Below are 57,671 nucleotides of genomic sequence, written 5' to 3'. Positions count from 1 at the left end.
CTTGCTCCTTCAAGGGTCATCCCTTTTTCTTTTACAAGATGATAGACCAATGCTATTGTCTCTATATCTTCTTTTTTATATTGGCGTGCACCTCCCTCGGTCTTCCTTGGGTTGATAATGTCAAATTCTGTTTCCCAAAAACGGAGAAGAGACTCGTTCACTCCAAAGTGTGAGGCTACCTCTCTTATGGAATAATATAAGCGGGTGCTGTTGTCCAAATCTATTTTCATAATGTAGTTAATCCATTACCTGTCCATGATTTGCTGCTATCTGCAACATCTTGTCATATTCTTCAGGAGATAAGTCCATGAAATAATATTTAGCCGGATTATCGGGTTGTCCTTTCACATGTACTTCGTAATGCAAGTGAGGGCCCGTTGATTTTCCTGTGTTTCCTACTTCTCCAATCTGTTCACCTCGTGTTACTTTTTGTCCGAGACGTACTTTATAATCGTTCAAGTGAGCATATAGAGTTTGATATCCGTATCCGTGATCTATGATTATACATTTTCCATATCCCTGCTTCCAGTCGGCAAGAGTAACAGTTCCGTCTCCTGTAACATAGACTGGCGTTCCTATGTTAGAGGCAAAGTCCATTCCCGCATGGAAACGGGCTGTTCCGTATATAGGGTCTATGCGAGTACCGTAACCCGAAGCCACTTGTTTAAGGTATTTGTCGGGTACAGGTTGAATGCTGGGGATATGTTTCAGCCTGTCTTTTTGGTTTTTAGCCATTTTTAAAACATCATCAAAGGAGTTAGACTGTATATAAATCTGTTTGGACAGGTAGTCGATTTTCTTTGTAGTTTGTATAATTAAGTCGGAACTGCTAAGATCTATAAGATAATCGTATCTGGCAGGAGCCCCTATGCCCGAATAGCGGATGGAAGAAGGAATTGGGTCTGCATGAAATATTGCTCTGTAGAGGTTGTCGTCACGTTGCTGGATGTCGCGTAAAACTTTTGAGATTTCGTCAGTCCGTTTCGATAATATTTCATATTGTGTTCTCATCAGCTGCATCTCTTTTTTCTGAGCCTCGCCCCAAGGCGTGCCAAAAAAGTATACGAATGCAACTAATGCGGCTATTCCTACTACGATACCTGATATGAGATGTCTGAAAATAGTAAATATTTTATCCTTCGTACTGGGATAAATCCTTTCATAAGTGAGAGTTTGAGGATTGTACCGATAAAAGACTTTTCTCTTCATTTTGCAACATCTCGCTTTTTTTATCACACGAGTTCGACAAAAGTAAAGTTTTTGAGCTATTTTTGCAAATTGTATTTATTAAAGAAACCGAAAAACGATTGTAACAGAAAATGATGACTTCTAAAGAAATCCGCGACTCTTTTAAATCTTTCTTTGCTTCAAAGGGACATCAGATAGTGCCGTCTGCACCGATGGTAATAAAAGATGATCCGACATTGATGTTCACCAATGCGGGGATGAATCAGTTTAAAGATATTATCCTAGGCAATGCCCCCATTAAGTATCCGCGGGTGGCCGACTCTCAAAAGTGTTTGCGTGTAAGCGGAAAGCATAACGACCTGGAAGAGGTAGGGCATGATACATATCACCATACCATGTTCGAAATGCTGGGTAACTGGTCTTTTGGAGACTACTTTAAGAAAGAGGCTATAGAGTGGGCGTGGGAATACTTGACAGAAGTTATAAAGCTGGATAAAGAACGCTTGTATGTTACAGTCTTTGAAGGTAGTCCCGAAGAAGGTTTGTCAAGAGATGATGAGGCAGCAGGATACTGGGAAAAATATCTTCCTAAAGAGAGGATTATCAATGGAAATAAAAAAGATAATTTCTGGGAAATGGGAGATACAGGACCTTGTGGCCCATGCTCGGAAATACATATAGATATTCGTTCCGATGAGCAACGAGCAAAAGTAGATGGCGCTCAGTTGGTAAACATAGATCCTGATGTAATAGAAATCTGGAATCTGGTATTCATGCAGTATAACCGTAAAGCAGACAAATCACTGGATTCTTTGCCTGCAAAAGTTATAGATACAGGTATGGGATTCGAACGTCTGTGTATGGCTGTTCAAGGAAAAGTGTCAAACTACGATACAGATGTTTTTCAGACGATAATAAAAGCAATCGGGGAACTAACAGGCAGCACATACCGACAAGATGTGAAAAAAGACATTGCTATGCGTGTTATTGCCGATCATATACGTACTATTGCATTCTCTATAACCGATGGACAGTTGCCGTCGAATGCTAAGGCAGGTTATGTGATTCGCCGTATTCTTCGTCGTGCCGTGCGTTATGGATACACATTTCTCGATCAGCATAAATCTTTCATGTACAAACTTATTCCTGCGCTGATAGATACTATGGGTGATGCCTATCCAGAACTTATTCAGCAAAAAACACTGATTGAAAAAGTAATAAAAGAAGAGGAAGAATCATTCCTTCGTACTTTGGAGACAGGTATAAAATTGCTGGACAAACAAATAGCAGAGACAAGAGCTAAAAACTCTACAGTGCTGAGTGGTGCTGATGCCTTCACATTGTATGATACTTATGGTTTTCCTCTCGACTTGACAGAGCTTATTCTTAGAGAGAACGAAATGACTGTCAATAAAAGTGAATTCAATGCAGAAATGCAAAAGCAAAAAGACCGTGCTCGCAATGCAGCAGCAGTGGAGACAGAAGATTGGGTTACTTTGAAAGAAGGGAATACCGATTTTGTCGGGTACGATTTTACAGAATATGAAACAGAGATATTGCGTTATCGTAAGGTAAAGCAAAAAAATAAAGAATATTATCAGATTGTATTGGCTCACACTCCTTTCTATGCCGAAATGGGAGGACAGGTTGGCGATAGTGGTTGGTTGATGAATGAAGGAGAGGAAATAATTATAACAGATACTAAGCGTGAAAATAATTTGGCTGTTCATATCTCCGAAAAGCTACCTAAGGATGTGACCGCTACATTTCTTGCGCGTATCAATATTAAGAGTCGGACGGCTACCGAGTGTAACCATACTGCCACTCACTTGTTGCACGAAGGGTTGCGAGAAATTTTGGGCAGTCATGTAGAGCAAAAAGGATCGTATGTATCGCCAAATGTACTTCGTTTCGACTTTTCTCATTTTCAGAAATTGACAGATAGAGAAATACGAAAAGTAGAGCGTTACGTAACAGCCCGTATAAGAGAAGATATACCACGTGTGGAAATGCGGCATATGCCTATTGCCGAGGCTAAGGCTATGGGGGCTATGGCTCTGTTTGGCGAAAAATATGGAGACGATGTACGGGTTATCAAGTTTGGTGATTCTGTGGAGTTGTGTGGCGGTACACATATTTCATCTACAGGGCGTATCGGTTCGTTCCGTATAATCAACGAAAGCTCGATAGCAGCGGGTATTCGTCGTATAGAAGCTATTACGGCGGATGTTTGTGAAGATTATTTCTACACACAACAAGATGTTCTCAATGAAATGAAAACAATGCTTAATAATGCACCGAATCTAGCTCAGACTCTCCGTAAGTTCTTTGACGAAAATGCAGATTTGAAAAAGAGAATGGAAGAGTTTGTTAAAGAAAAAACCGTGCAAGTAAAAGATGCCCTTATAAGAAAGAAACAGGTGCATAATGGAGTAGATATTTTTGTGTTGACTAATTCTATTCCGGCAGAAGTGGTGAAAGATATTGCATTCCAATTGAAAGGACAGTTCCCTCAGAATTCGGCTTTCATAGGTGCTACCGATTCGGAAAATAAGCCGTTACTTACTCTCATGCTAAGTGATGACCTTGTAAAAGATCATGGGTTGAATGCTTCTCAGATAATACGTGATGCAGCCAAACATATACAAGGTGGTGGCGGAGGACAACCTCACTTTGCTACAGCAGGAGGGAAAAATGTAGAAGGGTTGACAAATGCCCTACATGAAATAATGGAAAAAATAAAATAAAGAAGCGGATATAAAATAGAAAGAGCCAATGTTTTCACATTGGCTCTTTCTATTTTATTATACTATTGATTATTTACTTAGGTCTAAGTCTAAAAGATGTTTTCCTTCAGAGTTCAGTACATTTAATGTCATTTTATTACCTTCTTTTTTTAGAATCATAACTGTACAAGTCTCCATTCTGTTTCCTCCTCCTATTACTACAGGAAAATTGTTTTTCAATTCACCTTTAGGATGATAGGCAAAACTATGAGTATGCCCATTTATTGCTACATTGAACGGAGCATCTTTTAATATTGGATGCCATAGGTCGAGGCATGGGTTGTATTTGTCTCCTGATCCGTAGATCGGTATATGATGTATCAATATTCGTTTATTCGCTTTCTTAAATTCTTCAGAAGTAGTTTCTTGCTTCAGAAAGCCAATTTGGTCTTTACGTAATTGTTCAAAATTGTTAAGGTTATAATAGACAGGAGTACTGTCGGGTTTGTCTTCTCCACAGTCGAGCATTACAATGCGGGTATCTCCCCAGTTAAATGAACCATAAGTTTTATTTCCTACATAATCGAATAGGTCACGCATTTGTATAGAGTACGCATTCCGTATTTCGTGATTTCCTCTTAAATAAAATGCAGGAACGGATTCTACTCCGGCTTTTTCATTCATGTATGAAAGAAAGTCTACAGCGACATCTTCATTCTTAGGATCATCAACGAAGTCTCCATTGAAGACAACAAAGTCATATTTTACATCTTTTAGCTGCCCCATAAGAGCATCTATTAGCTCTTTCTTTTTGTGCAAATCGTTGAAAATAATTGCCGTAAAGTTTTGGTTATCGGGCGAAGGCATGGTAAATGAATATACTTCGGAATATGCTGTTTTGCCAAAATCCTTCTTGTATGCTTCATACAATGTTATTTCTCGTGAACATGTTCTGTAGTAATAAGTTGCTCCCAGCTTAAGGTCGGTTAGCCGTATTTTATGATGTCTGTTGTTACTTATTACCTGACCATCTACTAAAGTTTCAGCTTTGTTGCCCAAGCTCTTGTCTGTCCCATATTCTACCCAGCTATGTGTAGGTACGTTTGATAACCAAGATACGGTTATACCGTTGTTTGTGGGGTTTTGTAGGTAAGGCTTTGTTTTTATTATTTGAGATTCATCAGCTTTAAGCCTAACATCAACAAATAATGGACGATGATCCGATGCAATTTCCTCGTCTATAACCCTGCGTTGTAGTAAAGAGTATTTGTCTTCATTGTTGTATCCGTAAATAAAGTCTATACACGAATCGGGCTTTATGGAGGGAAAGGTATTTACTTTATAATCGTTGAGTATAGTAAATTTATCACTTAATATTTTCTGAGTTTCCGAATCGTGTTCTGTATTCATATCGCCTGCAAGAAATAATGGTTTCGCATACTGTTTTACAGAATTCAAGATTATAGATGCAGATGTGTCTCTGTCTTTTTCTGTCAAAGAAAGATGCGTACAGCAAAAGATGTATTTCTCAAATTCGGCAATAAGAAAAGTTCTTTGCTCTTCTTTTCCGGGAAGAGGAATGATACGGAAATTCAGAGGCTTTTCTTTCGACAAAATGCCAATACCATATTTACCTCCTTGAAAACTGATAGCAGGTGCATAAGTGTAGTGCATTAGAGCTTGATTTGCTACTTCTTTCAAAGCAAAAATTCCTTTGTTTCGTTGGGTTACACTATCTAATTCTTGAAGGGCTACTACATCAGGATTTACTGAGGTAATAACATTTGCTATTCTTTGATAGTCCATTTTATTGTCCATACCTATACAGTTGTGTACATTGTATGACATGATGCGGAGAGAATTGTCTTCTTTTGCAGGTATGCTTTGTGCAAAGGAAAGTAGTGGAATAACTGCTGAAAATAATAACACAGCAAATAAGATTCTGTTTTTCATTTTATTGTATGTGTTTAGATGGAATTTCAAAGTTAACTATTTTTACTTGTTTTAGAAGATCGCTCGTCTTGTTTATGAGTTATGGAAGTTATAAATAATTAAAAGATTTATCTTTAACTGCCAGCTAATGTTTCCGCTTTGACTTTTATAAATTCTGATAGTCCTTTATTCAGATGATAATCTTAATCCTTTGGAGAAGAGTTCTCCGAATTCTTACGAATAAACTCTTTTGGAGTCATATCATAACATTCAATATATGAATTGAATCAGATCGATCATAACGACTGTCAGTTCTATATGCCAGGCTTCTGGTATCGTCATAATCTGCGCTCACCTAAGGAAGCCCCTTCATTTCACACCAGTGATAGTTAGCAGGTGCGTGAAGACAGGCTTAGTACACCGCTTACAGGTATATTCAATGAAAAGACAGGAAATTACTATATTGTTCTCCGCTTGGATGAATTCGCTAGGGAAAGCCTGACTACTCATCAGGCAGGTGAGGTTATTTTAGGAGGAAAACATCTATTGGTTTTACAGGGTTCAAAAATCTGAATGGTCATACTGCGCTAGTTTTTGGGTTCCCATATAGCGAAGCTCCAAAAACTTATCTGCGTAAACTGACATTGGCTCCTTCTGTACAGGCTTTTGAAAAGCTCGAAAAAGGAGAAAAACGTGAGCTTTGCTGGGAGATTGCGAATGGAACTGCCTCTGACTTTTCTGCATTTGTTGCCCAAACTTGGGAATATAGCTATGACAGATATAAACCACAGGAAGTAAAAACTCAATGGAATGTGGAAAGTGCAAAGAAAATTCTTTCTAATTTTTTTGTAGAAAGTTATGTAGATAAATATGATTTGAAATACTGTTCCGGTGTGCACATGCGTACAGACGATTGCTCAAGTACAGGTTCGGTTGAGGTTGGCTTCGTGGGACGAGTATTGCTCAATGCTTTTAATGCACTGGAAATGGAGAGCAGAATAATCGTCCGGAACTCGTGAAAAATGCTAATAGTATATTCGATAGTTATCTGAATCATGGATTTACTCCTAATGGTTTCTTCCGCGAATTTGTAAATTACGATAAGAATAGCGAAACAAATATTTATAGCATACGTCGTCAGTCCGAAGGAGTGTTTGCCATTCTCAATTATTTAGATTACGAAAAGAAACAAGGGCGTAAGCATCCTGAATGGGAGGAAAAGATCAAAGTAATACTCGGAAACTTCATGAAACTTCAAGAAGGAAACGGTAGTTTTCCTCGAAAATTTAATGACCAGTTCGGTCTTTTAGATTCTTCGGGAGGAAGTACGCCTTCTGCTACTTTGCCTCTCACGATGGCATATAGTTATTTCAAGGATAATACTTATCTGGAAAGCGCACGAAAGACATCTGTTTATCTCGAGAAAGAACTGATTTCTAAGGCGGACTATTTTTCATCGACACTAGATGCTAATTGCGAAGATAAAGAGGCTTCTCTCTATGCCTCTACGGCGATGTATTACTTATCTATGGTGACTAAAGGAAAAGAACGAGAACACTATATAGATCTGGCTAAGCGTTCAGCATATTTTAGTCTGTCATGGTACTATACGTGGAATGTGCCTTTTGCACAAGGGCAAATGCTCGGCGATGTTGGCTTTCAGTCTCGTGGTTGGGGGAATGTTTCAGTAGAGAACAATCATGTCGATGTATTTATCTTTGAGTTTGCCACAGTGTTAGATTGGTTGGCAAAAGAGCGTAATGAAAAGAGATTCTCAGACTTCTCTTCTGTTATAAAAGTTCTATGTTGCAACTGATGCCGATTAAAGGACATATGTTCAATATTGGTAAAGTGGGGTATTATCCCGAAGTTGTACAACATACAAACTGGGATTATGGAAAAAACGGTAAAGGCTTTTACAACGATATTTTTGCTCCCGGGTGGACTGTTGCATCTTTATGGCAGATGCTTAGGACCGATCGTGTAGAAAAGTTTTTTGCCGGGACAAAGAAATAAGTCCTTGATATTATAAATAATGATATATTTTTAGTATCTGGTGTAGGGGCGAATAAATATTCGACCCTACACTGTTTTAAATAGCAGAGTTTATTCAATTAATAGTCCAATTTTGCCATTCTCAATAGAATGACAGAATTGGGCGGTTTTTTTATAACAAAAATATTTTATTGCATTCATTAAAACTTATTTAATATATTTGTTCTTTAACCCAAACAAAGCTAAATGAAATCACATCTTTGCATTCTCACGACAATTCTTATTGCTTTTTGTATTTTAAAAGCTCAGGCGCAAACATCAGAGGATAATATACTGATAAATAAAAAAATATCATCTTTCTCTTTCGATAGAGAAAAAGAAGGCATTGTAGTGAACGAGAAAAATGCAATCTATTATGAATGTAGTAAATGGGGTGAAACATATACTATGACCGAAAGCTATAATAACAAAACTAAACTTACAGATATAGACCGAAAAGGCAGATATTCATCTAAACCTGAATATAAACTTTATACTTCAGATAATATGTTCTACACGGATCTGAATATTTGTTATATAGACCTTTATTTCGAACGTAAAGGAGCAACGAATGAATTGAAATTCAAAAAGAAATATTTAGATCCACGTTATTTCACAATAATTCCGTTAAGTGACGATTTATTTATTAAAGAAATGGAAGTAACCGTGAGGGTCCCTCAATGGATGAATGTAGAACTACTCGAATATAGTATAGATAAAAATATCAGTAAAAATATTAGTATAGACCCAAAGAGTCAGGATCGCATTTATAGTTATAAGGTAATCAATCAGCCGGCCGAAAAGAGAGAAAGTAACATGCGAGGATATACTCAAACTTATCCTCATATACAGGTTATATGTAAATCGGCGAATATAGATGGAGAAAAGGTAACTTTTTTTGAAACTCTCAACGACCAGTATGCATGGTATCATAATATTGTCAAAGATGTGAATAACGATATGACAATTATTCGTACTAAAGCAAAGGAAATAACTAAAGACTCTAAAACAGACGAAGAAAAAATCAAATCCTTGTTTGCATGGGTGCAAGACAATATAAGGTACATTGCCTTCGAAGATGGTTTAGCAGCATTTAAACCCGATGATGCACAAGAGGTTTTGAGAAAGAAATATGGAGACTGCAAAGGCATGGCAAACCTAACAAAAGCTTTATTACAATCGGAAGGTTTCGATGCGCGTTTGGCATGGTTAGGCACCAATCATATAGCATACGACTATACGACACCATCATTATCTAATGACAATCATATGATTTGTGCCTTATTCTTTAAGGGAAAGACTTATTATCTGGATGCTACGGTGAAATATATACCATTAGGCGAATACTCTCATCATATACAAGGCCGACAAACACTTGTAGAAGACAAAGACAATAGTGAATACTTACTTAACAGAATACCCGTTTTTCCTTCCCTGATGAATACAGATAGTCTCTATAGTGAAATACACGTAGATGGGGACATCTTACAAATGAAATCGAAACATTATTACATGGGTGAATCCAAGCAGATTTTACTTTCACTAATGGATGCTACACCAAAAGATAAACTTAACAGTGTTTTAAAGGTGTTTCTGGAGAATAACAGCTCGCAGAGTAAGGCTGATGACATTCAGATACGAGGTGCTTCCTCTCAATCTCAGGAAGTAGAAATCTGTTATAACCTAGAAACTAAAGAAGGACTTCAAAGTATCGACAATGAGTATTACATAGATCTTGATTTGCAAAAAGATTTCAGTAATAATAATATTAATATTGAAAAACGAGTACATGACATAGATTTTTCTTATCATTACTATGTTGTACGTCAAACAGTTTTAAATATTCCTCAAGGCTATAAAATAACATCTATCCCCAAAGATTTACGTATAGAACGTGAAGGATATACTTTTTCTATAGAATATAAACAGCAGGATAACAGGCTTATATATAAGAAAATAATAAATATTCCATCCGACTATCTTAAGAAGGATAGCTTTAATCAATGGAACGATGATATTTCATCGTTGCGAAAAGCATATATGGAGCAAGTAACACTAACAAAAATTAATTAGTATTTATAATGAAAAGAACCTTATCCAAACTATTATTGTTTGCCATTACCTTCATTTGCACACAACACATAATGGCGCAAAAGTATGATGAATATGCAAAAGAAGTGCGATCTGAAGTGTGGGGATGGAATCGCCCTGAGTTCAAAAACTATTCAGTACCTGACAAATACAAAAATGAGTCGGCCGTGCTAATTGCTATACATGAACAGATAGAGGCTAAAAGACAAAAACGTTTGCGTTTTAGTGCTTTTGGTAGCATAGGTGTCAACAAAGAAGTAGTGTATAGTCATATTCTTCGCAAGATGATAAAGATTAACGATAAAGTCTCACTTGATGATTATTCGAGCCTGTCTTTTCGTAGCCAGGAAAAAAGATGGGGTGTTTGGATGAGTAGCAAATATAAAACTATAGTAGGGGTTCGCATTATCAAAGCAGATGGCACTATCAATGAAGTGGATATCAAAGCAGAAGCTGTAACTGTCGATGAAAAAGAAGAAAGTAAAAAAGTGGCGATACCAGACTTGCAGGTAGGCGACATCCTTGATTATTTTATTTGCAACGAAGGGCATATTGATTCCGAAAATATTCCTTTCATTACTATTGCCTTTGTGGATAAATATCCAATATTTTCATATAGTGTTCATTGCGAAATAAATAAAAATTTAACTACCGAATACCGCTCTGTCAATGGTGCTCCTGAGTTTAAAGAATCTACCAACGAGGACAAAGAAATTGTATTGGACGTTAAGAAAGAAAATATAGCTAAAGTAGAAGGCATGAATAGATGGTCATCAGCCTTTCGTGAATATCCGATCATACGTTTGGCTATTCTCAACAACGGATCGGGTAATATATGGAAACCGAAAACAGCACGTAAAAGCGGAGTATTTAAAGATGTGCCGCCCGAAACCATTATCGCTGATGCTAAATGCAGTGTAGGAGGCGAAATTATGGCTGGTACAATAGATATCTACAAGATGACAAGAAGTATGGCCAAAAACTATATAAAAGAGAATCCTCAGGTAAGCAAGGAGGATCTTGCTTGTTATATCTTCAACGCGTTACAATATAACTGGTTTATTGATGGCGGAGGTTATACCTATATTGGTTTTCCTAAATATCTCGCTACATTGTTTAAAGAATTTAAAATAGAACACAAATTTGCACTTACAACAAGTCGCTTCGATGTACCAATGAATGAACTATTCAACAGGTATGACCTTTATTTTGTTGTTTTGGCAAATAACAATACTCAATTCTTCAACTCTAATATGCCATTTGGTATCGGAGGTGAGATTCGTCCCGAATTTGAAGGCGAGTCGGTTATCACCTATGCCAATTATAAATTCAAGAATGATATGTTACAAGGGACAGAAGGCTCATTCAAAACTCCAATAAGCAGTCCTGATAAAAATTCTTTATTGCAGAAGATAAGAGTCTCTCTTTCTGAAGATCCTATGATATTGGATATTGCCATGGAGTCGTTCACAAAAGGTGCTCTTAAATCTCAAGATGTAGGAAACTATGTGACGCTACAAAAATGGCACGAAGAAATACGGCAGAGCCTTGGCTTGAAGGATAGTTTCGAAGAGTATATGAAATCGAAGAAAAGTATGCGTAAGCAATTAGATGACTACAATGAAATTATAACGAAAGAGCAAAAAGATCAGGAGGATCAGATAAAGAAAATTATCTCTGAGTATCATCAGGCAGATCCGAAAGAGGTCTTGAATTATGAAGTTAAACATTTAGGTGTAACTTCTCAGAATCCAAATTTGGAAACCAGTGTTCACTACCTCCAAGAAGGTCTTGTGCAAAAAGCAGGAAAGAACTATATCCTAAATGCAGGGAAGTTGATTGGCCGCCAATTAGACTTAAAGGGAGATGATCGTAAACGTAGTATCGACATGTATTTTCTATCTTCTCGGATGTTTAAACACGAAATTCAAATCACAATTCCGGATGGATATACAGTCGATAATGTGGATAACCTCAATATCAGTCTAGATAATGAAGTGGCTTCGTTCACTTCATCAGCAAGCATCAATGGAAAAACAATAACAATAGAAGCTTGTAAAACTTATAAAACTCTGATTGAACCTCTTCAAAATTGGGATAGACTCTTGCAGATACTAGATGCGGGCGTTAACTTCTACTCACAATCAATTGTTCTGAAAAAGAATTGAAAAGCTGAAGAGGGACTATATAAATTAATTAGCAGTTTGTTGAAAATAATGCTGATTTGTTTTCTAATTCAGGCAATAAACGAAGTCCTAGATCTCGGTTCATTGCCTGAATTCAAGTTTACCTGATATTCTCATTTTATTAATCTGCTTTTATATTGTATTTTTGTAGCTTCTTATTTAAGATAGAATATGAAAACGGTTGTTACAACCTTCAATGCCAAATATATACATACTTCTCTAGCTCTTCGTTGGTTATATGTAGCTAATAAAGAGAGGTGCGATATTTCATTCAGGGAATATACAATAAAAGAGAATGTGGGAAAGGTTGCAGAGGAATTGCTGACTCTTGATTGCGATGTGCTTGGACTAAGCGTTTATATTTGGAATGTTAATCATACCCGAGAGCTGATATCACTGCTCAGAAAAAAGAATCCTTCTCTTGTAATTATATTAGGAGGGCCGGAGGTGATGTATGAACCTGAGTTTTTCCTCGAGAACTGGCCGATAGATTATATTATAAGTGGAGAAGGCGAATTTGTTTTAGGAGATTTGCTCCAAGCTATAGAGAAAGGTGAGGAAATAGAAATAGGAGGTGTTTCGAGGAAAGGTAAGATAAGCAAGCAAATTGCAAGAGCCGATCTCGAAAAACTGTCAGTATTACCATCTCCTTATATGTTGGAGGAAGATATTGAAAACCTTAAAAACAGATTGGTTTATTTCGAAACATCGAGAGGATGTCCCTATCAGTGCCAATATTGTTTGTCTTCATTGGAGAAAGGTGTGCGCTATTATCCTACAGGTCATATTTTACAAAATCTGAAATACCTTATAGATAATGGTGCGAAGCAAATCAAATTTCTAGACCGCACATTCAATCTTAATAAAGATCATACTCATACTGTTTTTGATTTTCTGATAGATAATTATCGTCCAAATCTTAGTTGCCAGTTTGAAGTTTATGCTGATCTGCTTAAGGATGATATGATTGACTATCTGAATAGAGAAGTACCAAAAGACTTTTTTCGTTTCGAGATAGGTATTCAGTCAACATACGAACCTACTAATATTGCAGTGAGGCGGAAACAAGATTTTCCGTTATTGGCAAGTAATGTAAAGAAAATAATGGATGGAGGTAAAATTGATCTTCATCTCGATCTTATAGCCGGCTTGCCTTACGAAACACTGGAGCGTTTTATCCGGTCGTTTAATGATGTCTTTGCTTTAGGGGCAAAAGAAGTACAGCTCGGTTTTCTAAAAATGCTGAGAGGGACAAATCTGCGGCGCGATGCTGAAAAGTATGGTTATAAATATGATACCGAGGCTCCATACGAAATAGAATACAATACTGATATTTCCCGGGCAGATCTCGATCAAATTCACGATGCGGAACATGCGCTCGAAAAGTTTTGGAATAGCGGTCGCTTTAAAAATACAATGGAGGTGTTATTCTCTGAATACTATACAGGAAGATATTTCGAATTGTTTGACGAAATAGGACAGTTTTACAATGATAACCAATACCCGCACAGAGGCTATCAGTTAGAAGACTTATTTCGTAACCTGCATCTGTTTCTTATAGAAAAGGGAATAGATTTGTTTAAGTTTTTACGTACCGATTATTACAATAATTTTTCGAGAAGGCCACAAGGATTTTGGGAAGATTCTTTAGGTAAGAAAAAAAGAAAGCAACTGCTGTATCTGATAGGACAAGATAAAGACTTTCTTAAAGAGCAGGGCTTAACTCGTAAACAAATAGAGAAACAGATGGCTGTCGATTTATTATCGGATGAGGAGATAATGCTAACCTTTTTTGATGTGGAAAACAGTCCCCAAAAACATCGTACATTTCGTTATACAATGCCTCCCGATGAAGTTCTGATATAAAAGAAAAGAGTGGCATAAGAGCCACTCTTTTTCATGTTACCAAACATGTCTTATTTCCCAAACAAACTCGTTAATGCACCGAGTATGCCCCCTTTTTTATTTCCTTGTCCCGAGAATGATTCAACAAGAGATTCTATACTGAAAGAATCGTTCGGGTCGTTCGATTTCTTAGAAATTAGTCCTATCAGAGCCGGTATTACAGCAGATGCAATACTGTTGGCTACACTCGAACTTAATCCAACCTTTTGGCTAAGAGCCGATACTACTGAACTTTGTATGGAAGAAACTAAAGGACTGTTTGCGATGTCTGAGTTGTCGTTGCCTCCGAACAGACTCACTATGCTGCCAAGATTGTTAGAAGACAACTGCCCTTTTAGGCTGTCTACAATAGTAGAGGTTGTAGTTTCTATAGCAGCATCTTTCTTTTCGGCTGGAACATCAGTATTGTTTGTTATGGCTTGCATAGCCTGATCTTTTACAAGATCTAAAATACCATCTAGCATGATTCTATAATATTAAGTTTATAATACTATTCTAACATTTCAGATGATATTTTGTTTGTTCTCAAGAGTTAAGAAAGTGATGTCATTTATTGACTAAGATACTCTTAAACTCTTCCCAATTATCGAAGAGAGCTTTCATTGATGGTAATACGATATTCGCTCCTGCATCTGCCAGTACAGAGTCGGGCATAGGTCCTGTATTTACGGCAATAGTAAATATTCCCGCAGCAACGGCAGCTTCTACTCCACGTGGAGCATTTTCTATTACTATAGCTTGATTTGGCAAAAGATCTCCGGCTTTCTCTAATCCCATAAGATAAGGTTCGGGATGAGGTTTGCCGTGTTTTACATCGAAGGCTGTTACCATTTTGTCCTTACTAAACAGTCCTGTGAAATTATGCTCAATTTTATTAATGAGAGTTGGTTGCCCCGAACCTGTGACAATAATACATAAAAGCCCTTGGTTATGTACCTTTTTTACAAAATCATACGCATAAGGTATTAGTCCCCCATCATTGTATTTGGTAAATAGCTCAGTCTTCCTCCTGTATATTGCTTCTTTTTCTTCGGAGGTAGCGTCACGGCCTTTCTCTCTATTCATCAGATAATTGATAGTTGTACTGCCTACCATTCCTTCGTACAGGTAAAACTCTTCGGGAGTACTTGGTATTTCAAACTCGTCCATTGTCTCTTTCCACGATTTAGCGTGCCATTTCATGGAATCGTAGAGCACTCCATCCATATCGAAAAGTACAGCCTTGAGATTGAAATTAGTATAGTTGTTTTTTGTCAGATAGTTTTCAAAAGAAGTATTCATTTCAAAAGAAGTATTCGTTGTTATTGCAAAGATAGTTTTATTCTTTGAGATAGCCTAAATAGAATAAAAGTCATAAAAACGTAAAAAACTTAGCTTTTTATTTGTGTTTGTCAAAATTTGAAATAACTTTGTCAATCATATAGAAAAGATTACAATGATCACACATAGTATTATTATTAGTTCACTCATTATCCTCTGGAGAAATTTAGGGTGAGCATTGCTATGTAGTATATATAAAGAAAAACTAGAGCCTTTCTCACTCGTAAAGATGAGAAAGGTTTTTTTATGTAAAAAAGTATTATAAATCAATTAAAAAAATTATGGACAAGTTATTTATTTTTGACACTACATTGAGAGATGGAGAGCAAGTTCCTGGTTGCCAGTTGAATACTATTGAAAAAATAGAGGTGGCTAAAGCCCTCGAATCGCTCGGTGTAGACGTTATCGAAGCAGGTTTTCCGGTGTCGAGCCCGGGCGACTTTAAATCGGTAGTCGAAATATCAAAAGCTGTGACTTGGCCTACTATATGTGCATTGACCCGTGCTGTAGAAAAAGATATTGAAGTTGCGGCTCAAGCCTTACAGTACGCAAAAAAGAAGAGAATACACACAGGTATAGGTACATCTGAATATCATATACGTCATAAGTTTAACTCTACACCCGATGAAATCGTCGAACGAGCTATTGCAGCTGTAAAATATGCTAAACGATTTGTAGAAGATGTGGAGTTTTATGCCGAAGACGCAGGACGCACAGATAATGCTTATTTAGCTCGCGTTGTACAGGCTGTTATCAATGCAGGTGCTACTGTAGTCAATATTCCTGATACAACGGGCTATTGTTTGCCAACGGAATATGGTGCAAAAATAAAATACCTTATTGACAATGTGGATATGAAGAATGCTATTCTTTCTACTCATTGCCATCAAGATTTGGGGATGGCTACAGCAAACTCCATTATGGGGGTTTTGAATGGAGCTCGTCAGGTAGAAGTTACAATAAACGGAATTGGTGAACGCGCCGGAAACACTTCTTTAGAAGAGGTTGTGATGGCTATAAAGAGCCATAAGGAGTTGGATATTGAGACGAATATCAATACACAAAAAATATATCCTGTCAGCCGTATGATATCCAGTCTGATGAATATGCCTGTGCAGCCGAATAAAGCTATTGTTGGGCGTAATGCTTTTGCCCATTCATCAGGAATACATCAGGATGGTGTATTGAAGAACCTTTCTACATACGAAATCATTGATCCCAAAGAAGTCGGAATTGATGATAATGCTATTGTTTTGACTGCCCGTAGCGGAAGAGCTGCTCTAAAGAACCGATTGAATTTGTTGAATATTGATGTTAATGACGATCAATTATCCGAATTGTACCAACGTTTCTTAGAGCTTGCCGACAGAAAGAAAGATATTACTGATGAGGATATTCTGATACTTGCCGGAAAAGAAACAGATAAGATGCACCGTATAAAATTGGATTATATGCAGGTTACTTCCGGTATTGGAGTGAAATGTATAGGAGTTGTCGGACTCGATATAGCGGGAGAGAAGTTTCAGGCTTCGGCTACAGGGAACGGTCCTGTAGATGCTGCAATAAAAGCAGTAAAGGAAATCATAAAGCGTCAGATGGTAATAGAGGAGTTTCTTATTCAAGCTATAAATAAAGGTAGTGATGATACGGGTAAAGTGCATATGCAGGTATCGCATGATGGTATAAATTATTATGGATTCTCTGCACATACAGATATAGTTGTAGCATCTGTAGAAGCATTTATAAATGCAGTTAATAAGTTTACAATATAAGCTAAATAGTAATCAACAAAGAACATATTAAATAGAATGAAAACATTATTCGATAAGATTTGGGATGCACATGTTGTGTCTGCCGTAGAAGATGGTCCTACTCAGTTGTATATAGATCGTCATTTTTGCCATGAGGTAACAAGTCCGCAAGCATTTAACGGGCTTCGAACTAGAGGGTTGAAAGTGTTTCGTCCCGATAAAACAACCTTGACGGCAGATCATAATACTCCTACTATAAATCAGGATCAGCCTGTAAAAGACCCTGTTTCTAAGAACCAATTAGATACTCTGTCTAGAAATGCAGAAGAGTTTGGTCTTACTTTATATGCGTTAGGAAACAGAAAAAATGGAGTAGTTCATATAATCGGACCCGAAAATGGTTTTACTCAGCCGGGTATGACTATTGTATGTGGAGATAGCCATACATCAACACATGGAGCATTCGGAGCCATTGCTTTCGGTATAGGAACCAGCGAAGTGGAAATGGTATTGGCTTCGCAATGTGTACTGCAGAGCCGTCCTAAAACGATGCGCATTACTTTCAACGGGAAACTTGGTGAAGGTGTAACAGCAAAAGACTTGGCTCTTTATATGATATCTAAGTTGACTACAGGTGGTGCTACAGGCTATTTTGTAGAATATGCAGGAGAAGCGGTACGCAATATGTCGATGGAAGAACGTATGACACTTTGTAATCTTAGTATAGAAATGGGTGCTCGCGGAGGGCTTATAGCTCCGGACGAAACTACATTCAGCTATGTGAAAGGCCGTGAATTTGCTCCTAAGGGCGAGGAATGGGACAAGTCCTTAGCTTATTGGAAGACATTAAAAACAGATGAAGGCGCTAAATTTGATAAAGAGCTTACTTTCGATGCTTCGGAGATTAAACCAATGATAACCTATGGTACCAATCCGGGTATGGGTATGGGTATAAATGAATCTATACCTACTTTGGATCAGATAGATGAGGCAGGAAGGATCTCTTTCCGTAAGTCTATGGATTACATGGGTTTTGAACCAGGAGAAAAGGTAGAAGGAAAACAGATAGATTATGTTTTTCTTGGTAGCTGTACAAATGGTCGTATAGAAGACTTCCGTGCTTTTGCCAATTTTGTAAGAGGGAAGAAGAAAGCCAATAATGTGGTTGCATGGCTTGTTCCGGGTAGCCATATGGTTGTAGACCAAATAAAAGCAGAAGGTTTGGATACGATACTTACAGAGGCCGGTTTCGAACTACGTCAACCGGGATGTTCAGCTTGCTTGGCTATGAATGACGATAAAGTGCCTGCGGGTAAATATGCTGTATCGACATCTAATCGTAATTTCGAAGGCCGTCAGGGACCAGGTGCACGCACTATTCTGGCAGGCCCTTTAGTTGCAGCAGCAGCAGCAGTAACAGGGCGGATAACAGATCCACGTTCAATTTAACTTGCTAATTCATTAATTTACACATTAATTTTTATGGAAAAATTTCAAACTCTTACCTCGACATATGTTCCACTACCTATCGAAAATGTGGACACAGACCAGATAATACCGGCTCGCTTTCTGAAAGCAACAGACAAGGAAGGCTTCGGAAACAATCTTTTTGCCGATTGGCGCTACAACAAAGATGGCAGTACTAAAGCTGACTTCGTTTTGAATAATCCCACTTATAGTGGAGAAATACTTGTTGCCGGAAAAAATTTTGGTAGCGGATCCAGTCGCGAACATGCTGCATGGGCAGTCGGCGGATATGGATTTAAGGCGGTAGTATCGAGTTTCTTTGCCGATATTTTCAGAAACAATGCGCTGAATAATGGGGTATTGCCTGTTATTGTTACTCCCGAATTTCTGTCAGAAATATTTGCATCGGTAAATTCTGATCCGAAAGCTACATTAACCATCAATTTGGTAGAGCAGACAATAACCAATAATGCAACAGGTCGGTCGGAAGGTTTCGAGATAAATCCTTATAAAAAAGAATGCCTTCTTAAAGGTCTTGATGATATAGACTATTTGCTTTCTAAAAAAGGAGTGACAGAGAAGTATGAAAAAGAGCATACTTTGTAAAGAATAAGCAATGCAGAAAGGAAAAAACTTCTTATTAATGTTGCTGGCCTTTTTTGTAATATCACCTTTATACGCAATAAAGCCTGATAGAAAATATCGTTTTCGTCCCGAAAAAATGGGATTGATATATAAAGAACTTGATGTTGTTACAAAAGATGGATTGAAGATTAGTACGTGGTTTTTTCCTGCTCAGAATAGCTTGTCTGATGAAGAAAAAGAGGAGGCTTGGCTTAATAACAGTAAGAAAGAATATATTGTATTAGACAATAGTCCCAGACCGACTTTGGTTATTTGCGACAGCGATGCAGGCAATATGTCTTGGATACATTTACATCTTGCTCAGGAAATAACTAAGCTGGGAGTAAATGTCGTAACATTTGACTGGAGGGTTTTTGGTGAAAGTTCAGAATGGCCTATGGACACCAATTATATGTGTTATACCGAAATGTTATTGGACTACGATGCTGTAATAAGCAGAATTGCAAAAGAACCTGTTGTTGATAAATCCAAAACAACTCTTATGGGGTGGTCTACAGGGAGCTATTTGTCTATGATAACAGCTAATAATAATCCTTTAGTAAATGCTTATATCGGCATAGCCACTCCTTCCAATTTCGAAGAACTATTACCTGTTCTGAAAAAAGTGCAGAACAAGACTGATGAAGAAATAATAGTGCCAAAAGATTTTCCTACAACCCAAATGCCTATTTATATCGCTTCTGAATTTAATAAACCTATTTTTCTTATTGTAGGAAGTGAAGATGACAGAACTCCACCCTATATGAGTGAAAATATATATCATCTTTTACCTAAAGGAATAAAGAAAGATTTGTGGATTGTAGAAAATGCAGAACATGGAGGTGCTGATGGCCCTGTAACTATAAATTTTGAAACTTTTATAGGCAGGGTTGATAAATTTATTCACGATGTTTCCTATAAGTAAAAGCCCGTATTTAATGTCGAAATAATTCATTCTGTGATTATGTTTATAGACATTAGTTCGGCCTGCAAACTTAAACATATTTGATGATGATAGAAATAATGGATACAACCCTGAGAGATGGGGAACAGACATCAGGTGTCTCGTTCTCTTCTCAGGAAAAAATGAGTATAGCTCACCTACTTCTTGTCGATCTGGGAGTCAATAGGTTGGAAGTAGCCTCCGCCCGGGTATCGAACGGAGAGTTTGCTACCGTAAAGAAAATTGCGAGTTGGGCTGCTGCTACCGGCCATATTGATAAAATAGAAATATTAGGATTCATAGACAAAGGAGCTTCTTTGCAATGGATAAAAGATGCTGGTTGTAAGACAATCAATCTGTTGACAAAGGGATCATACAAACATGTAACCGAGCAGTTGCGTAAAACCCCCGAGCAACATCTGGCGGATGTAAGATCGGAAATAGAGCTGGCTCATAAGATGGGCATAACGGTCAACGTATATCTCGAGGATTGGTCGAATGGGATAATACATTCCGAAGATTATGTTTATTTTATGATGGACGGAATGAAGGACTTACCAATAAAGCGTTTTATGATTCCTGATACATTGGGAATACTCAATCCCCATAGCGTATGGCGCTGTTGCCGTAGGATGATAAACCGATACCCTGATCTGCATTTCGACTTTCATGCGCATAACGACTATGATCTGGCTGTGGCAAATACAATGGTTGCGGCAGAGGTTGGGGTAAAAGGTGTACATGTGACCATGAACGGACTTGGAGAGCGTGCCGGTAATGCTTCGCTGGCTAGTGTTATAGCAGTCTTTCACGATCAGTTGAAGCTTGAAACATCTATAAGAGAAGAAAATATAAATAAGGTGAGCCGGGTGGTAGAATCTTTTTCCGGACAAACCATATCGGCCAATCAGCCTATTGTCGGAGATAATGTATTTACTCAATGTGCAGGAATACACGCCGATGGAGACAATAAAAATAATCTGTATTTCAACGACTTGTTCCCTGAACGCTTTGGTCGGGTAAGAGAATATGCTCTCGGAAAACTTTCCGGCAAATCCAATATCCGTAAAAATATAGAAGCTCTGGGGATAGAACTTGACGAGGCGGATATGGCGAAGGTAACAAACCGCGTGATTGAACTTGGTGATAAGAAAGAAATAATAACGCAGGACGATCTTCCGTATATTATTACTGATGTATTGAAGAACAATGAGAAGGAAAAACGGATAAAGATCCTATCTTTTGCATTTGTCCTCACCAAAGGTCTTCGTCCGACTGCCACAGTACGTATCGAAATATATGGTGAAGAGTATGAATGGACTGCTCCGGGCGACGGACAATATCATGCTTTCTCTAAGGCCTTGTATAAAATATATACCCGTTTGAACAAACCAATACCTATACTGACCAACTATACTGTGTATATCCCACCGGGTGGACGTACCGATGCGTTGGTACAAACAGTTATTACATGGGAGTTTAACGGAAAGAGCTTCAAAACGCGAGGATTAGATGCCGACCAAACCGAGGCTGCTGTTAAAGCAACAGAGAAAATGTTGAATATAATAGAGGATATGTAGTGTAAAATATTATCATTCCTTCAAATATCGGAATTGAATAGTTAGATATATTTAAGGAGATAAGTATTGTTTGCTTCGTAATTGGTCATCTTATCTTTTTCATATAATTTCCAGAGTTAGGTATAGGTAAACCCGTTATAATTATTTTATTAACTTTGCTACCTATCTTTGTTATATTACTCTGTTTCCAATTAGTCTCGAATAGATGCAAAAAGAGCTTGTGTCGACTTGAAAAATGAAAGATATAAACAAGGAGATATTCAAAAGAAGCAAGATAAAAGGGATAATTAACGAAGTTTCATGATTAAAGAAATAAAAAATAAGTTAGACAATAAATTTATAGGGGCGATAGTCTATCTTTTATCTATATTATTACTGTCATTATTGTTTCTTGCGATCTTCAGACTGATCTTTTTCTATACAAATGCCTTGATCGAAATTTCTATTAAGGAGTATTATCTGAGAATTATAGAAGGATTTTTGCTTGGGGCTAGTTTTGATACCACTATAATTTGTACTATACTTCTTTTGCCTACTTTGGTATTGCCGATATTGGCTCTTTTCAATACTTTAAACAAGAAGGTGTTGAGGATTGCGAATATTTATATAATTATCTGTATGTTCTTCGTCTTTGCCATTACAGTGGCCGATATACCCTATTTCCATTATTTCAGAAGACATATAGAATTTGATGTATTTCAATGGGCTGGCTATTTTAACGAAGTGTCGGGTATGATTTTGCAGGATGCCTCATTCCTGAAGTTTTTTATATTGATAATAGTCTCTTTTTCTGCTTATATTTTTATTTTAATAAAGGTTACATCTGCAATACGGAAACGATTTATCGGTGAAGTTCAATTTAAAAAAACACCGCTTAAATATATCGTTTCACTCATTGTGGTATATGTGTTTGTTTTTTGGAATATTGCCTGCTTGATAGAACGGGATAAGATCATAGAAAAATCTAACTGTTTTGAAAAGGTTATGCTACGTCAAATGACTATAAATCCTATTTTTTTTATTGGTCAGACTTCAGTAATAACACAGTTGGAATCATGGAACGATGAAAAAGACGTGCTTGAGCATGCAACTCAATATCTAGGTTTTGATATATCATCACCCGATTATTACAGACGGGATTCAATTGATAGTAATCAGCATTCTATAAGTAATAAACCTAATATTGTCCTTGTTTTTGTAGAATCATTATCTTCTTATTATCTGGATGCGAAGAAAGATAATGATAAACCATTGATCCCATTCCTGAAAGGATTGACGGAAAAATCTATCTATTTTGATAATTTTTATTCTCAAGGAATACATACCAATCAAGGTATAGTCTCTACTTTATATGGTTTTCCCAATATATTCGATAAGCATATGTTAATGAAAGTTCCTGTGTCTTTGAATATAGAAGAAGGCCGGAATGAAGAATTAAATGACGTAAGAAAAAATGTGCCGCTATATCATGGTTTGCCTAACGAATTGAGAAAATACGGTTATAATACCATATCGCTGATAACACACCGTAAGAGTTTCGATAATATAGATTTCTTCTATCCAGCCAACGGATTCGATCAATTATTTGGTCAAGAGGATTATCCTCAATCGGAACGAGTTAATATCTGGGGTGTTTCTGATAAATCCCTTATGAGTCATTCTTTAGAAAAGATAGATTCTTTATCCCAACTTAATAAGCCTTTTTTTACAAGTATACTCACTATCAGTAATCATCCTCCATTTGTTTATCCTGCAGAATTTGAAAATACCACCCCGTATGAAGATATGAACGCGATCGCATATGCCGATGATTGTTTTCGTCAGTTTATGGAAAAGGCTTCACAAGAAGAATGGTATAAGAATACAATATTTATCTTTTTGGGAGATCATGGAAAGACTTATGAGGTTGGATCGCAAGCAACAAGCAGCTACGAGATGCCTTTGTCGCTGACTCATATTCCGCTCATTATTTATTCACCATTATTTGAAAATATACCTCAGAAAATATCTAATCTGGGCTGTCAGATAGACGTGTATCCCACAGTTATGGGATTGGCCGGTCTTCCTGTTATTTATAATACTTACGGAATTGACCTTTTTAAGCAAGAGAGGAAATATGTATTTTTTTCTACAGGAAATAAGCTTGCCTGTTTGGATAAGGAATATTATTATCTTTACGATTTTTCATATAAACATGAATATCTTTATAGACTAGCCGATAAAGAAACCACAAACAGGATTACTGAAGAAAGGAAGAGAGCTGATAGCATGAAGTGCTATTCAGAATCAATGATAAGAAGTGCAAATTATATTTTTGATAATTACTTAAAATAAATCATATGAAATTAAACATTGCAGTACTTCCCGGAGATGGGATCGGGCCTGAGATAATTGGACAGGCATTGAGAGTAACAGAGGCTATCTGTGAAAAATTCGGACATGAATTGTCTTATGAATACGGAGTAGTGGGAGCCACAGCTATAGACGAAGTAGGAAATCCATACCCGGATGGTACACATGAATTGTGTATGGCTTCGGATGCAGTCCTTTTTGGAGCTATCGGCGATCCTAAATACGATAATAATCCATCGGCAAAAGTACGTCCCGAGCAAGGACTTTTAGCTATGCGTAAAAAACTGGGTTTATATGCAAATATCCGTCCGGTATCTACTTTCCCTTCTTTGATACACAAATCTCCGTTACGTGCCGATCTTGTAGATGGAGCTGATTTTATGTGTGTGCGAGAACTTACCGGTGGTATGTATTTTGGTCGTCCTCAAGGTCGTAGTGAGGACGGTGACACAGCTTACGATACATGTGTATATACACGTGAGGAAGTTGAGCGTATCTTGCACCTTTCGTATAAATATGCCCGTATGCGCCGTAAGAAAGTAACAGTTGTAGATAAGGCGAATGTGTTGGCTACATCTCGTTTGTGGCGTCAGGTGGCACAGGAGATAGAAAAACAATATCCTGATGTGGAAACAGAATATATGTTTGTAGACAATGCTGCAATGCAGATTATACAATGGCCTAAACGCTTCGACGTGCTTGTTACAGAAAACTTGTTTGGAGATATACTTACCGATGAGGCATCTGTTATTACAGGTTCATTAGGAATGTTGCCTTCAGCGTCTATAGGTATTCACACATCAGTATTTGAACCTATACACGGATCTTATCCTCAGGCTGCCGGAAAAAATATTGCTAACCCGTTGGCTACTATTCTGTCTGCTGCATTGATGTTCGAGTATGCTTTCAATTTACATGAAGAAGGCTCGCTTATCCGTAAGGCTGTTGACGCCTCTATGGATGCAGGAGTGGTAACAGAAGATATATCTCTTAACGGAGGTAAAGTTCATTCGACATCCGAAGTCGGAGATTGGATTGTTAATTATATAAAAGGTTGATTTTCTGAGAATATATTGAAGACGGTGAGGCCAATAAGCTTCACCGTCTTTTTTTAACATGATGATATAGTCGATTTATTTATTTTGGTAACTTATTTTTTATATTTTTGGGATTCAATTAAAATAAGATGACACTTAAAAAGCTATATAACAACTTCTTGGTATGGAAGGCCAAGAATGTGAAAGAAAAGCAACTGGTTTTGTTCGTGAGTTTTCTTATTGGTATATTTACTGCATTGGCTGCGTATATATTAAAGAGTCTGATTCACTTTATTCAAAATATTCTTACATCCCCTTTCCTGACAGAAGGTGCAAACTATATGTATCTCATATATCCCGCTATAGGTATTCTTATAGCAGGACTATTTGTAAAATATGTTGTCAGAGACGATATTAGTCATGGGGTGACTAAGATCTTGTATGCTATTTCGCAGCGAAAGAGTTTTATAAAGTTACACAACGTCTATACATCTATTATAGCCAGTTCGGTTACTATCGGATTTGGGGGATCGGTAGGGGCTGAGGCTCCTATTGTATTAACCGGATCTGCTATAGGCTCTAATTTGGGACGCTTCTTTAAAGTAGAACAAAAATACCTGATGTTACTTATCGGTTGTGGTGCTGCCGGAGCTATTGCCGGCATCTTTAAGGCACCTATTGCCGGGCTCGTATTTGTTGTAGAAGTATTATTGCTCGATCTAACTACGTTTACAGTGCTTCCTCTGTTGGTAACTTCTGTTACGGCAGCTACTCTTTCTTATCTGACTATGGGGCAAACGGCTATGTTTAAATATGCTCATACCGATGCTTTCCTTTTGGAACGTATACCATATGTTATTCTTTTAGGGCTTTTTTGTGGTATAGTGTCTCTGTATTTTACACGTGCTATGGGATGGTTCGAAGATCGGTTTCGAAAGTTGACCTATTGGCCTAAATTTGTAATAGGTGCAACCATCTTAAGTGTTCTTATATTCTTGTTGCCACCCCTCTATGGAGAAGGCTACGATACTATAAATGCTCTCATTAGCGGATCGAAAGAATATGGAGCCATGTTGGATAATACAATATTTTTTCAGTTCAAAGATTCAAGGTGGACTATCATAATATTCTTATCAGCCGTGCTTCTATTAAAAGTATTTGCTTCCAGTGCTACAAATGGGGCTGGAGGAACAGGGGGTATTTTTGCTCCATCGCTTTTTTTAGGATGTATAGCCGGTTTCGTCTTTGCATTTGTCCTTAATCATTCCGAGTTGAGAACTTATGTGCCTCTTCTTCCCGAAGAAAATTTTGCACTTATGGGAATGGCAGGAGTAATGGCAGGGGTGATGCATGCCCCATTGACGGGTACTTTCCTTATTGCCGAATTGACAGGAGGGTATGAGTTATTACTACCTTTGATGATTGTATCTATATCTTCATATGTTTTCATCAAAATATTTGAGCCTCATAGTATTTATTCTATGCGTTTGGCTAAAAAAGGAGAGCTGATAACTCACCATAAAGACAAGGCCGTTCTTACATTGATGGATATAGAAAAGCTTATAGAAACTAATTTTCAGGTAGTACACCCCGAAATGACACTGGGAGACATGGTGAAACTTATATCCCGTTCGCCACGAAATGTATTCCCTGTGGTAGATGATAAAAAACGTTTTATGGGGATTGTTCTGATAGATAATATCCGTAACATAATGTTCAGACCCGAGCTATACAATCGCTTCTCCGTTTCTCGCTTTATGACCTCGCCTCCTGCAATCATTGTGGTGGGGATGACAATGGAGTCGATAATGAAAGCCTTTGACGAAACCAAAGCTTGGAATTTGCCTGTGGTAGACCAAAAAGATGTGTATCTGGGCTTTATATCTAAGTCTAATATTCTGGATGTGTATAGGGAGGTATTGGCCGAGAATTTCGTAGAAGAATAGATTTTGACGATTTATTTTAATCTAATTTATGAAATGATAGGAAAGTATATATCTGTTACTTTTTTATCTTTGCAATAATCAACAATTTAAATAATAAACAGTATGAGATTATTTATTGGAGTATTGTCTGCTGTCATAATTCTTACCGGTGCCACGCTTACCGTTCTTGCATTGTGGAATATACAGCCTATTTCGTGGAGTATAATCTGGCGGTCGGGCGCAACTATAGCTATAGTTTGTATTACATTTCTCATACTGTGGCTTGTTCGTGTCCTGTTTTTTAAGAAAGATCCTTTCAATACAAATAAGTTAAATAAGTAAATCCTCCGAAGCAAGAAATAAACAGGAAAAGCGTAAAGGAAATTTTTCTCCTTTACGCTTTTGTATCTTTGTCAGAGAGTGTTTTTTAGCTATTTTTGTATAAAATAAGAATTAGGAATGGATAAAAGGGATTTGCGGATTGTTTTCATGGGAACGCCGGACTTTGCTGTCGAAAGCTTAAAGGCTCTTGTGGAGAATGGATATAATGTAGTGGGTGTGATTACAATGCCCGATAAAGCGAGTGGGAGAGGACATAAGATTCAATATTCCGCTGTAAAAGAGTATGCATTAACACAAAACCTCCCTTTGTTGCAACCCGAGAAGTTGAAAGAAGAATCCTTTCTCTCCGATCTGAAAGACCTGAACGCTGATTTACAAATTGTTGTCGCTTTTCGCATGTTGCCCGAAGTTGTATGGGATATGCCTCGTTTGGGTACGTTTAACCTGCATGCGTCGTTACTCCCTCAGTATAGAGGTGCTGCACCTATTAATTGGGCCATTATCAATGGTGAAAAAGAAACAGGAGCTACCACATTTTTCCTTACTCATGAGATAGATACAGGTAAAATTATTCTTCAGAAGAAAATTCCTATAGGAGACGAAGATAATGCAGGAGTGATTCATGATAAATTGATGGTTTTAGGCGCCGAAATGGTTTGTGAGACAGTGGATATGTTGCTAGATGAGAAAGTAGATGCCATAGACCAATCCCGTTTCTTTGCAGATGAGACTGAACTAAAATCTGCTCCCAAAATATTTAAGGAAACCTGTCGGATAGATTGGAGTAAACCGGTAAAAAATATTCATAATCTAGTTCGGGGAATGTCTCCTTATCCTGCTGCCTGGACAGAATTATATATGCCGGGTAAAGATCCTCAAATGGTAAAAATATATGTATCAGAGATTGTTGACAGGTTGCCACAGAAAACTATTGGTACAATTCTTACAGATAATAAATCATGTTTGGATGTGGTCTGTGCTGATGGGACTATCCGGATTAAAGATATTCAGTTTCCGGGAAAGCGTGCGATGAAAGCAGAAGAGTTGTTAAGAGGATATAAGATTGAAGAAGGAGCTCGCTTTGAATAAAAGTTTATCTATATAAAAACAGACAAAATATAAAAACAGAGTCTAAAAAGTAATAAATAGAAATATAATGAAATCGGTTACTTTCGTTACTTTTTAGTTAAAATAAGAATTTATAGACGATGCAAAAAGTAATAAAATCAACTGATCTGAATAAGGATCTTTCATATATATTAAGCCAACTGTCTTTCGATAAGCTGTTTATTCTTACAGATGAGAATACAGAAAAACTTTGTTATCCTCTGGTTCAAAATAATGAGCAAGTGGCAAAAGCGGGAAAAATAATAATAAAGGCTGGAGATAATAACAAAAATATAGAGCAACTGTCTGCTATTTGGAAATATCTGTCCGAAAATGGAGCTACCCGTCATTCGCTGCTTATCAATCTTGGAGGTGGAATGCTTACAGATATTGGAGGTTTTGCCGCAGCCAGCTTCAAACGAGGAATTAAGTGTATAAATATCCCTACTACTCTTTTGGGCGCGGTGGATGCTGCTGTAGGAGGTAAAACAGGCATTAACTTCGATGGGTTGAAGAATGAAATAGGTGCATTTGCTCCTGCCGAGACAGTGCTGATTGATTCTGTATTTTTTCGTAGTCTCGATCATCCAAATTTCCTTTCGGGCTATGCTGAGATGATAAAACATGGACTGATAGACAGCGATAAGGAATGGAAAGCTACCATCTCATTCGATACAGAAGAGGTAGATTATGATAAACTGAAGCAGTTAGTGGTCGATTCAGTCGCAGTGAAGGAGCGTATTGTAGAGATAGACCCGTTCGAACATGGTATTCGCAAAGCTCTGAATCTGGGACATACCATTGGTCACGCATTTGAGAGCTTGTCTTATGAAATAGGTAAGCCTATTCAACATGGCTATGCTGTTGCATGGGGTATTATTTGCGAATTGTATCTGTCTCAGAAATATGCAGAGTTTCCAAAAGAGAAATTGTATAAGACTGTTTATTTTATAAAGGATAACTATGAGGGCTTTCCTTTCGACTGCGATCACTATGAGCGATTGTACGAATATATGAAGCACGATAAGAAAAATGAGTCTGATACAATAAACTTCACTTTTCTGTCGGATGTGGGAAAAGTAGAAATCAACCGAACCGCTACAAAAGAAGATATATTCGATTCGATTGATTTCCTTCGTGAAAGTGTGGGCTTGTAATATATTGTTACATATTATTTGACAGGAAGCACCTCGATCCAGTAATCGTCAGGGTCATTTATGAAGTAAAGTCCCATATCATGATTTTCGTAAGCGATGCAACCCATTTCGCGATGATATTCTCTTATTTGGTCGTAGTCTCCCGCTACTCTTATGCACAGGTGACTTTCATTTTCTCCCAGCTCATAAGGTTGTGTGTGATCTTTGAGCCATGTAAGTTCGAGAGAAAACTGCGTAACTCCGTCTCCGAGATATACTAAAATGAAAGCTCCGGTAGATGATTCTTTTCGTCTTACTTCTTTTAAGCCTAAAGCCTTGTTGTAGAATTCTATACTCTTGTCCAGATTGGTTACATTGATGTTGAAATGATCAAATCGTCCTTTTATTTCCATAATCTATTTTTTGTTTTTTTTTGTTTTTTTTTGTCTATGATGTTAAAAATCAATGCTTTCTCCTCTGTGCATCCAGCAAATGCATTTAGTCCCATTTGCTTCTGCTATCGGGGCAAACGCCGCAGCACTTTCATACCCGTTTTCGCTGAAATGCATTGGTGCAAAGATATCAGTTTTTATTCTCTTAACGAACTGTTCTGCTCCTTTCATGTAGTCTTTGCCTAGCCGTTTGTCTATCGGGAACATTGCTAAATTGAGGTGATTAACATTATCAGCCAAAAGATTCAGCTCATTCATATAAAACTCTTCTGCTTCTTTCACTTCTTCGGGTGTTGACTCTTCGTTCCAGTGCCAGTTGTTGAGATCTCCGGCATGAAATATGGTTTTGCCCTGTACTCTTATCAAGAAGGAACCTCCCAGGTCAGTAGAACCAAATGCCTGAATAGATAATGTGCTATCTCTATAAGTTTCAAGTTTATTCATGTACAAACCTGCATCATCTCCAGCTTTCTGATTGTCGTATATGTCTTTGGAAAGAATATATATAATATCGTTCCGTTCCTTTTGCCATTTGAGTATTTCCTTGTTGAAATGGTCGTAATGGGAATGGGTGCTTAATACATATAATTTGCCTGCTTTTTTCAGGAGCTCTTTGTGTACTAATCCTTCATTAGGATTGTCAGAAGTGTCTTTGTAGTAGTCTATGATAATAGTAAAACCATCTCCTTCTATTGCAAATCCACTATGATAAATATATGTTAGTTTCATCTGTTTTCTCAATTTTTATCTCTATAACAAACACCAATCTATATCTGTTCTGTAAAAATAATAAAATTGAATTTATAGTATGTTTTACAACATGTTAATTGTTTGTCACATTTTGCTTTATTTAAGAGGTTTATATGCAGATCTTTAATGTCTATGTGTGATGAGGATGTGTGCGAACACATATTTTGAAATAAGAGATTATATTTGTTCATTTGCAATAGTCTGTGCTATTCAAATCCTTATATTTCAATATTCTAATATCATATACATATGCAAACACGAAGGAATTTTCTAAAGACGGCGGCGTTAGCCTCCGCCGGTCTGGCCGTAAGCGGCGTTAATGCGATGTCCGGCCAAAGCTATAACAGAATTGTCGGTTCGTCACGAAAGATCAACATCGCCTATGTCGGCATCGGCAACAGAGGAGAACAGATCATCGGTGATTTTGAGAAAACAGGTATGGTAAATGTGGTAGCCCTGTGCGATATAGACATGGGAGCAAAACATACCCAAAAAGTAACGGCCAAATACCCGAAGGCAAAACAGTTTCAGGATTTCCGCCAGATGTTTGACAAAATGGGCAATCAGATAGAAGCTGTGGCCATAGCCACACCCGACCATTCGCATTTCCCTATCTGTATGATGGCTATGGCTTATGGTAAGCACGTATTTGTAGAGAAACCGATGGCCCGTACTTTTCTCGAGGCCGACCTGATGATGCAGGCAGCCCGTAAATACTCCAAAGTAGTGACACAGGTGGGTAATCAGGGACACTCCGAAGCCAACTACTTCCAGTTCAAGGCATGGCAGGATGCAGGTATCATCAAAGACATAACAGCCGTTGCTGCGCATATGAACAATCCCCGCCGCTGGCATACATGGGATGTGAACATGTATAAATATCCCGATGCAGAGCCTATACCTCCGACATTGGACTGGATCAACTGGAATTGTGCTGTTCCTTACCACGAATACAACAAGAAATACCATTACGGAGAATGGCGCAGTTGGTTCGACTATGGCATGGGAGCTATGGGAGACTGGGGTGCCCATATACTGGACACGGTACATGAATTTCTGGAACTGGGACTTCCATACGAAATCAACCCTGTGAAGCTGACAGGACATAACGACTTTTTCTATCCGATGTCTTCGACCATCCTGTTCAAATTCGGTCCCAGAGGAGAGATGCCGGCTTGCGATGTGACATGGTACGATGGGGTGGACAACCTGCCTCCATTGCCGGAAGGTTACGGAGAGTCTGCCATAGATCCGAATATACCTGCATCGAGTGTGGGAGAGATAAAGAAACAAAAGATCAATCCCGGCAAGATCATCTATGGTAAGGAGCTGACCTTCAAAGGGGCTTCACATGGCAGTACACTGTCTATTATACCCGAATCGAAAGCGAAGGAAATGGCTTCCAGACTACCCGAAGTACCCAAAAGCCCGTCCAATCATTTCGAGAACTTCCTGCTGGCCTGTCAGGGACTAGAGAAGACACGTTCACCATTCGAGATACACGGGCCACTTAGTCAGGTATTTTCTCTTGGTGTTATAGCTCAGCGCCTGAACAGGAAGCTTTATTTCGACAGCCGGACAAACCAGATAACCAACGATAAGTTTGCCAATGCAATGCTAGCCGGATTACCGCCAAGAAAAGGTTGGGAAGATTTCTATATAGTGTAATAATAAAAGTAATAAAATAAGATATAAAGAATTTTCAAGATGAAGAATAAAATAATATTGTTTGCGATAGCCTTATTCATTGGCGTGGGACTACAGGCTCAAGAAAAATGGGAGCCGCTGTTTAATGGCAAAAACCTAAAAGGCTGGAAGAAACTGAACGGAAAGGCTGATTATAAAATAGAGGATGGAGTTATAGTTGGAATTTCGAAAATGGGAACACCTAATACCTTCCTTTCTACCGAAAAAGATTATGGAGACTTTATTCTCGAATTCGATTTCAAAGTGGATGATGGGCTTAACTCCGGAGTACAGTTTCGTAGTCAGAGTTATAAAGAATATAAGGATGGACGGGTACATGGTTATCAGTTCGAGATAGATCCCTCTGCCCGAGCATGGTCAGGTGGAATATATGATGAGGCTAGAAGGGGATGGTTATATCCTATGACTGTTAATCCTGCATCACAGAATGCGTTCAAGAATGCGGTGTGGAATAAGGTTCGTATAGAAGCCATAGGTAAATCTGTTCGTACATGGCTAAATGGAGTCCCTTGTGCTGATATATGGGATGATATGACTTTGAGCGGTTTTATCGCACTCCAGGTACATTCTATTGGCAAAAAAGAGCTAGAGGGTAAAACTGTGAGTTGGAAAAATATCAATATTTGTACAACAGATGTTGAGAAGTATCAAACTCCTTCTTTGGTGAATGTACCTCAGGTGAACTGCATCATAAATACCATTTCTCCAAGAGAGACGGGAGAAGGCTGGAAACTCTTGTGGGATGGAAAAACCACTGACGGGTGGCGTGGGGCTAAACTAACTTCTTTTCCTGCTAAGGGTTGGGCTATAGAAGAAGGGATTCTGAAAGTAATGAAAAGCGGAGGAGGAGAATCTGCTAATGGAGGAGATATAGTAACTACCCGCAAATACAAGAATTTTATTATCAAAGTAGACTTCAAAATAACTGAAGGTGCTAATAGTGGAATTAAATACTTTGTATACACGGAGACAAACAAAGGAGCCGGTTCTTCTATCGGATGCGAATTTCAGATATTGGATGATGATAAACACCCTGATGCAAAACTGGGAGTGAAAGGTAACCGTAAGCTAGGCGCTTTATACGATCTGATACCTGCCCCGGACAATAAGCCTTTCAAAAAAGGTGAGTTTAATACGGCTATGGTAATAGTAAAAGATAATAAAGTAGAGCATTGGCTCAACGGAGTGAAACTGATAGAATACGAACGCAACAATCAGATGTGGAATGCACTGGTGGCATACAGTAAGTATGCGAATTGGCCTGATTTCGGAAATGCTACAGAAGGAAATATTCTTCTACAGGATCATGGTGATGAAGTGTGGTTCAAAAATATAAAAATCAAAGAACTACCATAAGTGATATTATAGTAAAAGCTCCGGATACAACCGGAGCTTTTGCTATTTGTTATTTAGTTTACTGTGTTTTATCCCATAGGTGAAATATATAATAAATCCAAGTATAGACCAGCCTATGAGCCTCGACCATGTACTCCAAGGAAGAGATAACATTTGTATAATACAGATGGCAGCTCCCAACAGAGGAATGAATGGAACCCAAGGGGTTTTAAATGGACGTTTCAAGTTGGGCTGAGTCTTTCTTAATACAACAATAGATATGCAGACAATTGTGAATGCCACGAGGGTACCTATAGAAACGAGTTCACTTAGTACATGCAAGGGGAATAGCCCTGCTATCAATGCAGTAATAACACAAGCGAAAATGGTTGCGTTATGAGGAACTCCATGTTTAGGATGTACTTTTGAGAAAGTTTTAGGTAGTAATCCATCTTTAGATATCGAATAATATATACGGGATTGTCCTAGCATCATAACTAATATAACACTGCTCAATCCGGCAATTGCACCCAGCTTAATAAATGGGCTCAACCAGGCTAAACCTGCACCAACACGGTCTATGGCAAGGGCAATAGGTGCATTTACATTCAATTCTTTATAATTTACTATACCGGTAAGCACTGTTGTAACCGAAATATATAGAAGTGCACATATCAGGAGGGAGATCAGAATCCCTTTAGGCATATCTTTCTGAGGGTTTTTTGCCTCTCCTGCGGCTGTAGATAGAGCATCGAATCCGAGATATGCGTAAAAAACTACTGCTGCTCCCCTAAATATACCACTCCATCCGTAATGACCAAACTCACCTGTGTTTTCAGGTATGTACGGCACAAGGTTGGAGGTGTCTATATAAGATAACCCAAAGCCGATGAATAATAAGATGACACTTACTTTTATAACCACTATTATATTGTTGACAAAGGCCGATTGCTTCACACCTCCTATAAGAAAAGAGGAGACGATAGCTACAATGAAAACGGCAGGAAAGTTTATCATACGTCCTGTCCATACCCAGCTACCATCCTTTAGGTGATCGAATGTTGCTCCTGATATTTGATCGGGAAAATTGATTCCCCATCCATCCAGCAGGCTTAGCATATATCCGGACCATCCTACAGCAACGCTAGAGCATGCAAAAAGGTATTCGAGAATAAGAATCCATCCTACGAACCAAGCTAGGACTTCACCCATTGTAGTGTAACTGTAGGAATATACACCGCCCGAAACAGGGATCATTGCAGCAAATTCGGCATAACATAATCCTGCCATAACGCATCCTAGTGCCGAAATAACAAAGGAAATAGTTAGTGCGGGACCTGCATACATGGCCGCAGCTTGTCCAGTGATAACAAAAATTCCGGTGCCAACGATGGCTCCAATGCCTAGAGTTATAAGATTTGTTGCAGACAGACTTCTTTTCAGTCCACTGGTTGAAGAGTCGGGTTCGTTAAGGATTACAGATATGTCTTTCTTCTTAAATAGTTTATCGAGCATAAATTAAAATTTATGCAAAAGTAAGTAAATTGTAATAGATAGCTAATTTTTTGAGATTTATTAAACAAAAAATAGTATGAGTCTTAACTTTGTGTATTTTTACTACCTTTAATTCATTCTTTATGTTGTATATATTATAATCTTGCTTAACAGAAAAAGATTAATCGGATTATGATGTTTTACAGATGTAACTGTAGCTACTGATAGGTAAAAAATAAAACAAAAGATAGAAAAGGCTTGTTTTATTAAAATAGATGAGGAGGAACAGATATGACAAAGATTAAACTAAAAAGAGTGTATGAAGAAGTGATGCCTGACGATGGATTTCGGGTTTTCGTAGATAAGTTGTGGCCAAGAGGAATGAAGAAGGAGTATATGCATTATGATTTATGGGCAAAGGATATAACCCCATCTCCCGAATTGAGGAAATGGTTTCATCAAAACGTAGAAGCTAACTGGGATAGTTTTGTTGCTTTATACAATAAGGAACTTAGTGAGTCTGATGCTATGAAAAGGTTTATAGATACAATAAAGAATCGTCAGACTGTTACACTCTTATATGCTTCTAAAGAGCTGGAGCATAATCATGCTATTATACTGAAAAATTATATTGAACAGATTTTAAACAAAAGCTAAATAGATGAAAATAACAATTATAGGTGCCGGCAATATGGGTGGGGCAATAGCTTCAGGATTAGTTGTTAGCGGTAGTGTAGAACCTCAGAATATTACAGTGATAGATCATAGAGGTGAAAATGTTCCAAGGCTGAAGGCTGTAAGCGATAGTCTGAATATAGTGGTAGATGATTACACTTCTTTGTCTAATGCTGACGTTGTTATAATAGCAGTAAAGCCATGGAATGTTGAAAATGTATTGAAAACGCATAATTCTTCACTGTCAAATTCCGATCAACTAATAGTATCTGTGGCTGCTGTGGTTACTCTTGCTCAGCTTCAGCAATGGACATCCCCGAACAAGCCTGTTTTCAGAGTAGTACCTAATACTGCAATTGCTGTTCGGCAAAGTATGACTTATATAGCTTCACAACAGGCTGATAAGAATCAACAAAATCAGGTGTTTCGTATATTTTCCCTATTGGGTAAAGCTGAGTTTGTAGAGGAAAAGATGATTCCGGCCATTACTTCTCTTACTTCTTGCGGTATCGCCTTTGCTTTTCGTTATATAAGAGCTTCTATGGAAGGTGGTATAGAAATGGGAGTATATCCAGCACAGGCGAAAAAGGCTGTGTTGCAAACTCTGCGGGGCGCAATAGAGTTGTTAGAAGCTACGGGCGATCATCCCGAAGCTGAAATAGATAAGGTAACCACAGCGGGAGGTATTACCATTAAAGGATTGAATGAGATGGAGCATGCTGGGTTTACTTCTTCTGTAATAAAAGGATTGAAAGCTAGTAATATTAAATGAAAAACCTAAGTATCGATAGGTTAATATATCATATTACTTTATAAATTATTATAGTATTATTGCTAATAAAAAATAAAATCAGACACAGTGATTTCAGTTATATATATTATCTTTACATATTCGTAATATGCGCACTTATTGTTGCTAAATGCATATTACAACCAAGCTGATTGTTTAATATTACTGATTATTGACTACAGAAATATCTGTCGGCTTGTCTAAGAAAGAAGAAAGAAAAACTATATATAATGATTTACAAATGGAATTACGAAGACCTAACAACCCAGCAAAAAGAGCAGAGAGATGAGCTTGCTAAGAAATTAGGCGTTAGTCCTGTTCTTTGCCAGCTCTTGATACAGAGAGGAATATATTCAGTAGAAGAAGCTAACAAATTCTTTCATCCGAGTCTGAAAGATTTACACGATCCCTTCTTGCTACCTGATATGGATAAGGCTATCAAAAGAATAGAAAAAGCTCTGGGGCAAAAGGAACGTATATTAATATACGGAGACTATGATGTAGATGGCACTACAGCTGTTGCATTAGTCTATAAATTTTTGAGGAAATTTACTACTAATCTCGATTATTATATTCCCGATCGTTACGATGAAGGCTATGGTATATCAGAGCAAGGAATTGATTATGCCGAAGAAACCGGAGTGAAGCTGATTATTGCTTTAGATTGTGGTATCAAGGCTGTAGAAAAAGTAGCATATGCAAAGAGTAAAGGAATAGACTTTGTTATTGGAGATCATCATATGCCCGATGATATTCTTCCCGATGCTGTTGCGGTCATAGATGCTAAACGTGTAGATTCGACGTATCCTTACGAACACCTTTCAGGTTGTGGAGTTGGCTTCAAATTAGTGCAGGCATTAGCTCAAAATAATAAAATAGACTTTTCAGAATTGACAGATTTACTTGATCTGGTGGCAGTGAGTGTGGCTTCCGATATTGTTCCCATTACGGGAGAGAATCGGGTTTTAACCTACTTTGGGCTGAAACAAATAAATTCTAATCCCAGTCTGGGGCTTAAGGGAATCATCGAAATTTGCGGGCTGACTTATAAAAGCATTACTGTCAATGATATTATCTTCAAGATAGGTCCACGGATAAATGCTTCGGGGCGTATGATGAAAGGTAAAGAAGCTGTTGATTTGCTCTTAGCTAGCACCATTGAAGACTCCCGCGAGAAAAGCGCAAATATTGATCATTATAACGATAATCGCCGCGAATTAGACAAGCGGATAACAGATGAGGCTATCCTTTTCATAGACGAAACAGTGGATATGAAAAAGAAAAAGAGTATTGTTATCTATAATGAAAATTGGCATAAAGGTGTTATTGGTATTGTGGCATCCCGCCTTACCGAAAAATATTTACGCCCAGCTGTTGTGCTGACCAAATCTCATGGGTTAATAACAGGCTCGGCTCGTTCTGTCATGGGATTTGATGTCTATAAAGCTATAGAAGCATGTAAAGATATATTGGAGAATTTTGGTGGGCATACCTATGCTGCAGGTCTTTCTTTGAAAGAGGAAAATCTCGCAGAATTTAAACGCCGTTTCGATGAAATGTCTGTGGAAAAGATAGCTCCGGAAATGATGCGTCCTCAGATATTGATAGATGCCGAACTTAAATTCAAAGATATAAATAGCACTTTTATAGAAGACCTGAAAAGCTTCGCCCCCTTTGGCCCTGAAAATCTGAATCCTATATTCGTTTCGTGCAACGTTATGGATTATGGAACAAGTAAACTTGTAGGAAAAGATAATGTTCATCTCAAATTGGAGATGATAGATGATTCTTGTGCAACGCCAGTTAACGGTATAGCCTTTCGACAAGGAGACAGTTTTGATAAAGTGAAAAGTGGAGAGCCATTTGATATTTGTTACACTCTGGAAGAGAATGTGCATAATGGAAAGATAAATATACAGTTGTATGTAAAAGATATAGATACAGGCCAATTAGTGTAATTAGAATATTATAAAACTATGAGCTTATGAGAAACTTATTACCCGTATTTATTGTTTTGTTTATTTTCTCAGCCTGTGGCAATAAGTCTAAGGCTATGGAAGATAGTAAAGGTAAAGATTCTTTACAAATGGAACAGACAGAGTATATCAAGTCGGATATTTACGAGACAAACAAAGGTAGTTTGGCTGTGACACTTGTCGGACATGGTTCTCTTATCTTCGATTATGCAGGAAAGATTATTCATGTTGATCCGTATTCCCAAGTAGCAGATTACTCGAGATTACTAAAGGCTGATCTTATTATTCTTACTCACGAGCATGCCGATCATTTAGATACTGTAGCGATTAATGCTGTAAGAAAGTCTGATACTCATTTTATTGTATCTAAAGTTTGTAATGAGATTCTTGGATATGGAGATGTAGTAAAAAATGGAGACAAAACCGCGTGGAGTGATATTGCAATAGATGTTGTTCCGGCATACAATATTGTCAACAAAAAGCCTGACGGAGAGGCGTATCATCCTAAAGGCCGGGGCAATGGGTATATCTTTACATTTGGAGATAAAAGAATATATGTAGCTGGCGATACGGAAAACATTCCTGAAATGGATAGTTTGAAAGGTAAAATAGATATTGCTTTTATGCCTAAAAATCTGCCTTATACAATGAATGATGAAATGTTTGTAGATGCAGTAAAAAAGGTGCAGCCAAAAGTGCTGTATCCATATCATATGTCGGAATTCGATCAGGAAAAAATTGGTAATGCTTTGAAGGAAGTGAATACTAAAATAGAAATCCGTCCAATGAAGAACTGATTATTATATATTAATATCTTCACGTGCCAATGTGCCAATGTATTTATTATTTTTAATCATTGGCATATTGGCTCGCTTTTTATATTGGCTCATTTAAATCGTTAAATGGATATCTATCACAAAATACTCAAACAATACTGGGGTTACAGCGACTTTCGTCCGTTGCAAGAGGATATTATACATTCCATAAGTAATGGAAAAGACACCTTGGGGCTGATGCCTACAGGAGGAGGTAAATCGTTGACTTTTCAGGTGCCTGCAATGACGATGGAGGGTATTTGTATCGTTGTTACACCTCTTATTGCCTTGATGAAGGACCAGGTGGACAATCTTCGGGAGAGAAATATTAAGGCTTTGGCTGTCTATTCGGGTATGACCCGACAGGAAATTATAACCACGTTGGAAAATGCTATTTTCGGCGATTTCAAATTCTTATATGTATCTCCCGAGAGACTTGCTACTCAGCTTTTTTTGAGTAAGCTTAAGGATATGAAAGTTTGTTTGCTGGTGGTAGACGAATCTCATTGTATATCGCAATGGGGCTACGATTTTCGTCCTTCCTATCTTAAGATAGCTGATATCAGACAGTATTTACCCAATGTTCCCGTATTAGCTCTTACAGCCACAGCAACGCAAAATGTGATTGAAGATATCCAGGAACGACTCGGGTTTAAAGAGAAAAATGTTTTCAGGAAAAGCTTTGAAAGGAAAAATCTGAGCTATATTGTCCGTACTACAGAGAATAAACCTGAAGAGTTAATTAAACTGCTTAGAAAAGTAAAAGGAACAGCAATAGTGTATGTTCGTAGCCGTCAGCGTACGAAGGAAATCTCTGATTTACTTGTTCAGAACGGTCTTTCTTCCGATTTCTATCATGCAGGGCTTAGTAGTGCCGATAAAATAAAAAAGCAAAACGCATGGAAGTGTAACGATGTGCGGATTATTGTATGTACTAATGCTTTTGGCATGGGGATAGATAAGCCTGATGTAAGGTTAGTTGTTCATACGGACTTGCCCAATTCCATAGAGGAGTATTTTCAGGAAGCAGGGCGGGGCGGGCGTGACGAAAAGAAGTCTTATGCTGTTATACTATATGAAAAAAATGATGGTACTAAACTGAAAAAACGAATTAGAGACGAATTTCCCGATAGAGAATTCATTTCTACTGTTTATGATAGCCTTGCATATTTTTTTCAGGTTGCCGAAGGTTTTGGACTTAGTATGATTTTCGATTTCAATATCCGTCAATTTTGTGCAACGTATAAATTTCCGCTTTTACCTACACATAATGCTCTTAAGATACTCGATCTGGCAGGCTATATAGAGTACACAGATGAGGTTGACAACAAGTCGAGGCTTATTTTTTCTATCTACAGAGACGAATTATATCATTACAATTTCGATAAAGATATAGAGCTGCTTGTAAATACAATACTGAGGCTTTATACAGGTTTGTTTACGAACTATACTACTATCGACGAAGCTGAGATTGCACAAAGGGTTGGTAAAACAAGAAAAGAAGTATACGAGAGCCTTAAAGTATTGTCTAAGCGTAATATTATAGATTATATTCCTCACAAGAAAACACCTTTGATCGCATATGCTCGTCCTCGCGTAGAGAGTAAGTTCTTAACAATCCCTCAAGTGGTTAACGAAGATCGAAAAGATCGTTTCGAAAAGCGTATCGGAGCAATGAATCATTACGCCGAACAAATAGAACGCTGTCGCAGTCAGATATTACTTTCTTATTTTGGAGAAAATGAAACAGAAGAATGTGGACAATGTGATGTTTGTCTGGCGAAGAGAGATGCAGGAATTACAAATGAAAAATATAAACGATTGGCGTCTTCTATAAAAGAACTATTGGCAACAGGAGAACTCTCTTTAAGTAGTGTTGTAAATGCATTACCTGATCATAGTTCGAAAGATATAACGTATGTAATCAGATTCTTAGCCGACCGGAATGAAGTTAGCCTTAACTTGGACAAGATAAAGCTTCTTTAGCTCACATTTCGTTTACGGTTGCCCCCTATTAGATGTACAGAGGGAAGCACAACTCCTACAGGATAATTTATTTTTAGAACTCAATATCTGAAATATATCTAAAATATTATTGTTTAGATAGTTTTTTGTTAAAGGAAAACACAATTATATTATCTTTGCATCATTATCATTCATATTGAAATATGGACATTTTTTTATCAATATTAGTTACTTTATTATTTGTCTTTTTTAATGGTTTTTTTGTGGCGGCCGAGTTCGCCATTGTAAAAGTAAGATCTTCTCAATTAGAATTACGTGCTCAGGGCGGAAGCCGTACAGCAGTACTATCTAAGCATATTGTTACTCACTTAGACTCCTACCTTGCTGCAACTCAGTTTGGTATCACTCTTTCCAGCCTTGCTTTAGGGTGGATTGGAGAACCTGTGGTATCGAAAATTATCAAAGAATTGATTGCTGTATTTAGTATCACATTGGAACCTAGTACTTTGTCATTTATTTCTTTGGCTACAGCATTTATTATAATAACTATCCTTCATATCGTATTAGGTGAATTGGCACCTAAATCCCTAGCCATACAGCGTTCGGAACAAACAACTCTTGCTGTTGCCTATCCGCTTCATGCATTCTATTGGGTTTGTCGGCCTGCTATATGGTTGCTCAATGGTATCGCAAACCTTGTTCTCAAAGCAGTGGGATTGCATACTGTTTCTGAACAAGAGGCTTATAGTAGCGATGAGTTACGTTATCTGGTCGATCAGGCTAAAGAAAGCGGACGGGTAGATGAAACCGAGTTCGATATAATACAAAATGCTTTCGATTTTTCGGAACGTACCGCTCGTCAGGTAATGGTTCCTCGTACGCAAGTCGTGTCTATTGACGTGAATGACTATAATGAACAGACTCTGGAGTTTGTTATAGAAGAAGGTTATTCTCGTATCCCATGCTACGAAGATAGTATAGACAATACAATCGGAGTAGTTCACCTCAAAGATATTCTGAAAAAGATGCGTGTAAGCGGCACTGTCGACATACGCTCTATTGTACGTCCTGTATCGTTTACTCCTGAAACCAAGCGCATAGGGCAATTATTGAAAGAATTTCAGGTAAAACATCAGCAAATAGCCGTAGTGCTGAATGAGTACGGTGGGGTAGAAGGTGTTATTACGATGGAAGATATTCTGGAAGAGCTTGTTGGCGAAATACAGGATGAATATGACAATGAGATCCCTTTTGTAGAACAAACAGGAGAATATACATATTCGGTAATTGCCACCGCAGCCATTTCTGATATTAATGACGAACTTCCTCACTCTATTGATAAAGACAAGCAGTATGATAGCCTTGCCGGTTATCTGATAGATAAATTTGGACGAATTCCAAATACCCACGATAAACTTGAAGCTGAAGGATATCAGTTTACCGTATTGAAGAAGAATAAGACATCTATTGTAGTTGTTCAGCTCAAAGATTTGATAAGGAAAGAGGAATCGGAAGAATCGGAACAGCCAAAAACTACTCAAATTTGAGAAACTTGTAATGGACTTTAAACTTCAATATACCGATAGCCATTCGAAGGCTAGAGCAGGAATAATAACAACAGATCATGGACAGATAGAAACTCCCATCTTTATGCCTGTTGGCACACAAGGGGCGGTGAAGGCTGTACATATGACAGAGCTGGAAAACGATATAAAAGCTCAGATTATATTAGGAAACACTTATCATTTATACTTACGTCCCGGGCTTGATATTTTGAAGCAGGCAGGAGGACTTCACAAGTTTAACGGTTGGAGCAAACCCATATTGACCGATAGTGGAGGTTTTCAGGTATTTTCGTTAGCTGAAAACAGAAAGTTGACTGAAGAAGGAGCCATATTTCGCTCTCATATAGACGGCTCGAAACACTTCTTTACTCCTGAATCTGTAATGGATATTCAGCGGGTAATAGGAGCCGATATTATTATGGCTTTTGATGAGTGTACTCCCGGTGATGCGGATTATAATTATGCGAAAAAGTCATTGGATCTCACCGAGAGGTGGCTCGACCGTTGCTTAACCCGCTTCAATGAAACGGAGTGTGAGTATGGATATAAACAGACTCTTTTTCCTATAGTACAAGGTTGTGTATATTCCGATTTGCGTAAGCGTGCAGCAGAAAACGTGGCATCGAAGGGTGCAGACGGAAATGCAATCGGCGGTTTAGCGGTCGGCGAACCCACTGAAAAGATGTATGAAATGATAGAGGTGGTGAATGAAATATTGCCTCAGGACAAACCTCGTTATCTGATGGGGGTTGGCACTCCTGCTAATTTGCTAGAAGCAATAGAAAGAGGGGTGGATATGTTCGACTGCATTATGCCTACACGTAATGGGCGCAACGGCCAAATCTTCACACGTGATGGCATAATGAATATGCGAAATAAGAAATGGGCGAACGATTTTTCTCCTGTGGAAGAGAATGGCGCGTCTATTGTTGATTCTTTATATACAAAAGCATATCTTCGTCATTTGTTTATTACAAATGAGATATTGGCGTTGCAGATAGCTTCTATTCACAATTTGGCATTTTACTTGTGGTTGGTAAAGGAAGCCCGTCGACATATTATTGCCGGTGATTTTACTAAATGGAAGAAATCTGTTATTGAAAATGTATCGCGAAGAATATAATTGTATAAGCTAATAGGAAGCAGATGAAATTATTATCAATACTGGATAGGTATATTATTAAAAAGTTTTTGGGAACTTACGTGTTTTCCATTATGCTTATTATATCTATTGCTGTAGTATTTGATATTAACGAGAAGCTAGATAAATTTCTTGATAAGAAGGCTCCTTTGAGTGCTATTGTCTTCGAGTATTATCTCAATTTTATTCCTTATTATACTAATCTGTTCAGCGCTCTCTTTGTGTTTATAGCTGTTATCTTCTTTACATCTAAACTTGCTGATAATTCTGAGATCATAGCTATGCTATCTAACGGAATGAGTTTTAAGCGGCTGATGAAGCCATATATGATATCAGCGGGAATAGTGGCTCTGTTTTCATTTGTTCTAAGTAGCTTCATAATACCTCCGGCAAATGTAACCCGTATCAATTTTCAAAACAAATATGTAAAAGATAAGAGTGTAGAATATGCTACAAGAGTTCATTTACAGGTAGATAAGGGTGTTATTCTCTTTATGGAGAGTTTCGACAATAAAACAAAAAAAGGGACGAATGTATCTCTTGATAGCTTCGATGGTAAAGAACTAAAATCGAGACTTCTTGCATCTCGCATCGAATATGATAGTGCATATCATTGGACGTTGAATAACTATTCAATACGTGAATTTCAAGGAATGAAAGAGGTTATAACTGCCGGAACGAAACTGGATACAACTATTAATGTAGTGCCGAGCGACTTCCTTGTTTCAGTAAACGACTTTGAACAAATGACTACTCCTCAGCTTTATAAGTATATTCAGCGACAAAAAGAGAAGGGGTTGTCAAATGTTGGAGATGTCAGTATTACTCAATTTGAGATAGAGTATCACAAACGTTTTGCATCTATTTTCTCAGCATTTATCCTTACTATAATAGGTGCGTCTCTTTCTGCTCGTAAAATAAAAGGAGGGATGGGACTTAATATTGGTATTGGTTTGTTGCTCAGCGTATCATATATCTTATTTCAAACCGTAAGTTCTTCATTTGCCGTGTCAGGCACTATGTCGCCTATGCTTGCGGTATGGGTACCTAACATTGTGTTTATCTTTATTGCTGCTTATTTATACACAAAAGCACCAAACTAAAAGCTACCAACCAAAGGCTTCTTCTTTCATCCATTTGCCTTGAACTTTCATCACCTGCTCTATTACATCGCGGGCAACACCATGTCCCCCTTTGCAATGAGATATGTATTTTGCTATCGCTCTTATTTCGTGTGCTGCATCCGCAGGGGCTACAGATAAACCAACCGACTGCATAACGTGATAGTCGGGCAGGTCGTCTCCGGCATACATTATTTCGTCAGGCTTGAACCCTGTCTTTTGGATATAATCGTTGAAATCAGTAATTTTTATTCTCGACTTCATATAAATATCTTTTATGCCCAGACGAGCAAATCTTAGGCGTACAGCTTCTGTGTCTCCTCCTGTTATAATGGCAACGCCATAGCCGTGTCTTACAGCCAGGTTTATAGCATATCCGTCTTTTATATTTACCATTCGCATGGGTTCTCCTTCGGGCGACAAGGGGATAGAATCGGGTGATAATACTCCGTCCACATCGAATATAAATGATTTTATCTTGTTTAGGTCGTAATTAATTGTACTCATAAAGTTTTTATTTGGACATTCTGTGTATATTCTCACTCAGGAGTTTATATATTTCTTTGATCTTGTCGTCTTCTATCAGATGTAAATGCTTTTCTATTACATTTTCGTCATAGCGAAGTGCCGGGCCTGTTTGAGCCTCCTGAGGTGACATGGTATGCACCTTTTTCGCAGTTTCGTTTATCAGAGGTAGTAAGACTTCGAAAGGCAGATTGATTTTATCTAAAAATGTTTTTGAAATAGAATACATATGATTGACAAAGTTGCATGCAAAAACTCCTGCAAGATGTAACAGTTTTCTCTCATCAGAGACTAATGTATCTACCTTGTCAGACAATTGTTGGGCAATATCTCTTATTATACTTAAACTATGACTGTCAGAAGCTTCTATGAAAATGGGGATATCTGTCCAATCTATTGTTTTATTTTTACTAAAGGTTTGGAATGGATATAATACACCATAGTGAGATGTGTAGTTTGACAAAACATCTAGGGAAATACTTCCGGCAGTATGAACCCATAGTCCGGAGTTAGATGGTATTTGCGATGCTACTCCTTCCAGAACAGAGTCTTTAAGCGAAAATATATAAAGGTCGGCGTCTGCCGAAACAAGCGGAAGGTCTGTTACCGGCTCAGCATTTACTTCTTTTGCTAGTGCTGTAGCAGCCTCTGTAGTACGGCTATATATCTGTACGATGTCGAACGATTTTAGGAATAGAGCTTTAGCCAGATTGGTAGCTACATTTCCCGCACCTATAAATACTACTTTCATCAGTCTTTCCTTTTAGATGTTAGTACCATTGCTACACCGGCAATAATTAACCCTAATGGCACGATTAGATTTGAATAATTACTCATCCAACCGAAAAACAGATCGGCATTTAATAATATACCAATTCCCAGAAATATCCAGCCTAACACTTTTTTTGGCTGGGTGCATAAAAATACAACGCCCCCAATCAGGAAAAATACACCGACACTTATCAGTTTTTCAGCATAAGGTATCTTGTCTAAAAATCCTATTTTATCTAATAAGAATAATATTCCAAAAATTAAGATAGTGATGCCATACGAAAGGCGATCATTTGATTTATTTGATGTAGAGGCCATAAATTAATCTGTTAATTGATTTATATTAAACTTGCCTATATGAATTTTCTCCCACTGTAATTTTTCTTCATCAAAAGGAGATCTTTCCTGTGCCTTATGTCCGAATGCAATTACAGACAATACTTGTAGTTGTAAGGGAATATCTAATAATAGTCTTACATATTCTTCCGAAGGGGTATCTTCTGCAGTATAACGCTCCCGTACCTGTACCCAACAACTACCTAGTCCGAGGTCTTCGGCTTGCAATTGCATCATGATGGAAGCTATAGAAGAATCTTCTATCCATACATCGCTGGATAGAGGATCTGCCAGTACGACAACAGCTAAAGCACAACCTGCAATAAGTTTACTGCTCGATTTTTTGCAATAAGATAATTTCTCTAATATTTCTTTATCTTCTACTAATACGAATTGCCATGGATTTGTACTTTTTGAAGATGGTGACATTAATGCGGCTTTTAGAATAGATTCTACATCCTCCGGGCTGATTGGCTCTTCTGTGAATTTTCTTATACTGCGGCGTTTTTTTATTAGTTCGTGGAAATTACTCATTATGAAGTTGTATTAGCGTCTTGTTAGATTTTCAATTTCTTTTTCTAGTTCCGATACTTCTTTAACCCCTTCTGTACTGCTCATCCGCAGTAGTATATTCAGGGTTTGCATAACCAGCTTAAGGTCTAAAGCCAGAGTATAGCCATTTATATATAGAAGATCATATTTCAATTTGTCTTTTACCGAAGTATTGTATTTTCCCTGTACCTGAGCCAAACCGGTTAGCCCTGCTTTAACCCTGTGGCGTAGGTTATATTCGGGCATCTCTTTGTTGAATTGTTCTACAAAAAAAGGCCGTTCGGGACGGGGACCGACAATACTCATATCTCCTATAAGTATATTGTAAACCTGAGGTATTTCGTCGAGGCGTGTAGCTCTGAGGATGCGTCCGATCTTGGTTATACGTTTGTCTACTTCGGTAGCCAGAACAGGGCCGGACATGGCTTCTGCATTTTTTACCATAGTCCTGAACTTATATATCTTGAAAACTTTATTGTCGCGGGTAACTCTTTCTTGTACATAAAACGCAGAGCCTCCACCTATCTTCAATATCAGATAAATAATGACGATAGGAATAATGAACACTACAAAAGCAATACTAGCTAATACTACGTCTACAATTCGTTTTATGGTCTCACTACCAGGTGATAATCCAAGTTCTCTTACATCCAATACGGGAGAGTCGTCTATTTGCAAGAAGTTAGCGTTGAATTGAAGTATTTCAGAATTCTTGGGCTGATAAAGAACAGTATAGTCTCTTTCTACACAGTAGAAAAGAATACTTTGTTTGTCTATCTCGTTTACGTCTTCGGTAAGAAAAGTTATATCTGAGTCGTCTATCAGTTCGTACATTTTCGGATAATCGGGTGCACACACATGCTTTATATGAGACCACATACCTCTCGATTCTAATAGTTTATAGGCAAGTGCCTGAGCCGATTTTTCATATCCAATAACCAATACAGACTTTCCTTTATTGACTTTGAAATAGGAACGGTTTGCAATCAGGTGTAAAAGAGTGATTGCCAATATCTGAATGCTGGAGCTTAGTAAAAGTATACTGCGGGGAAAGGCAAATTCTCGGAAGAAGAAGCTTATGGCCATCGTTATAAATAATAACGAGCCTATTGTAAGTATTACGGTATAAGCATTCCCAAAGAAAGAGAAGTCTTTGGGTTTATCCAGTTCAAAAATATGTTCGAGTAGGATAAAGCTTATGATTATATATGGTAATATAGCCCAATAAGACTGGTAGTTGATCCAGAAATTATCGAGAGAATCCTTTAGTATGTAAAAAGAAAGTATATATGCCCCATGTATTAGAAGTAAGTCTAATATAGGCATTGTTATTTTAAATGCTTTGTAGCCAAATATCCTCCCTAAGAATTTACTCATATCGTAATGTATTTATAAAAGTTTTGCAGAGGAGGTGTTTCTATTTCTTTTTACCTTTTGCTTTGGTTTTAGTTTTGCTTCCGGCTTTGGTATCGGTTTCTGTTACTATTTGCATAGCAGCCTCATGATCCAAACTTTCCGGAGCTGTACCTTTCGGTATTTTATAATTACTTTTTTTATAGGCTATATATGGACCATATCTCCCATTCAGTATTTGCAAGTCTGTATCTTCTGAAAATATTTTGATGACTTTTTCCGCATCCTTTTTTCGTTTGTCTTCTATCAAAGGAACTGCATCTTCAATACTTACTTCATAAGGATCGTATCCTTTAGGTAGAGATATGAACTTTCCGTCGTGCTTGATGTAAGGGCCAAATCGACCTGTACCCACACTCACATCCTTATCTTCATATTCGCCTATCGAACGGGGTAGTTCGAATAACTTCAACGCCTCTTCGAGTGTGATAGTAGCTATGGACTGTGTTTTCTGAAGTCCCGAAAATTTAGGCTTTTCTTCTTCTTCCTGTGTGCCTATTTGCACCATTGGACCGAATCGTCCGATTTTAACAGAAACCTGTCGTCCTGATTTAGGATCTACTCCCAAGATGCGTTCCCCTATCTTGTGATCGGTTTGCATATTCGTTGCCGACTCTACAACGGGATGGAATACTTTGTAAAATTTATCAATGAGCTTTGTCCAGTTTTCTTCACCTTCGGCAACCTGGTCAAATTCTTTTTCTACATTTGCTGTAAAGTTATAATCGAGTATTCCCGGAAAGTATTCTGTAAGAAAATCGTTTACTACCATACCTGTATCGGTAGGGATCAATTTTCCTTTGTCAGTACCTGTTATTTCTGTTTTTTCGGTGTCTGAGATTTTATCTTTTTTCAGGATAAGGACATTGTATTTGCGCTCGGTACCTTCAATATTCGATTTTTCTACATATTCACGATTCTGGATAGTAGAGATGGTCGGTGCATAGGTTGAGGGACGGCCTATCCCCAATTCTTCCAGTTTTCGAACCAAAGCAGCCTCACTGTAGCGGCTCGGGCGTTGAGTAAACCGTTCCATAGCAGTCACTTCCTGCATATCCATTGCCTCTTTTATCTTAACGGCAGGCAACAGGCTTGTCTCACTGTCTATGTTTTCCTCGTCCGTTCCTTCCAGATAAACATGTAAGAATCCGTCAAACTTAATAACTTCTCCTACTGCAGAGAATTTGAGATTTGTATTATTGGATATGCCTATTGTAATGGTAGTTTTTTCTAATTCAGCATCAGCCATTTGCGAAGCAATAGTCCTTTTCCATATAAGGTCGTACAGCTTTTTCTCTTGTGCGGTTCCCGATACAGTATGCTCAGACATATAAGTAGGGCGGATGGCCTCATGCGCCTCTTGTGCTCCTTTGCTCTTAGTAGAGAACTGACGTACTTTCGAATATTGTTTTCCGTATATAGTTTCTATCTCACTTTTAGTTGTGTTTATAGCTAAGCCGGACAGATTTACGGAGTCGGTACGCATGTATGTGATTTTTCCTGATTCGTATAGCTTTTGGGCTACCATCATCGTTAATGATACGGGAAAACCTAATTTGCGTGACGCCTCTTGCTGAAGGGTAGAAGTGGTGAACGGTGCAGCCGGTGATTTTTTCATTGGCTTTGTTTCCACATCTTCGACAGTGAAATTGGCTTCTTTCAATTTCTCGAGAAAATCAAGGGCTTCCTGCTTACTTTTTAGCCTTTTGTTGAGCTCTGTTTTTATTTCAGAAACATTTCCATTCTCTTTTTTTGAGAAAATAGCCGTAATTCTATAGGATGCTTCTGTCTGGAATGCTTGTATTTCGCGTTCGCGCTCTACAATGAGCCTTACGGCTACAGACTGTACACGTCCTGCCGATAGTGCCGGTTTTACTTTACGCCACAATACGGGCGATAGCTCAAATCCGACAATACGATCGAGCACTCTTCTTGCCTGTTGCGCATCTACGAGGTTCACGTCTATTTTACGAGGATTCTCTATTGCATGAAGTATTGCGTCTTTTGTGATTTCATGAAATGCAATTCTTCTCGTCTTTTTTTCGTCCAACTTTAAGGTCTTATACAAATGCCACGATATGGCTTCTCCCTCACGGTCTTCATCGGAAGCCAACCAAACTATATCTGCTTCTTTAGCTGCTTTCTTAAGCTCGTCTACAACCTTTTTTTTGTCGCTCGGTATTTCGTATATCGGTGTATAGTCATTCTCCAGATCTATTCCCAAATCCTTTTTCTTCAGATCTCTGATATGTCCATAGCTGGACATTACCTTGAAATCTTTTCCAAGAAACTTTTCTATTGTTTTGGCTTTTGCCGGAGACTCGACTATGACTAAATTTTTATGCATATATGTAAGGCTTATCTTTAAGCATCTGTACTAATTTCTTATAATCGGTACGGATAAAAGTTTTTTATTGAACCGCAAAAGTAGTCATTTTGTTTTGAAAAATCAGAATAAAAACTTTTATAACCTATTTGTTTATATATATATTAATGTGTATTTTAACTAAAAACCCCAGAAATGGCTGTTTCTATAGTTTTGAATTTTTCTTTTGATAACACTCGGTAACACTAAATAGCAGAACGAAAACATACTTGTTCTTGTATTATCCTTAGTTTTGCTTTTGAAAAATAATGCAAATCAACTATCTAAATTCTGTTTTATGCAAGACATGAGAGTCAGCTATGCTATTTTCTAGACTTTATCTATAAAGAAAATCTCTTTTAAGAAATAGTGTTAAAAGTAACAAGTAAAAAACGATTGAGAAGTGTAACTTTCGTTACTTTTTAGTTAAAGTTACTCCACTTCGAGACACACAAAGAGAATCTTTCTTAGAGACTAAGTCTTCGGTTTGCATAAATAATTTAAGAGCAACTATGAAAGCAAAATTATTGGTATTTTTTATTTTTATTTCATCTTTTGTTTATTCACAAAGCTATTCTTTGTCCGGTATTATTATGGATGAATCTAATCAGCCTGTTGCGGCCGCCACTTGTATTCTTAGAAGCGTACAGGATAGTTTGTCTATGAAAACCGTAATTTCGGGAGATGGGGGGAGTATCCTGTTTTCCAACTTATCGACAGGAAATTATATATTGACTATACGGCATATGGTATATGAAACAGAGAGCCATACTGTAGCAATTGATAATACTAATTTGGAACTGCCACCTTTCATCTTAAGGTCTTTGGATAAGAGCCTGAACGAAATTGTTATAAAGGGCGAAAGACCGATTGTTAAGGCAAAAGAAGGAAAACTAATCTACGATGCACCTCTGTTGATAAAAGACAAAGCCGTGTCTAACGCTTTCGAAGCTTTACATAATGTGCCGGGGATAATGGGGATGGGTGATAATATTCAGTTGGTAGGAGCTTCAAAGTTTACAATTCTTATTAATGGACAAAAAACAAGTCTGAGTACGGAACAGCTTATTAATTTACTGAAATCTACACCTCCTTCGCGAGTAGCAAATATAGAGGTGATGTATAGTGCTCCTCCTCAATATAATGTAAGGGGTGCAGCTATAAATGTAATCTTCAATGAGCAAATAATCGGTTTGTCAGCGCTGCAAGGCGAGGGTACATTAGAGTACAGACAGGCTTTCTATGAAGGTTATAGTGCCCGAGGAAATTTACTTTATGCAAAATCAGCTTTTAGTAGTGACTTAACCGTTGGAGTGTATAAATCCAGAAACCTGTGGAGCAACGATATGTTTGCTATACATAAGTTTGCTGGTCATAAATATGATATATCTCAAAAAAACAGATCGACTATAGAGAATAAAAAGATAAATGTTCGGTTCGGTTTAGGATATTCTTTGAAAAATAAGGATAAAATAAGTGCCGTTTATACAAATGATTTAGAGGATTCGAAAAATAACCCTGTTTCTTATACTATCTTTTTGAAAGATGCTGATCCTTATGTAGATATAAGATCGCAGAGCGATAAAAAAGCAAATGATTATTTGCATAATATAAAGCTGGAATATAATTCTCATAAAGACTTCCTCTTTGGATTGGACTATACATATTATCGGGATCCTTCGACAGATAAGTATTATGATTATTTGTCCGATAATACCTTACAGTCGTCTTTCAAAGCCGAAACGGAACAGAAAATAAACAAAATAATTCTCTTTGCCAATCATTCTGTTACACTGAAAGAAGCATGGAAGATTAATTATGGCGCTAATTTTTCGATGTCAAAGAATGACAATAAGTACGACTATTATAAAAATCCGGATAGTTTTACCATCGACTCAATAAGTGATACCAGACAAAAGGAATATTCAGCTTCGTTGTTTGTCGGAGTCTCTAAATCGTTTGGTGAAAAACTGTCTACTCAACTTTCTGTATCTGCTAATTACTACAAAGCATTGGTGGATAAGATGGGCGAAAAGAGGACTCTTTGGAACGATTTTGAACCATTTGTAAATGCTAATGTCACTTATACTTGCAACCCTAAAAGAATTGTCCAATTTTCTTTCTCGTCAGATATAAATTATCCCCCTTATTGGGCTTTGAGTGGTGATGTGTCGAAAATAAATATATATTCATCAGTTAAGGGCAATCCTGAATTGAAGTTTTCGAGAGAATATGAAACTCAGCTGCTATTTATTGCCAATCAGAAATATGTGAGTGGGATATTTTATAAGTACATTCCCGATCATTATATTCAGTTGCCTTATCAGTCGCAAGAAAAACTTGAAAATATGTTTCAAATGGTCAATCTTGATTATAGTAAACAATACGGCGTGTTTTTTATTATACCTTTCAAGGTGGAGAAGGTATGGGATACAAAGGGTACATTAACTTTTTTGCGGCAAGAACAGAAAGATGATAACTTTTACGATACTCCTTATCAGCGTAGCATGAATTCCTTTGTCGTGCAAATGAATAATACTTTCAATATTTCATCTAAACCTAATATTAAATTGGAATTGTCAGGTTTTTATATGTATGGGGCTATACAGGGTATATATGATATTGGTAGAATGTGGAATGTGAATGGCGGTGCAAAATGGACGTTTATGGATAATAAGGCAGAGCTTGTATTTAAGATAGAAGATGTATTTAAGAGTGGAAAGCAGACAACAACAATCAATTATATGGATCAGTATAGTACTATGTACATAAAGCCTGATGCTCCATTGTGTAAACTGGCATTTACTTACCGTTTCGGTAATTATAAGAAGCCTAAGACGGAGAGCGTCGATACCTCCAGATTTGGAAGATAAACTACTTTTCTTTATACAAATATTATTTTGGTTCAGCACTCCGAAGAGGAGTCTTTGGCGTGCTGTTCTTTATTGGAAAAGGACTATATTTGTATTTTCTTTATAAAAATGTTTACAGAAAAGACCTTTCCAAAATATTGGTATCATATAATAGCGATAGTTACAGTTGCTGTGTGGGGTACTACCTTCGTTTCTACTAAAGTTCTTATCCAAAAAGGGCTTTCGCCTGCCGAAATCTTGCTTTATCGGTTTACTCTTGCTTATGCAGGTATTTGGTTGTTGGGACGAAGAAAGCTACTGTCGAAATCGATTAAAGACGAACTGATGTTTGTCGCTGCCGGACTTTGTGGAGGTTCACTATATTTTATCTTCGAGAATACAGCTTTAGAGATAACTCTGGCCTCTAATGTGTCTCTGATAATATGCACCTCTCCTATATTTACGGCATTTTTGTCTTTCTTAATATACAGGAAAGAGAAGTTGAAATCGCATCTGATATTAGGTTCGTTTATGGCTTTGTTAGGTGTGGCTTTGGTTGTTTTCAATGGGAGTTTTATTCTTCAGATAAGTCCTTTAGGCGATATTCTTACTATTCTTTCTGCTCTTTCGTGGGCTTTCTATGGTATCATTCTTCGCCAGCTCAATGGGAGTTACTCCATTCTGTTTATTACACGAAAAGTGTTCTTTTACGGAATTGTCACTTTACTGCCATTCATCTTTCTAAGCCCATCGGTTACAATTACTCCGTCTTTGTTGACTCAACCAGTGATATTGGTTAATATCCTCTTTTTAGGATTGATTGCATCGTTGCTCTGTTTTGTTATGTGGAATAGTGCGGTGAAAGAACTAGGTGTGGTGCAAACCTCTAATTATATCTATTTTGTTCCTTTGGTGACTTTGCTCACTTCGGCGATTATAATAGATGAACAGATAACGATAGTTGCTCTACTTGGTTCTGTATTTATACTATTTGGGGTGTATGTGGCAGAAAAAGGCTTTCATTTTGGATTGCGAAAGCAGAGGTCTTAGAATATCATTTTGTATCCTATTCCTCTTATGTTTATAATTTGAATGCGCTGATCCTCTGATAGCTTTTTACGGAGTTTAACGATGAATACATGCAGACTTCGTGTATTAAAAAAACTGTCATCACCCCATAGTTCCAAGAGGATGGCTTTGTTCTCAACAATATTGTTCTGATTGGCGCACAATCGTTCCAATATGACAGCTTCTCGGTGTGAAAGAGTCTCTGTTTTTGATGGGTGGGTAAGTTGTTGCTGTAGGGAGTCGAACGAGTAACTTCCTATTTGATATACTTTGTTTAGGGCGACTTCCGATTGAACTCTGTTCAATAAAGATTTGATGCGTATAATCAGCTCTTCCATACCAAATGGCTTCTTCAGATAGTCATTGCCACCTATCTCAAAGCCTTGTACTACATCCTCTGTTTTCGATTTTGCACTTAAGAATAGGATAGGAGTTTGTTTATCGCTTTGGCGAATGAGTTGAGCCATAGAGAAGCCATCTAGTTTTGGCATCATTATATCGGCCACTACTATGTCGGGCTTCTTCTTATGGAATAACTCTAAGCCTTCGTTGCCATTAACGGCACAGGTTACATGGAATTCTCTCTTTTCGAGTGCATCTTTTACTATCATAGCTAATGCTGGCTCGTCTTCTACAAGTAATACTTCTATCTTCATGCAATTCGTATTTTAAAGCAGGTGCCTTCTCCTTCTGTACTTTCTACCTCTATGTTCCATCCATGTTTTTCTACTATAGTTTTTACATACGACAGACCAAGACCATATCCTTTTACATTGTGAATATTTCCTGTGGAGACTCTGTAAAACTTATCGAAAACCTTGTCTAATGCTCCTTTGGGAATACCTATTCCGTTGTCGGCAATACTTACATATGTATAATTTCCTGATTTGTATGCCGAAATTTTGACAACGACACTGTCGTCTGAATATTTTATAGCGTTCTCTATTAGATTACTTATTACATTGGAGAAGTGTAGGTTGTCTCCCTCTATGCTAAGATTGTCTGGTTCTATACTTATGTCAAATATTGTAGGCTTGGATGGTGTCAGCAGGAATTTGCTCTTTTGCTCTTCAAATATATCAGACAAACGGATGTTGGTCAAAGATAGTTTCAAATTCTTCCTTTCCTCTACAGACATTGTGAGTATTTGTTCTACCAAGCTGTTGAGATACATGAGTTGTTCTTTGGATATATCCAGATACTTATTTCTTGTATCGGGGTTATCTGCAAGCCCAAAGTTTTGTAAAGCATCTACTGCTGCATAAGTAACAGATATAGGCGTTTTTAATTCATGAGTCATATTGCTGATGAAGTCGCTTTTTATTTCATCTATATTCTTCTGTCTCAGTATTGTCTTCAATAGATATATGTAAGATATTATTAGAAGTATGATCATTAAGCCGGAGACTGTAACAAGCCCCCACATCTCTTTCAGAATGTACCATCTAGGTGATTCTATGTATATGTGATATTCTTTTGACTTGTCTTCTGCAAAAGGAAAGCTATATAACTGGTATTTATCTTTATCTATCTTACCCAGATTCTTGGGAAGTCTCATAAGTACTGAATCTGTAACTATATCAACATGTTCTAAAAAATATGGAATATAGATGTCTGATAAAGACAGCTCGCTGTGAAGCAAACTGTCGAATCGTTGAAAATTGATTGGTTTTAGCGAGTCTATGGTTCTGTGAAAACCCTGCTGTACTGAAACTTTCATCGAATTTGCATCGTTCCATATTTTAGTACCATCATCCTTGGTACTTTCTATTCTGACTACAACATCGGGCATTATGAATTCCTGAACACTCATTATTCCATTTGTGTTTTGTCTTGGAATACTATCTAAGTCTAGTAGTCTGTGAATGTCAATGATTCGCATAGCTATTTCTTTAAAATCTGCATTGCTTATCGCATTCTTCACAGCGATATCCATCTTCTGATATTGTTCGTTATGAAAATTGACAAGCCAATAGATCTGATATATACATACAAGTATAAGCAGACTGAGTATTGTGCCTGATATAAGCTTAAAGCGAAATTTCATATCCGGAGTATTTTCGTTTTATTATAACAGCAAAAATAAGGAATCGAAACCTTAAATGAAATAGTGATAACACTCTATAACAAAACTTATTTTTCTTGTATATAAAGAGTTTGTGTTGTACCTTTGTAATCCCTTAATTAATCAATAATACCGGAAATAACAGGATGTTATTATTAAGTCAACATAGAGATTGTGTCTATATTGGCAACAGAGTACGGTATTGCCTTCCTCTATTGCATAATTCATCCTTTATCTGCGGTGAAATTTTATAAATAATAACTATGGATTCTTATAAAGATTTTAAAGGCAA

Annotated in this window: 43 protein-coding genes and 1 pseudogene (1 of these 44 running past the window's edge); 28 read left to right on the top strand and 16 right to left on the bottom strand. The window is 37.6% G+C overall.

Annotated features, from left to right (window positions below; genetic code table 11):
- Together BGC7_RS02875 and BGC7_RS02870 are read right to left on the bottom strand one after the other, a co-directional pair.
- Positions 1-230: the 5' portion of a MerR family transcriptional regulator gene (locus BGC7_RS02875; RefSeq protein WP_050700066.1), read on the bottom strand. It extends 115 nt beyond the left edge of the window; 230 of the gene's 345 nt are visible here — the first part of the coding sequence; it begins with the start codon at positions 228-230; its stop codon lies off the left edge, out of view.
- A 7-nt stretch (positions 231-237) separates the two neighbouring features.
- The gene (locus BGC7_RS02870; RefSeq protein ID WP_050700065.1) at positions 238-1,209 is read right to left on the bottom strand and encodes a M23 family metallopeptidase; all 972 of its coding nucleotides are present in this window, start codon (positions 1,207-1,209) and stop codon (positions 238-240) included.
- 110 nt (positions 1,210-1,319) lie between these two features.
- Here BGC7_RS02870 and alaS point away from each other — a divergent pair, with 110 nt between their 5' ends.
- The gene (alaS, locus tag BGC7_RS02865) at positions 1,320-3,935 is read left to right on the top strand and encodes an alanine--tRNA ligase (protein WP_050700064.1); all 2,616 of its coding nucleotides are present in this window, start codon (positions 1,320-1,322) and stop codon (positions 3,933-3,935) included.
- A gap of 69 nt (positions 3,936-4,004) precedes the next feature.
- Here the strand turns inward: alaS and BGC7_RS02860 are convergent, their stop codons facing one another.
- Positions 4,005-5,867: a metallophosphoesterase gene (locus BGC7_RS02860; RefSeq protein WP_050700063.1), complete on the bottom strand. Its 1,863-nt coding sequence runs from the start codon at positions 5,865-5,867 to the stop codon at positions 4,005-4,007.
- 297 nt (positions 5,868-6,164) lie between these two features.
- Here BGC7_RS02860 and BGC7_RS02855 point away from each other — a divergent pair.
- From BGC7_RS02855 to BGC7_RS02840, 4 genes and pseudogenes are all read left to right on the top strand, one after another.
- Positions 6,165-7,862: pseudogene (locus BGC7_RS02855) on the top strand (hypothetical protein).
- A 225-nt stretch (positions 7,863-8,087) separates the two neighbouring features.
- Positions 8,088-9,953 (top strand): transglutaminase-like domain-containing protein, encoded by a 1,866-nt coding sequence (locus BGC7_RS02850; RefSeq protein WP_050700062.1) that lies wholly within the window; start codon positions 8,088-8,090, stop codon positions 9,951-9,953.
- A gap of 8 nt (positions 9,954-9,961) precedes the next feature.
- Positions 9,962-12,139 (top strand): DUF3857 domain-containing protein, encoded by a 2,178-nt coding sequence (locus BGC7_RS02845; protein ID WP_082206434.1) that lies wholly within the window; start codon positions 9,962-9,964, stop codon positions 12,137-12,139.
- A gap of 189 nt (positions 12,140-12,328) precedes the next feature.
- On the top strand, positions 12,329-14,023 hold the full coding sequence (locus tag BGC7_RS02840; protein ID WP_050700060.1) for a B12-binding domain-containing radical SAM protein: 1,695 nt from the start codon (positions 12,329-12,331) through the stop codon (positions 14,021-14,023).
- Between the two features lie 50 nt (positions 14,024-14,073).
- On the opposite strand, the gene BGC7_RS02835 is transcribed toward BGC7_RS02840, so the two are convergent.
- A complete protein-coding gene (locus BGC7_RS02835) occupies positions 14,074-14,526 on the bottom strand; it encodes a DUF937 domain-containing protein (protein ID WP_050700059.1) in 453 nt (150 codons plus the stop codon).
- Between the two features lie 82 nt (positions 14,527-14,608).
- Positions 14,609-15,343, bottom strand: coding sequence for an HAD family hydrolase (locus tag BGC7_RS02830; RefSeq protein ID WP_050700058.1), 735 nt, complete (start codon positions 15,341-15,343; stop codon positions 14,609-14,611).
- A gap of 320 nt (positions 15,344-15,663) precedes the next feature.
- Between BGC7_RS02830 and BGC7_RS02825 the strand changes: the two genes are divergently transcribed.
- The 11 genes from BGC7_RS02825 to aroB all read left to right on the top strand — a co-directional run bounded on the left by BGC7_RS02825 (position 15,664) and on the right by aroB (position 29,667).
- Positions 15,664-17,154, top strand: coding sequence for a 2-isopropylmalate synthase (locus BGC7_RS02825; protein WP_050700057.1), 1,491 nt, complete (start codon positions 15,664-15,666; stop codon positions 17,152-17,154).
- 36 nt (positions 17,155-17,190) lie between these two features.
- Entirely contained in the window at positions 17,191-18,582 is a 1,392-nt protein-coding gene (gene leuC, locus BGC7_RS02820; protein WP_050700056.1) for a 3-isopropylmalate dehydratase large subunit, read from the top strand.
- A gap of 33 nt (positions 18,583-18,615) precedes the next feature.
- Entirely contained in the window at positions 18,616-19,206 is a 591-nt protein-coding gene (gene leuD / locus BGC7_RS02815; RefSeq protein ID WP_050700055.1) for a 3-isopropylmalate dehydratase small subunit, read from the top strand.
- Between the two features lie 10 nt (positions 19,207-19,216).
- Entirely contained in the window at positions 19,217-20,149 is a 933-nt protein-coding gene (locus tag BGC7_RS02810; protein ID WP_050700054.1) for an alpha/beta hydrolase, read from the top strand.
- 86 nt (positions 20,150-20,235) lie between these two features.
- Complete coding sequence (locus BGC7_RS02805; protein ID WP_050700053.1) at positions 20,236-21,747, top strand: alpha-isopropylmalate synthase regulatory domain-containing protein; 1,512 nt, start codon at positions 20,236-20,238, stop codon at positions 21,745-21,747.
- Between the two features lie 300 nt (positions 21,748-22,047).
- On the top strand, positions 22,048-24,081 hold the full coding sequence (locus tag BGC7_RS02800) for an LTA synthase family protein (protein ID WP_050700052.1): 2,034 nt from the start codon (positions 22,048-22,050) through the stop codon (positions 24,079-24,081).
- Positions 24,082-24,086: 5 nt separating this feature from the next.
- Entirely contained in the window at positions 24,087-25,157 is a 1,071-nt protein-coding gene (gene leuB, locus BGC7_RS02795; protein WP_050700051.1) for a 3-isopropylmalate dehydrogenase, read from the top strand.
- Positions 25,158-25,285: 128 nt separating this feature from the next.
- Complete coding sequence (locus tag BGC7_RS02790) at positions 25,286-27,082, top strand: chloride channel protein (protein ID WP_050700050.1); 1,797 nt, start codon at positions 25,286-25,288, stop codon at positions 27,080-27,082.
- Between the two features lie 102 nt (positions 27,083-27,184).
- Positions 27,185-27,403 (top strand): hypothetical protein, encoded by a 219-nt coding sequence (locus BGC7_RS02785; RefSeq protein ID WP_050700049.1) that lies wholly within the window; start codon positions 27,185-27,187, stop codon positions 27,401-27,403.
- 117 nt (positions 27,404-27,520) lie between these two features.
- The gene (fmt, locus tag BGC7_RS02780; RefSeq protein ID WP_050700048.1) at positions 27,521-28,492 is read left to right on the top strand and encodes a methionyl-tRNA formyltransferase; all 972 of its coding nucleotides are present in this window, start codon (positions 27,521-27,523) and stop codon (positions 28,490-28,492) included.
- Between the two features lie 119 nt (positions 28,493-28,611).
- Positions 28,612-29,667: a 3-dehydroquinate synthase gene (aroB, locus tag BGC7_RS02775; RefSeq protein ID WP_050700047.1), complete on the top strand. Its 1,056-nt coding sequence runs from the start codon at positions 28,612-28,614 to the stop codon at positions 29,665-29,667.
- Between the two features lie 14 nt (positions 29,668-29,681).
- Here the strand turns inward: aroB and BGC7_RS02770 are convergent, their stop codons facing one another.
- Together BGC7_RS02770 and BGC7_RS02765 are read right to left on the bottom strand one after the other, a co-directional pair.
- A complete protein-coding gene (locus tag BGC7_RS02770) occupies positions 29,682-30,059 on the bottom strand; it encodes a VOC family protein (protein WP_050700046.1) in 378 nt (125 codons plus the stop codon).
- Positions 30,060-30,101: 42 nt separating this feature from the next.
- The gene (locus BGC7_RS02765) at positions 30,102-30,827 is read right to left on the bottom strand and encodes an MBL fold metallo-hydrolase (RefSeq protein ID WP_050700045.1); all 726 of its coding nucleotides are present in this window, start codon (positions 30,825-30,827) and stop codon (positions 30,102-30,104) included.
- A gap of 270 nt (positions 30,828-31,097) precedes the next feature.
- On the opposite strand from BGC7_RS02765, the gene BGC7_RS02760 reads away from it, so the two are divergent.
- Together BGC7_RS02760 and BGC7_RS02755 are read left to right on the top strand one after the other, a co-directional pair.
- A complete protein-coding gene (locus BGC7_RS02760) occupies positions 31,098-32,516 on the top strand; it encodes a Gfo/Idh/MocA family oxidoreductase (RefSeq protein ID WP_050700044.1) in 1,419 nt (472 codons plus the stop codon).
- Positions 32,517-32,555: 39 nt separating this feature from the next.
- Entirely contained in the window at positions 32,556-33,911 is a 1,356-nt protein-coding gene (locus tag BGC7_RS02755) for a 3-keto-disaccharide hydrolase (protein ID WP_050700043.1), read from the top strand.
- A gap of 42 nt (positions 33,912-33,953) precedes the next feature.
- Here BGC7_RS02755 and BGC7_RS02750 read toward each other — a convergent pair whose 3' ends face one another.
- Entirely contained in the window at positions 33,954-35,405 is a 1,452-nt protein-coding gene (locus BGC7_RS02750) for an amino acid permease (RefSeq protein WP_050700042.1), read from the bottom strand.
- A gap of 270 nt (positions 35,406-35,675) precedes the next feature.
- On the opposite strand from BGC7_RS02750, the gene BGC7_RS02745 reads away from it, so the two are divergent.
- From BGC7_RS02745 to BGC7_RS02710, 8 genes are all read left to right on the top strand, one after another.
- Positions 35,676-36,041 (top strand): DUF488 domain-containing protein, encoded by a 366-nt coding sequence (locus BGC7_RS02745; RefSeq protein WP_050700041.1) that lies wholly within the window; start codon positions 35,676-35,678, stop codon positions 36,039-36,041.
- 4 nt (positions 36,042-36,045) lie between these two features.
- Positions 36,046-36,831 carry a pyrroline-5-carboxylate reductase gene (gene proC / locus BGC7_RS02740; RefSeq protein WP_050700040.1) on the top strand — a complete coding sequence of 262 codons (786 nt, stop codon included), beginning with the start codon at positions 36,046-36,048 and terminating at the stop codon, positions 36,829-36,831.
- A gap of 248 nt (positions 36,832-37,079) precedes the next feature.
- A complete protein-coding gene (gene recJ, locus BGC7_RS02735; protein ID WP_050700039.1) occupies positions 37,080-38,807 on the top strand; it encodes a single-stranded-DNA-specific exonuclease RecJ in 1,728 nt (575 codons plus the stop codon).
- A 26-nt stretch (positions 38,808-38,833) separates the two neighbouring features.
- Positions 38,834-39,622 (top strand): MBL fold metallo-hydrolase, encoded by a 789-nt coding sequence (locus BGC7_RS02730; protein WP_050700038.1) that lies wholly within the window; start codon positions 38,834-38,836, stop codon positions 39,620-39,622.
- Positions 39,623-39,727: 105 nt separating this feature from the next.
- The gene (locus tag BGC7_RS02725) at positions 39,728-41,626 is read left to right on the top strand and encodes a RecQ family ATP-dependent DNA helicase (protein WP_050700037.1); all 1,899 of its coding nucleotides are present in this window, start codon (positions 39,728-39,730) and stop codon (positions 41,624-41,626) included.
- Positions 41,627-41,808: 182 nt separating this feature from the next.
- The gene (locus BGC7_RS02720) at positions 41,809-43,152 is read left to right on the top strand and encodes a hemolysin family protein (protein ID WP_050700036.1); all 1,344 of its coding nucleotides are present in this window, start codon (positions 41,809-41,811) and stop codon (positions 43,150-43,152) included.
- A gap of 10 nt (positions 43,153-43,162) precedes the next feature.
- Entirely contained in the window at positions 43,163-44,293 is a 1,131-nt protein-coding gene (tgt, locus tag BGC7_RS02715; protein ID WP_050700035.1) for a tRNA guanosine(34) transglycosylase Tgt, read from the top strand.
- Positions 44,294-44,316: 23 nt separating this feature from the next.
- On the top strand, positions 44,317-45,414 hold the full coding sequence (locus tag BGC7_RS02710) for an LptF/LptG family permease (RefSeq protein WP_050700034.1): 1,098 nt from the start codon (positions 44,317-44,319) through the stop codon (positions 45,412-45,414).
- A 3-nt stretch (positions 45,415-45,417) separates the two neighbouring features.
- On the opposite strand, the gene BGC7_RS02705 is transcribed toward BGC7_RS02710, so the two are convergent.
- The 6 genes from BGC7_RS02705 to topA are packed head-to-tail and all read right to left on the bottom strand — an operon-like array spanning position 45,418 to position 51,376.
- Entirely contained in the window at positions 45,418-45,939 is a 522-nt protein-coding gene (locus BGC7_RS02705; protein ID WP_050700033.1) for a KdsC family phosphatase, read from the bottom strand.
- Positions 45,940-45,946: 7 nt separating this feature from the next.
- Complete coding sequence (locus tag BGC7_RS02700; protein WP_050700032.1) at positions 45,947-46,708, bottom strand: Rossmann-like and DUF2520 domain-containing protein; 762 nt, start codon at positions 46,706-46,708, stop codon at positions 45,947-45,949.
- A complete protein-coding gene (locus tag BGC7_RS02695) occupies positions 46,708-47,046 on the bottom strand; it encodes a LiaF transmembrane domain-containing protein (protein WP_050700031.1) in 339 nt (112 codons plus the stop codon). The genes BGC7_RS02700 and BGC7_RS02695 overlap by 1 nt, the downstream gene beginning before the upstream one ends.
- Positions 47,047-47,049: 3 nt before the next feature.
- A complete protein-coding gene (locus BGC7_RS02690; protein ID WP_050700030.1) occupies positions 47,050-47,598 on the bottom strand; it encodes a nitroreductase family protein in 549 nt (182 codons plus the stop codon).
- Between the two features lie 12 nt (positions 47,599-47,610).
- Positions 47,611-48,993: a sugar transferase gene (locus BGC7_RS02685; RefSeq protein ID WP_050700029.1), complete on the bottom strand. Its 1,383-nt coding sequence runs from the start codon at positions 48,991-48,993 to the stop codon at positions 47,611-47,613.
- A gap of 40 nt (positions 48,994-49,033) precedes the next feature.
- Positions 49,034-51,376 carry a type I DNA topoisomerase gene (topA, locus tag BGC7_RS02680; RefSeq protein WP_050700028.1) on the bottom strand — a complete coding sequence of 781 codons (2,343 nt, stop codon included), beginning with the start codon at positions 51,374-51,376 and terminating at the stop codon, positions 49,034-49,036.
- Between the two features lie 530 nt (positions 51,377-51,906).
- Between topA and BGC7_RS02675 the strand changes: the two genes are divergently transcribed.
- Together BGC7_RS02675 and BGC7_RS02670 are read left to right on the top strand one after the other, a co-directional pair.
- Complete coding sequence (locus tag BGC7_RS02675) at positions 51,907-54,267, top strand: outer membrane beta-barrel family protein (RefSeq protein ID WP_050700027.1); 2,361 nt, start codon at positions 51,907-51,909, stop codon at positions 54,265-54,267.
- 108 nt (positions 54,268-54,375) lie between these two features.
- Complete coding sequence (locus BGC7_RS02670; RefSeq protein ID WP_050700026.1) at positions 54,376-55,296, top strand: DMT family transporter; 921 nt, start codon at positions 54,376-54,378, stop codon at positions 55,294-55,296.
- Here the strand turns inward: BGC7_RS02670 and BGC7_RS02665 are convergent.
- Both BGC7_RS02665 and BGC7_RS02660 read right to left on the bottom strand, forming a co-directional pair.
- Positions 55,293-55,970, bottom strand: a complete 678-nt coding sequence (locus BGC7_RS02665; protein ID WP_050700025.1) for a response regulator transcription factor — start codon at positions 55,968-55,970, stop codon at positions 55,293-55,295. The genes BGC7_RS02670 and BGC7_RS02665 overlap by 4 nt on opposite strands.
- On the bottom strand, positions 55,967-57,361 hold the full coding sequence (locus BGC7_RS02660) for a sensor histidine kinase (RefSeq protein WP_050700024.1): 1,395 nt from the start codon (positions 57,359-57,361) through the stop codon (positions 55,967-55,969). The genes BGC7_RS02665 and BGC7_RS02660 overlap by 4 nt, the downstream gene beginning before the upstream one ends.
- Positions 57,362-57,671: the final 310 nt, after the last annotated feature.

Source organism: Dysgonomonas sp. BGC7, from assembly GCF_001261735.1.
Lineage (GTDB): Bacteria > Bacteroidota > Bacteroidia > Bacteroidales > Dysgonomonadaceae > Dysgonomonas.
The sequence above is the reverse complement of the archived record's forward strand: the minus strand, read 5'-3'. Positions and strand labels throughout refer to the sequence as shown.

Coding starts and splice junctions, on each gene's coding strand:
- BGC7_RS02870 (WP_050700065.1), bottom strand. CDS start 1,209: ATGAAGAGAAAAGTCTTTTATCGGTACAATCCTCAAACTCTCACTTAT.
- alaS (WP_050700064.1), top strand. CDS start 1,320: ATGATGACTTCTAAAGAAATCCGCGACTCTTTTAAATCTTTCTTTGCT.
- BGC7_RS02860 (WP_050700063.1), bottom strand. CDS start 5,867: ATGAAAAACAGAATCTTATTTGCTGTGTTATTATTTTCAGCAGTTATT.
- BGC7_RS02850 (WP_050700062.1), top strand. CDS start 8,088: ATGAAATCACATCTTTGCATTCTCACGACAATTCTTATTGCTTTTTGT.
- BGC7_RS02845 (WP_082206434.1), top strand. CDS start 9,962: ATGAAAAGAACCTTATCCAAACTATTATTGTTTGCCATTACCTTCATT.
- BGC7_RS02840 (WP_050700060.1), top strand. CDS start 12,329: ATGAAAACGGTTGTTACAACCTTCAATGCCAAATATATACATACTTCT.
- BGC7_RS02835 (WP_050700059.1), bottom strand. CDS start 14,526: ATGCTAGATGGTATTTTAGATCTTGTAAAAGATCAGGCTATGCAAGCC.
- BGC7_RS02830 (WP_050700058.1), bottom strand. CDS start 15,343: ATGAATACTTCTTTTGAAAACTATCTGACAAAAAACAACTATACTAAT.
- BGC7_RS02825 (WP_050700057.1), top strand. CDS start 15,664: ATGGACAAGTTATTTATTTTTGACACTACATTGAGAGATGGAGAGCAA.
- leuC (WP_050700056.1), top strand. CDS start 17,191: ATGAAAACATTATTCGATAAGATTTGGGATGCACATGTTGTGTCTGCC.
- leuD (WP_050700055.1), top strand. CDS start 18,616: ATGGAAAAATTTCAAACTCTTACCTCGACATATGTTCCACTACCTATC.
- BGC7_RS02810 (WP_050700054.1), top strand. CDS start 19,217: ATGCAGAAAGGAAAAAACTTCTTATTAATGTTGCTGGCCTTTTTTGTA.
- BGC7_RS02805 (WP_050700053.1), top strand. CDS start 20,236: ATGATAGAAATAATGGATACAACCCTGAGAGATGGGGAACAGACATCA.
- BGC7_RS02800 (WP_050700052.1), top strand. CDS start 22,048: ATGATTAAAGAAATAAAAAATAAGTTAGACAATAAATTTATAGGGGCG.
- leuB (WP_050700051.1), top strand. CDS start 24,087: ATGAAATTAAACATTGCAGTACTTCCCGGAGATGGGATCGGGCCTGAG.
- BGC7_RS02790 (WP_050700050.1), top strand. CDS start 25,286: ATGACACTTAAAAAGCTATATAACAACTTCTTGGTATGGAAGGCCAAG.
- BGC7_RS02785 (WP_050700049.1), top strand. CDS start 27,185: ATGAGATTATTTATTGGAGTATTGTCTGCTGTCATAATTCTTACCGGT.
- fmt (WP_050700048.1), top strand. CDS start 27,521: ATGGATAAAAGGGATTTGCGGATTGTTTTCATGGGAACGCCGGACTTT.
- aroB (WP_050700047.1), top strand. CDS start 28,612: ATGCAAAAAGTAATAAAATCAACTGATCTGAATAAGGATCTTTCATAT.
- BGC7_RS02770 (WP_050700046.1), bottom strand. CDS start 30,059: ATGGAAATAAAAGGACGATTTGATCATTTCAACATCAATGTAACCAAT.
- BGC7_RS02765 (WP_050700045.1), bottom strand. CDS start 30,827: ATGAAACTAACATATATTTATCATAGTGGATTTGCAATAGAAGGAGAT.
- BGC7_RS02760 (WP_050700044.1), top strand. CDS start 31,098: ATGCAAACACGAAGGAATTTTCTAAAGACGGCGGCGTTAGCCTCCGCC.
- BGC7_RS02755 (WP_050700043.1), top strand. CDS start 32,556: ATGAAGAATAAAATAATATTGTTTGCGATAGCCTTATTCATTGGCGTG.
- BGC7_RS02750 (WP_050700042.1), bottom strand. CDS start 35,405: ATGCTCGATAAACTATTTAAGAAGAAAGACATATCTGTAATCCTTAAC.
- BGC7_RS02745 (WP_050700041.1), top strand. CDS start 35,676: ATGACAAAGATTAAACTAAAAAGAGTGTATGAAGAAGTGATGCCTGAC.
- proC (WP_050700040.1), top strand. CDS start 36,046: ATGAAAATAACAATTATAGGTGCCGGCAATATGGGTGGGGCAATAGCT.
- recJ (WP_050700039.1), top strand. CDS start 37,080: ATGATTTACAAATGGAATTACGAAGACCTAACAACCCAGCAAAAAGAG.
- BGC7_RS02730 (WP_050700038.1), top strand. CDS start 38,834: ATGAGAAACTTATTACCCGTATTTATTGTTTTGTTTATTTTCTCAGCC.
- BGC7_RS02725 (WP_050700037.1), top strand. CDS start 39,728: ATGGATATCTATCACAAAATACTCAAACAATACTGGGGTTACAGCGAC.
- BGC7_RS02720 (WP_050700036.1), top strand. CDS start 41,809: ATGGACATTTTTTTATCAATATTAGTTACTTTATTATTTGTCTTTTTT.
- tgt (WP_050700035.1), top strand. CDS start 43,163: ATGGACTTTAAACTTCAATATACCGATAGCCATTCGAAGGCTAGAGCA.
- BGC7_RS02710 (WP_050700034.1), top strand. CDS start 44,317: ATGAAATTATTATCAATACTGGATAGGTATATTATTAAAAAGTTTTTG.
- BGC7_RS02705 (WP_050700033.1), bottom strand. CDS start 45,939: ATGAGTACAATTAATTACGACCTAAACAAGATAAAATCATTTATATTC.
- BGC7_RS02700 (WP_050700032.1), bottom strand. CDS start 46,708: ATGAAAGTAGTATTTATAGGTGCGGGAAATGTAGCTACCAATCTGGCT.
- BGC7_RS02695 (WP_050700031.1), bottom strand. CDS start 47,046: ATGGCCTCTACATCAAATAAATCAAATGATCGCCTTTCGTATGGCATC.
- BGC7_RS02690 (WP_050700030.1), bottom strand. CDS start 47,598: ATGAGTAATTTCCACGAACTAATAAAAAAACGCCGCAGTATAAGAAAA.
- BGC7_RS02685 (WP_050700029.1), bottom strand. CDS start 48,993: ATGAGTAAATTCTTAGGGAGGATATTTGGCTACAAAGCATTTAAAATA.
- topA (WP_050700028.1), bottom strand. CDS start 51,376: ATGCATAAAAATTTAGTCATAGTCGAGTCTCCGGCAAAAGCCAAAACA.
- BGC7_RS02675 (WP_050700027.1), top strand. CDS start 51,907: ATGAAAGCAAAATTATTGGTATTTTTTATTTTTATTTCATCTTTTGTT.
- BGC7_RS02670 (WP_050700026.1), top strand. CDS start 54,376: ATGTTTACAGAAAAGACCTTTCCAAAATATTGGTATCATATAATAGCG.
- BGC7_RS02665 (WP_050700025.1), bottom strand. CDS start 55,970: ATGAAGATAGAAGTATTACTTGTAGAAGACGAGCCAGCATTAGCTATG.
- BGC7_RS02660 (WP_050700024.1), bottom strand. CDS start 57,361: ATGAAATTTCGCTTTAAGCTTATATCAGGCACAATACTCAGTCTGCTT.